Origin of the sequence: Massilia violaceinigra, from assembly GCF_002752675.1 — a bacterium.
GTDB lineage: Bacteria > Pseudomonadota > Gammaproteobacteria > Burkholderiales > Burkholderiaceae_D > Telluria_A > Telluria_A violaceinigra.
Map to the genome: position 1 here is coordinate 6,206,463 of NZ_CP024608.1, position 57,671 is coordinate 6,264,133.

The 57,671-nt window shown below is 63.0% G+C and carries 42 protein-coding genes and 1 pseudogene (2 of these 43 cut by a window edge); 18 read left to right on the plus strand and 25 right to left on the minus strand.

All coding sequences use genetic code 11. From position 1 onward, the window contains the following. The 4 genes from kefC to CR152_RS26660 form a co-directional block, all read left to right on the plus strand. Nucleotides 1–504 carry the 3' portion of a glutathione-regulated potassium-efflux system protein KefC gene (gene kefC / locus CR152_RS26645; RefSeq protein ID WP_099880058.1) on the plus strand. It extends 1,305 nt beyond the left edge of the window, so the window shows 504 of its 1,809 coding nt (coding positions 1,306–1,809); the start codon falls outside the window, past its left edge; its stop codon occupies nt 502–504. 237 nt (nt 505–741) lie between these two features. Beyond that, nucleotides 742–1,041: a hypothetical protein gene (locus CR152_RS26650; protein ID WP_157778750.1), complete on the plus strand. Its 300-nt coding sequence runs from the start codon at nt 742–744 to the stop codon at nt 1,039–1,041. After that, nucleotides 1,038–1,589, plus strand: a complete 552-nt coding sequence (locus CR152_RS26655) for a hypothetical protein (protein WP_099880062.1) — start codon at nt 1,038–1,040, stop codon at nt 1,587–1,589. Before CR152_RS26650 ends, CR152_RS26655 begins: the two co-directional genes overlap by 4 nt. A gap of 183 nt (nt 1,590–1,772) precedes the next feature. Next, nucleotides 1,773–3,035, plus strand: a complete 1,263-nt coding sequence (locus CR152_RS26660) for a GNAT family N-acetyltransferase (RefSeq protein WP_099880064.1) — start codon at nt 1,773–1,775, stop codon at nt 3,033–3,035. A 176-nt stretch (nt 3,036–3,211) separates the two neighbouring features. On the opposite strand, the gene CR152_RS26665 is transcribed toward CR152_RS26660, so the two are convergent. From CR152_RS26665 to CR152_RS26680, 4 genes are all read right to left on the minus strand, one after another. Continuing rightward, nucleotides 3,212–3,946, minus strand: coding sequence for a PEP-CTERM sorting domain-containing protein (locus CR152_RS26665; protein WP_229413619.1), 735 nt, complete (start codon nt 3,944–3,946; stop codon nt 3,212–3,214). A 143-nt stretch (nt 3,947–4,089) separates the two neighbouring features. Beyond that, nucleotides 4,090–5,292, minus strand: a complete 1,203-nt coding sequence (locus CR152_RS26670) for a ferritin-like domain-containing protein (RefSeq protein WP_229413621.1) — start codon at nt 5,290–5,292, stop codon at nt 4,090–4,092. Next, nucleotides 5,270–6,124: a phosphate/phosphite/phosphonate ABC transporter substrate-binding protein gene (locus CR152_RS26675; protein WP_099880068.1), complete on the minus strand. Its 855-nt coding sequence runs from the start codon at nt 6,122–6,124 to the stop codon at nt 5,270–5,272. Before CR152_RS26675 ends, CR152_RS26670 begins: the two co-directional genes overlap by 23 nt. A 10-nt stretch (nt 6,125–6,134) precedes the next feature. Continuing rightward, nucleotides 6,135–7,253 (minus strand): acyl-CoA dehydrogenase family protein, encoded by a 1,119-nt coding sequence (locus CR152_RS26680; protein WP_099880070.1) that lies wholly within the window; start codon nt 7,251–7,253, stop codon nt 6,135–6,137. 407 nt (nt 7,254–7,660) lie between these two features. Between CR152_RS26680 and CR152_RS26685 the strand changes: the two genes are divergently transcribed. From CR152_RS26685 to CR152_RS26700, 4 genes are all read left to right on the plus strand, one after another. After that, entirely contained in the window at nt 7,661–7,957 is a 297-nt protein-coding gene (locus CR152_RS26685; RefSeq protein WP_229413622.1) for an ArsR/SmtB family transcription factor, read from the plus strand. 9 nt (nt 7,958–7,966) lie between these two features. After that, the gene (locus CR152_RS26690; protein ID WP_099880074.1) at nt 7,967–8,224 is read left to right on the plus strand and encodes a hypothetical protein; all 258 of its coding nucleotides are present in this window, start codon (nt 7,967–7,969) and stop codon (nt 8,222–8,224) included. A gap of 70 nt (nt 8,225–8,294) precedes the next feature. Then, nucleotides 8,295–9,047, plus strand: coding sequence for a DUF4386 domain-containing protein (locus tag CR152_RS26695; RefSeq protein WP_099880076.1), 753 nt, complete (start codon nt 8,295–8,297; stop codon nt 9,045–9,047). 36 nt (nt 9,048–9,083) lie between these two features. Continuing rightward, complete coding sequence (locus CR152_RS26700) at nt 9,084–9,512, plus strand: hypothetical protein (protein WP_157778751.1); 429 nt, start codon at nt 9,084–9,086, stop codon at nt 9,510–9,512. Between the two features lie 56 nt (nt 9,513–9,568). Here CR152_RS26700 and CR152_RS26705 read toward each other — a convergent pair whose 3' ends face one another. From CR152_RS26705 to CR152_RS33300, 10 genes are all read right to left on the minus strand, one after another. Next, nucleotides 9,569–10,537, minus strand: coding sequence for a calcium-binding protein (locus tag CR152_RS26705; protein WP_099880080.1), 969 nt, complete (start codon nt 10,535–10,537; stop codon nt 9,569–9,571). Between the two features lie 223 nt (nt 10,538–10,760). After that, on the minus strand, nt 10,761–11,390 hold the full coding sequence (locus CR152_RS26710; protein WP_099880082.1) for a hypothetical protein: 630 nt from the start codon (nt 11,388–11,390) through the stop codon (nt 10,761–10,763). An 8-nt stretch (nt 11,391–11,398) separates the two neighbouring features. Then, nucleotides 11,399–12,100 carry a HupE/UreJ family protein gene (locus CR152_RS26715; RefSeq protein ID WP_099880084.1) on the minus strand — a complete coding sequence of 234 codons (702 nt, stop codon included), beginning with the start codon at nt 12,098–12,100 and terminating at the stop codon, nt 11,399–11,401. 172 nt (nt 12,101–12,272) lie between these two features. Continuing rightward, nucleotides 12,273–12,647, minus strand: a complete 375-nt coding sequence (locus CR152_RS26720) for a YajD family HNH nuclease (protein WP_099880086.1) — start codon at nt 12,645–12,647, stop codon at nt 12,273–12,275. Nucleotides 12,648–12,813: 166 nt separating this feature from the next. Continuing rightward, the gene (locus CR152_RS26725) at nt 12,814–13,575 is read right to left on the minus strand and encodes a LytR/AlgR family response regulator transcription factor (RefSeq protein WP_099880088.1); all 762 of its coding nucleotides are present in this window, start codon (nt 13,573–13,575) and stop codon (nt 12,814–12,816) included. Then, entirely contained in the window at nt 13,562–13,999 is a 438-nt protein-coding gene (locus CR152_RS26730; RefSeq protein ID WP_099880090.1) for a hypothetical protein, read from the minus strand. The genes CR152_RS26725 and CR152_RS26730 overlap by 14 nt, the downstream gene beginning before the upstream one ends. After that, a complete protein-coding gene (locus CR152_RS26735) occupies nt 13,984–14,634 on the minus strand; it encodes a hypothetical protein (protein ID WP_157778752.1) in 651 nt (216 codons plus the stop codon). The genes CR152_RS26730 and CR152_RS26735 overlap by 16 nt, the downstream gene beginning before the upstream one ends. Beyond that, on the minus strand, nt 14,627–15,712 hold the full coding sequence (locus CR152_RS26740) for a sensor histidine kinase (protein WP_099880094.1): 1,086 nt from the start codon (nt 15,710–15,712) through the stop codon (nt 14,627–14,629). The genes CR152_RS26735 and CR152_RS26740 overlap by 8 nt, the downstream gene beginning before the upstream one ends. A 174-nt stretch (nt 15,713–15,886) precedes the next feature. Beyond that, the gene (locus CR152_RS26745) at nt 15,887–16,579 is read right to left on the minus strand and encodes a cytochrome c biogenesis CcdA family protein (RefSeq protein ID WP_157778753.1); all 693 of its coding nucleotides are present in this window, start codon (nt 16,577–16,579) and stop codon (nt 15,887–15,889) included. A 489-nt stretch (nt 16,580–17,068) separates the two neighbouring features. Continuing rightward, entirely contained in the window at nt 17,069–18,694 is a 1,626-nt protein-coding gene (locus CR152_RS33300; protein ID WP_157778754.1) for a lipase family protein, read from the minus strand. Nucleotides 18,695–19,882: 1,188 nt separating this feature from the next. Here CR152_RS33300 and CR152_RS34420 point away from each other — a divergent pair. Beyond that, nucleotides 19,883–21,796 (plus strand): glycoside hydrolase family 64 protein, encoded by a 1,914-nt coding sequence (locus tag CR152_RS34420; protein ID WP_229413624.1) that lies wholly within the window; start codon nt 19,883–19,885, stop codon nt 21,794–21,796. Nucleotides 21,797–21,850: 54 nt separating this feature from the next. Then, nucleotides 21,851–23,065: a glycoside hydrolase family 18 protein gene (locus tag CR152_RS26760; protein ID WP_229413626.1), complete on the plus strand. Its 1,215-nt coding sequence runs from the start codon at nt 21,851–21,853 to the stop codon at nt 23,063–23,065. Nucleotides 23,066–23,108: 43 nt separating this feature from the next. Here CR152_RS26760 and CR152_RS26765 read toward each other — a convergent pair whose 3' ends face one another. The 11 genes and pseudogenes from CR152_RS26765 to CR152_RS26815 all read right to left on the minus strand — a co-directional run. Next, on the minus strand, nt 23,109–24,035 hold the full coding sequence (locus CR152_RS26765) for a YqhG/Tai3 family protein (RefSeq protein WP_099880098.1): 927 nt from the start codon (nt 24,033–24,035) through the stop codon (nt 23,109–23,111). Between the two features lies 1 nt (nt 24,036). After that, on the minus strand, nt 24,037–26,091 hold the full coding sequence (locus CR152_RS26770) for a S9 family peptidase (protein ID WP_099880100.1): 2,055 nt from the start codon (nt 26,089–26,091) through the stop codon (nt 24,037–24,039). A gap of 397 nt (nt 26,092–26,488) precedes the next feature. Further along, nucleotides 26,489–27,520, minus strand: a complete 1,032-nt coding sequence (locus CR152_RS26775; protein ID WP_157778755.1) for an OmpA family protein — start codon at nt 27,518–27,520, stop codon at nt 26,489–26,491. A 21-nt stretch (nt 27,521–27,541) separates the two neighbouring features. Next, a complete protein-coding gene (locus tag CR152_RS26780) occupies nt 27,542–30,907 on the minus strand; it encodes a hypothetical protein (protein ID WP_167399952.1) in 3,366 nt (1,121 codons plus the stop codon). After that, the gene (locus tag CR152_RS26785) at nt 30,897–40,127 is read right to left on the minus strand and encodes an SdrD B-like domain-containing protein (RefSeq protein ID WP_167399953.1); all 9,231 of its coding nucleotides are present in this window, start codon (nt 40,125–40,127) and stop codon (nt 30,897–30,899) included. The genes CR152_RS26780 and CR152_RS26785 overlap by 11 nt, the downstream gene beginning before the upstream one ends. Nucleotides 40,128–40,729: 602 nt before the next feature. Next, a complete protein-coding gene (locus tag CR152_RS26790) occupies nt 40,730–41,392 on the minus strand; it encodes an SCO family protein (RefSeq protein ID WP_099880108.1) in 663 nt (220 codons plus the stop codon). 1 nt (nt 41,393) lies between these two features. Then, nucleotides 41,394–42,734 (minus strand): methanethiol oxidase, encoded by a 1,341-nt coding sequence (gene mtoX / locus CR152_RS26795; RefSeq protein ID WP_307718599.1) that lies wholly within the window; start codon nt 42,732–42,734, stop codon nt 41,394–41,396. 103 nt (nt 42,735–42,837) lie between these two features. Next, the gene (locus CR152_RS26800) at nt 42,838–43,296 is read right to left on the minus strand and encodes a GNAT family N-acetyltransferase (protein ID WP_099880110.1); all 459 of its coding nucleotides are present in this window, start codon (nt 43,294–43,296) and stop codon (nt 42,838–42,840) included. Between the two features lie 194 nt (nt 43,297–43,490). Beyond that, a complete protein-coding gene (locus CR152_RS26805; protein ID WP_099880112.1) occupies nt 43,491–44,048 on the minus strand; it encodes a PEP-CTERM sorting domain-containing protein in 558 nt (185 codons plus the stop codon). A 558-nt stretch (nt 44,049–44,606) separates the two neighbouring features. Further along, entirely contained in the window at nt 44,607–45,260 is a 654-nt protein-coding gene (locus tag CR152_RS26810; protein WP_099880114.1) for a PEP-CTERM sorting domain-containing protein, read from the minus strand. 617 nt (nt 45,261–45,877) lie between these two features. After that, nucleotides 45,878–47,983: pseudogene (locus CR152_RS26815) on the minus strand (phosphocholine-specific phospholipase C); the annotation flags it as partial. 151 nt (nt 47,984–48,134) lie between these two features. Here CR152_RS26815 and CR152_RS26820 point away from each other — a divergent pair. The 8 genes from CR152_RS26820 to CR152_RS26855 form a co-directional block, all read left to right on the plus strand. Beyond that, nucleotides 48,135–50,084, plus strand: coding sequence for a phosphatase PAP2 family protein (locus CR152_RS26820; protein WP_099880118.1), 1,950 nt, complete (start codon nt 48,135–48,137; stop codon nt 50,082–50,084). A gap of 640 nt (nt 50,085–50,724) precedes the next feature. Continuing rightward, a complete protein-coding gene (locus tag CR152_RS26825; RefSeq protein WP_229413850.1) occupies nt 50,725–51,984 on the plus strand; it encodes an HlyD family secretion protein in 1,260 nt (419 codons plus the stop codon). Between the two features lie 33 nt (nt 51,985–52,017). After that, nucleotides 52,018–52,731 carry a hypothetical protein gene (locus CR152_RS26830; RefSeq protein ID WP_099880122.1) on the plus strand — a complete coding sequence of 238 codons (714 nt, stop codon included), beginning with the start codon at nt 52,018–52,020 and terminating at the stop codon, nt 52,729–52,731. Between the two features lie 55 nt (nt 52,732–52,786). Next, on the plus strand, nt 52,787–53,335 hold the full coding sequence (locus CR152_RS33305) for a hypothetical protein (RefSeq protein WP_157778757.1): 549 nt from the start codon (nt 52,787–52,789) through the stop codon (nt 53,333–53,335). 1 nt (nt 53,336) lies between these two features. Continuing rightward, on the plus strand, nt 53,337–53,882 hold the full coding sequence (locus CR152_RS26840; protein ID WP_099880126.1) for a cysteine peptidase family C39 domain-containing protein: 546 nt from the start codon (nt 53,337–53,339) through the stop codon (nt 53,880–53,882). A 69-nt stretch (nt 53,883–53,951) separates the two neighbouring features. After that, a complete protein-coding gene (locus CR152_RS26845; RefSeq protein ID WP_099875410.1) occupies nt 53,952–55,262 on the plus strand; it encodes an IS1380 family transposase in 1,311 nt (436 codons plus the stop codon). A 188-nt stretch (nt 55,263–55,450) separates the two neighbouring features. Continuing rightward, nucleotides 55,451–57,052, plus strand: a complete 1,602-nt coding sequence (locus tag CR152_RS26850; RefSeq protein ID WP_267876262.1) for a peptidase domain-containing ABC transporter — start codon at nt 55,451–55,453, stop codon at nt 57,050–57,052. A gap of 435 nt (nt 57,053–57,487) precedes the next feature. Next, nucleotides 57,488–57,671, plus strand: the 5' portion of a protein-coding gene (locus tag CR152_RS26855; protein WP_099880130.1) for a hypothetical protein. 26 nt of this gene lie beyond the right edge of the window; the window shows 184 of its 210 coding nt (coding positions 1–184); the start codon lies at nt 57,488–57,490; its stop codon lies off the right edge, out of view.

A 57,671-nucleotide genomic window follows, 5' to 3' on the forward strand; every position in this document is an offset into this window, starting at 1 on the left:
ATCGACCTGGTGCGCCGCTTCGGCAGCGAAGTCTTTTACGGCGACGTGACCCGCATCGACCTGCTGCACGCGGCCGGCGCGGCAAGGGCCCGCGCGCTGGTGGTGGCGGTCGACGATATCGACGACAGCCTGAAGCTGGTCGATGCGGTGCGGCGCGAGTTTCCCACCTTGAAAATCATGGCGCGGGCGCGCAACGTGACCCATTATTTCGACCTGCGCGACCGCGGCGTGACCATCATCCAGCGCGAGACGTTCGAAGCGGCGCTGATGCTGGGGCGCGATGTGCTGCACGAGCTCGGATTCGGCGCTTACCAGGCGCGCCAGGCGGCCAGCAAGTTCCGCATGTTCAACCTGCGCAGCCTGGACAAGATATATCCGTATTACAAGGACAAGGAACAGTTCCTGTCGGTGGCCAAGCAGGCGCGCGAGGAACTCGAAGCCATGTTCGCGCTCGATGCCGAACTGACCGCCGAGGAAAACAAGAATGGGTGGGATGGGACGTAGCCAGTGCCGGTCGCGCAGGAAAGGTCCTGGCACTGGTCGCCAATCTTCCACGGCCGCTCGCAGTGGCCAGCCATCTTGCAGGGAAATCGCGTCGATATTGAACCAGACCGGATGGACGTGGTCAAACGATGTAACAAGCCGCTCGCTGCCTGGGAAGGATCGCCCATGACTTGAGGTGCGCCTCTCTCGCACAGGACCGGCGGAATGGCTCGACTATCCCCGATAAAAAGGTGCACCATGGCATTCGTTATGGATAGAAAAACGCTGTTGGCAATCAACCGCCGTGCGGCCGAAATGCTACGCGAGATGGACAGGCGCGGCGACGTTTTCACATCCCCCGGGAAAGCGCCGCCCGGGCCATGCGATTCCGAGGCCGTCGCGGCGGACGCCGATCTGTGGCCGTCGCCAACGACCCAGTTCAGCCTTGAAGAAATACGGGAAGCGTTCAGGATTGCGAACAAAAGGCTCAACAGCATCTACGCAAGCGAGACCATCAAGGCCCGGGCGCTGCCGGACGACAGCGACGGATCGACATGACTACCCGCCAAAGCGTGTACAGCCTGCTGGTACCGGATCCGGGCGATACGCTTGCTTACACGCAATACAAGCAGCATAAGGTGGAAACCTGTTCAGAGATCGCGTCGTCCACGGGACGCGCACCCACGTCGGACGAGATGAGCGCCTTTGAACGCGCGGCGAAGACGCCGATGGGAATTGCCATGTATCAGCGACGGGCGGTGACCTTGGCAAATGCATTTCTTGACGCAACGCTTGAATCGAGAAAGGCGAGGCTGGAAGCCGAATTCATGACAACGGCGATTGGTCAACAGTTGGCCACGATCCTTGCCCATCAACGTGCACGCAAAGGCCTCATCGGCTGGCTCAAGGACGTGAGCGCCAATCTGAGCGTGAATGTCCTGACGATCCTGTTCATTGCAGCGCTGGTTTTCGGCTACCGTCTCCTTGATGGCTGGCTGAACCATCTGAGCACGCTCACAGGTGTCAGTTCCACTGAAAAATCCGGTCGGCCCGCGCTTGCCGACTGGGCCGGCGACCCTGTCATCGCCGCGTTGACCGGTACATAACGGCCCGACACTGCCCGCCGCGACGGCGGGCAGTAGCCCGCTGGCCCGCTTGCGGCCGATCACGTGTTGACGGCCCTGCCCCCTGCTTCATCCGTGCCAGCCTCGCTGTACTTACCGCTGTCGCCGCCAGCGCTGTAGAATCGCGCTCACCGGCATTTCAATAACGATAACAACACCACGTCCATGAACATCCCTGAAAAACTCCGCTCCATCAAAGCCTCGCTCTCCGAACGCAGCCGCGAACGCAAGCGTCTGCGCGGCCCCGCCGACCTGAACTACGCCATCGCCGATTCGATCGAACTGCTCGACGCCGGCGCCTGGCAGGCTTTGGCGGACCACGCCGGCTTCTTCATGTCCTTCGCCTACCTCAAGTCGCTCGAACAGGTGCTGCCGCACAATCTGTCGCCGCGCTACGCCCTGATTTACAGCGGCGCCGGCGCCGAGCGCATGCCGGTCGCGGCCGTGTACATGCAGATTGCCGACCTCAACCTGGCGCAGGCGCGCCCGGCCAAGAGCCAGGCTGCCTCCACGCGCCCCGCCCCGCTCGACGAGCTGGCGAAAAAGACCACCCAGCGCATCCTCAGCTGCGGCAACCTGCTGACCTTCGGCCAGCACGGCATCGCCATGGCGCCCGGCGCCGATCCCAAGCTGGCCTGGCATGGCGTAGCCGAAGTGCTGTACCGCGTGCGCCAAGCCGACAAGCTGGTCGGCAAGACCCACTTCATCATGATCAAGGACTTGCACGCGCCCCACACCGATCACGCGGCGCACCTCGAACACCTGAGCTACCGTTACGTGGAAACGGAACCGAACATGGTGCTGGCCCTGCAGGACGACTGGAAGCACTACGACGACTACCTGGCCAGCCTGGCCTCCAAATACCGCAGCGGCGTGCGCAACGCCGTCTTCAAGACCTTGGACGAGGCGGCCTGCACGCTCGAACAGTTAAGCGACCTGGACGCCGTGCGCGAGCAGATTCACGGGCTCTACAAGGAAGTGCAGGTCAACGCCGGATTCCGCCCGTTCGAGCTGCGAGCCGAGTATTTCCCGGCGCTGCAAAAGGCGGCCGGCGAGCGCTTCCGCTGCAGCGTACTCAAGCGCGATGGAGAGATGCTCGGTTTCCTGATCTCGGTGGCCGATGGCGACACCTCGATCGCCTACCACATCGGTTTCAACCGCGCGGCGGCGGCCGACCTGCCGATCTATCTGCGGCTGCTGCACGCCGGCATCGCCGACGCCTTGTCGATGGGCTGCAAACAGGTGTCGTTCGGCCGCACCGCACTCGAACCGAAAGCGGCCCTGGGCGCCAAGCCGCAGACCTTCGGCATCCTGGTGCGCCACCGCCAGCCGGTGCTCAACAAGATGATCAAGCATCTGCTGCTGGGCATCGAGCATGATGACGCGCCCGAACGCAGTCCGTTCAAGAAGCCTGCCAAGGTTGCCTGATGTGGAGGCATGACGCCCCCCATCGTGCCTGATGAAACGCCCCTCTTCACGCAGGGAATGTCGTAGGGGATAACGCTGCCCGTCAGGCGAGGTTCGCGGGAGGATTCGGTTTTGCCCCGATTTCAGTCGACGACCATCCTTGCCCCGGGCCACAAGCTGCGGCGTGCGCCAGGCAGTCAGCCCCGGCGGCGCAAGCGACACGCGCCGATGGCGGCAAGGCCGGCCAGCAGCATGGCGTAGCTTGCCGGCTCCGGCACGGGCGCGGCGCGTCCCTGGGCGTAGCTGTAGGCGGCCCAGCCGATGGTGCCAGATCCAGCCGATTGCCCGGTGCTGAGCGTCGAGCGGTAATCGACCGTGCGCGCGCCGGAAACGTTCTGGAGTCTGTCTTCGAAATGTTCGGGCGTGCCCGACTGGTCGAAGGCGCTGACGTCGCCGTAGATCGACGCCACTGCGCGGCTGCTCTCGCCCTGGCCGTGGTCAGCTTGCAGCGATACCGACAAGGTCAGCCTGAGCTGCGTGTTGGGCGAGAGCGCGAACGTGCGCCAGTCCGAACCGATCGCCGAGAAATGGTCGCCGCCCGCCTGGCCCGAATAGCTGATTTGCACGCTCGAGCGCATCATGCCGTCCGACACCATGGCCGCCGCCTCGCCATAGGGTTTGCTCAGCAGCACGCTGCCCGGCCAGTAAATTTCCTGGAATTCCTGGCCATCGTTCAGCATGGCGTTCATGGCATAGTCACGGTAGCCGTATTGAATCCACGGCGTGATCTGGTCGTTGAGATCGAGGTCGATCAGTTCGATACGGACATTGCTGATCTGGGCGGACGCGCTGGCGGCGCAGCTCTGGCCGGCAACGCCGCTGAGCGCGGCAGCCAGCGCGCAGGCGGTGAAGTGAGACTTGGATACGAGCATCGGAATTCTCCCCAAGAGTAATCGACTTCTCAGCAGGGCGGATGCACCTGCCCAGGCAAGCTTACCAGCTAACACTACCAAAAATGCACGATTGCCAGCATTTTCGTGGGCAGCGCCACAGCTGCATCCACTTTCGGGTGACGCTACATGAAGTTACGCGTATGCAGGGCCGACAACTGCTGCGCCTCGGTTTTTGAGAAACCCAGCCGCTCCAGGCGCGACTGGCGCCCCTCGGCCATGTCCACCATCAGCTGCTGCACGCGCAGGTAGCCGGCCGCGACCGCCGCCGGCGTCAGTTCGCCCGCCGCCAGCAGGATCAGCGCGTCGAACACCTCTTCGTTCAAGCCCGAACTGGCCGCCAGCGCATCGTTGCGCGACTGGACCGCGTTGGCCAGGCGTGTGCGAAAGGCAGGCTCGCGTTCGAGCCGCGCCGCCAGGTGCGTCATGCCGAAGGCGACATGGCGCGCTTCATCGCGCGCGGCCAGGCGCGCGATCTGGCGCGTGACCGGATCGGGCGCGTACGCGTGCAGGAAATGCAGCAGGCTGACAAAGGTCCCCTCCCCCAGCACCGACAGCAAAAACTCGGCCACCGAAAAATCCTGCTCATCGAGCAGCGTCTTGAGCGAGCTTTGTCCGCCCGCCGTCGACAGGCCCGGCTCGCGGCCCTTGAGGCGCACGCGGCGCGTGAACACCTCGATGTGGCGCGCTTCGTCGGCCACCTGGATCGCCAGCACCGCCTGCACTTCGCGGTAGTGCGGGTGCACCTGTCCCAAAAAGCGCGCCGGCACCACCAGCGCCGCCACTTCATTTTCGATCATGTAGGTCAGCACCTGCACCACCGCGTCTTCGACGATGTCGGGCAAGGTGAACTCGGCCCTCCAGTCGATCGCCGTCTCCGGGTCCCACTGCGCCGCCGCGGCCTGCGCATACAAATCGGCAGCCCGTTCGGCCCACACTTCCTCTTTCTGATCGAGGCGGAATTGCATGGCCGGCGAACCCGCCTCCACCGTCGCGCCGCGTGCCGCCAGGCCCCACTGGGCCTTGGCCTGATCGGCGATGGCGCCGTCGGCGCGCGGATCGGCGTGGCCGCTGTGCAGCGCCGCGCGCCAGCGGCCCGCCGACGCGCCGCCGCGCGTCACGCGCACCAATCTGCGCCCGTCCACGTCAAGCGCCGTGCACGGGTGCCCCTGGCTGCGGCACCATGCGCTCAGCTGCCCGTCCCAGCCAGCACCAGCGCCGGTAACATCCAGGGTCTCGCCGGGCGCCAGCTGCTGCAAGCCGTGCTTGACCAGCAGATGGGCGCCGGCGTCGAAACCGAGACCCTCAATATCGATAGTCGGCAGCAAGGATCTTCCCTTCCGCATCGTAGAAGCGCTCGTCGTCCACCGCGCGCACCAGCGCGTCGTAGCCGCTTACGCGCCCCGGCAGCCAGGTTTTCAGGCCTTCCAGTTCGAGCAGCGGGCGCACTTCCGGGTCGTCCCAGCTCATGGCCAGCAGCAGTTCGCCGAAGCGTGCAATCTGCGCCGCGGGCGCGCCAGGGCTGACCGTGAAATTGCAATGGTCGAACGGCGCCGTGCGCGCCATGATCGCGGTGGCGCCGGCCGGCAGCAGGCCTTCGCGCGAGAAGGCCATGTGATTACTGTCGATCATCCAGGCGGCATCGATCTCGCCGGCCATCAGCGCCAGCGCGGCATCGCGTTCGCCGCCGATATGGTCGCCGTGCTTGCCCCCCAAAACGTCGAAGCGGCGCGCCGTGTAATCGCGCCCGGCCAGCATGCCGTGCTGGCGCAGCAGGTCGAGCGGAATCAGGTGCGCCTGGGGCGAGTCGATGGCGCCAAAGCCGATCGTCTTGCCCTTGAGCTGTTCCAGCGTGACCAGCGGGCCGGTACGCGTGACCAGCACCGACGTCAGGTCGCAATCGCTGTCGCGCATGGCCAGCGCCGCCACCTCCTGGCCGCGGGCGCGCGCCATGCGCTCGGCCCGTACCCAGGCCAGCGGCGAATTCCACGCCAGCGCAATGCTGCCGTTGAACTGCGCTTCGACCTGGCGCTCGTAGTTGGAGTACAGGATGTAGTCGAATTCAAAGTCGTGGCGCCGGAAGTACTCCTTGAAGCCTTCCCAGATCGTCACGACTTTCGGTGCGTAGGCCACCGCGCCCATCATCAATGGTGTATTCATCGCGCGCCCCTTAACCGAACACCGGCATGCCGCAAACGGCCTTGCCAATGAAGTCGAACAGCACGTCGGAGGTCGGTGCCATGACCGATGCGGCGCGCGCATCGCGGAAGTAGCGTTCGATGCCGACATCCTTGCGGAAGGCCGCGCCGCCGCACACGCGCATGGCGGTGTCGGTCACTTCCAGCGCCGCTTCGGCCGCTGCCGCCTTGACCTGCATCACGCGCAGCATGGCGTCCGGACGGTTGGCCGCCAGCGCGGCGAGCGTGTCGTCGCGCAGCGTGCGCACCATGTCGGCCTGGATGCGGGCCCGTGCCAGGTAGGCGCGGATGGTCGGCAGTTCGGCCAGCGAGCTGCCCAGGTGTTCGAGCTTGCTGCCGGCGGCGTGCGCGCATGCCGCTTCCAGCACGGCGTCCATCTGGCCCAGCGAGGACGAGGCGACCAGGGTCGAGAACACCGGCAGCACGGCGCCGATCATGATGTCGAAGCCGCCGCCGTCAACGCCCAGCATCGCGGCCGGCGCGACGCGCACGCCCGCCGCGCTCAGTGGCGATGAACGGTTGCCGCGCAAGCCCATGCCGTCGAACGCTTTCGGTTCGCTCAGGCCGGCGCTCTTGCTGTCGACCAGCCACAGGGTGCTGGCGCCCGCCAAGGCCACCGGCGCGGTCGACCACACGTACGAATCGGCTTCGCCGGCGGCGGTGACCATCGATTTGCTGCCGTCGATGACGATGCTGTCGCCATCCTGGCGCGCCGTGCCGACCGGGGCCCAGAAGTGGCTGCGCGAGCCGTTGTCGGACCAGGCCAGGGTGCTCAGGTGGCGGCCGCAAGCGACGTCGCGGCGCACGTTCTCGCTGGCGAATTTTTCCAGCACGGTGGCCGCGCACAGGTGCATGCAGACGACCATCGCCGTCGACGGGCAGGCCTTGGCCAGGCGCTCGACCAGCTGCGCTGCCTCGGGCAGGCCCAGGCCCATGCCGCCCACGTCCTTGCTGCTGACAAGGCCGAGCAGGCCGGCCTGGCCCAGCGCATCGATGGCGGCGCGCGGAAACCGGGCATCGCGGTCGGTGGCGGGAGCTGCCGGCTGGACAATGGTGGTGACTATGGTATCGAGTGTTTGGAGGTAAGACATGGCATCCCTGTGAAAATGGCGGATCAATGCCACCAGCAGGTCGCGTACAGGGCAAGGCAAGGGAGACTCCGGACCGGAGCCGGGCATTGAGCACCTCGACAAGTTCTGCTCGACCTGCCTGGCGGCAGCGCTTGGAAACGGTACTTTTGCCGCGTTTGCACCTCGACCCCGCCACACGCGGGCCGTCGGACCCGGTTCAGCGTTCCAGGGGAACTGACATCGGCGTTACGGCGGGCGGGTTCAAGACAAACACAACAGTCGCCGCAGTTTATCAGAGTCGCGCCGCCGGCAGGCCCCTTGCGCCCCGTGCGGCGCGCCCGGCCGCTGAAAAATTTCTTGACTGCCTGTCACGTGTCAGATAATCTTTACAGGTGAAAGAAAATAAACCACCAATCGAAGGAGACCAGTTGCTGACGATCCTGTCCGCGCTTGCCAATCCGCACCGGCTGCGCATCATCGCGGCCCTCGCATCGGGCGGACGCAATTACGTCAGCCAGCTTGCACGCGACATTGGCATCAGCCGGCCGCTGCTGCACCTGCATCTCCAGAAGCTCGAACAAGCCGGCCTCGTTACCAGCTGTCTCGAACTCTCGCACGACGGCAAAGCGCTCAATTATTTTGAAGCGGGCAGCTTTGCGGTAGCGCTGACCCCGGAAGCGATTGCCGAGGCAGTCAAGTCCCTCACCATCAACCTTGAGAAGTAGACCAACACCATGTCCGAACACGTTTATTTGATCACCATCGGCCTGCCGCTCGCCACCGTCCTGCTCATTTTCGGCATGAAGTATTTTGCCGCCATCCAGCAGGCCAAGGCGCGCCTGGCCAGCGACGAGGCGTACCGCCAGCTCGCGGCGCAGGCAGCGGCGGCCCAGATCGAAACGGCCGCCGCGCTGGCAGCCATCCACGGCCACCTGGCGGAAGTGAAAACGCGCGTGGCCGCCGTCGAGAAAGTGCTGCGCGACGTCGAGTAAAGCGCCGCCGCCAGCCCGGATACACACTAGCCGCACCGATCGATTGCCTGCCTCACCAAGGGAGAACACCATGCCGGACCATCATCAGAATGCCATCGGCGGCAAGGATGCGCAGCGTACCGCGCGCATCGCCGGCGCGCTGTACCTCGTCATCATCGTCATCGGCCTGCTGGGCGAGACGGTCATCCGTAACAGCCTGGTCGTGGCCGGCAACGCGGCCGAGACGGCCCAGCGCATCGTAGCCTCGGAATGGCTGTGGCGGGTGGGCATCGCCGGCCAGTTGCTGCTGCTGCTGTGCGCGGTCGCGATGTCGCTGACCTGGTACGTACTGCTGCGCCCGGTGAACAAACACCTGACCCTGCTGGCCATGTTCTTCGCGCTGGTGTCGCTGGCGGTCGAAAGCGTCAGCACCCTGCAGCTGCAAGGCGCCCTGACGCCGCTGCTGTCCGGCGCCACGCTCGGGATGGACTTGCAACAGGCGCAGGCGACGGCTTACCTGGCCATTGTCGGGCACTCGCATGCGTTCGCGGTGGCGTTGATGTTCTTCGGGGTCGAATGCATCATCATCGGCCACCTGATCCGCAAGTCCGGCTATTTCCCGCCGCTGATCGGCGCGATGATGCAGCTTGCCGGCCTGTGCTACCTGGTCAACACCTTCATCATGGTGCTCTCGCCTTCCCTGCACGCCGCCGTGTTCCCGGCGATCCTGGTGCCATCGTTTTTCGGCGAAAGCGCATTCTGCCTGTGCCTGCTGTTCAAGGGCATCGACATCCCGGCATGGGAGCGCATGGCCGCGCCCTCGCCCTCACTCAATTCGCACTGACGTTTCACCACCCACCAACCCATAAGGAGCCGCACCATGAACGACATCAGCACCCTGAGACTGTCCCTGTTAAGAGCAATGTACCTGCTGCTGGTGTTGGGGCTGGGCGTGACCATGTGGCCGACCATCATTGCCCCGTCAAGCGTGGCGGCCAATGCCAGCACCGTGGTGCGCTCGCTGCTCGGCGCCCTGTGCCTGCTGTCGCTACTGGGGTTGCGCTATCCGCTGCGCATGCTGCCGCTGCTCCTGTTCGAGCTGGCCTGGAAAATCATCTGGGTCGTCGCCTTCGCCCTGCCGATGTGGATGGGGCCGGGCCTGGACGAGTATGCCGCCGAGACGCTGTTCGCCTGCGCGGCCGGCATCGTGCTGGTGGTGCTGGTGCTGCCATGGGGGTATGTGGCGCGCGAATACCTGCGGGCGCCGGGCACGCCGTGGTCGAAGGGTGCACAGGCCGGCGTGCACTGAGGACCGGCGCACGCGGCATCTTGCGCCAGTCCGGCCGCAAGATGCCGCGCCACCCCTTACAGCAGCATGCCCAGGCTTTCGGTATGGCCGTAGGCGTCGTACCACAGGGCCGCATTGCTGCCGGTGATGTCGATGCCGCCAGGATTGACTGCATACAGCTGTGCCAGGTCTCCGCCGAGCGGGCTGTCGCCGGTCTCCAGGCGAGCCTGATCGAGCTGCGCGGCAAAATACCATGCGCCGGTTGCGGGATCGGCGCCGTACATCGCATCGAAGGCGGCGATCAACGGCAGCATGTCGTAGAGCCCGCTCAAGGCGCCCTCCCCGCCGGCGTCATCGAGCACCTGTAGCCGGAAGCCGTCCGGCGCGGGATTGTCGTACCAGCCGGCAAACGCCATGCCTTCCGTCGCGCTGGTCATAAGCATCAGATCGCTGCCCGAGCGGGCAAGGAACATCTCCGGCTCGCGGATGCCGCCGCCCACCGAAACGGCGGCAGCGCCGCGGGCGCACAAGGTGACGGTATCGAGCCCGTCACCCGCGTTGAAGGCGATCGTGAAATCGGCACCCCACGCGGTGATGTTGTCATTGCCCGTCCCGCCGACGTACAAGCTCTGCCCCGCCCCTTCGATCAGGTCGTCGCCAGCGCCACCGTGCAACAGATTATTGCCATGCACATCCTGGAGGATATCGTTGCCATCCTGGCCGAACAGCAGGTCGGCGCCGTCGCGGCCGTGCATGATGTCGTTGTCCTCGCCGCCGATGAGTACCTCGTAGGCGCTGCCCTCCTCCGGGGCCTCGCCCGTCCACATGGTGTGCAGAAATTCATTTTCCGGAAACCAGTACGCGGTACTGCCATCGTCGCCGCTCAGGATCATGGCTTCCATGTCGAAGTCGGCCGACACGTGCGACAGGGTGGCAAAGGTGGCGGACACGTCGTCGCCCAGGTCCATGTCCCAAAGTACGAACATGCAGTAATCGGGGTCGCCTGCATGCAGGGCGTCGAGAGGGCTGCGTACGGTGGTGGTCATGAGTTCTCCAGAAAAGGGCGACGCTGGGTCGCGGGCAGCCGGGCCGGCCGGCACCCGGCATCAGCTTGACACCCGATAAATATAACTTTTCTTAGGGAAACTTTATGAACGCAGGTCACGGATGTGCTGCGAGAATGTTGACCACGGACAACTACTTCATTAGACCCGGCGGCGCCCAGTATTGCCGGTGCTGGCGAGCCGGCATGCCGTCTGGGCGTTGGCCCTATTTTTTGAAGATATCCGTGTAAAAGCCGCTGGCCTGCAGCACCACCGTCACCGGTTCGTCGGTCTTGTTCTTCCAGTACCAGCCGTGCACCCCCGTGAACGGTGCGATCAGGGCGCCGCTGGACTGGCTGACGTCGTTCTCGAGGATGAAGCTTTCGAACTCGTCGCCCTTGGCATTGACCGGCTCGCCATGAAAGTCATGGTTGAGCGCTTCGCCTTTCGTCGTTTTCCAGGAAAAGATCAAGGTCGCGCCTTTCGCAAGATGGGTCTTCACCTCCACGCCTTTGCCGGGAGGCAAGGTAATCTCCTGCGTGTCGGCCCGGTAAGCAACCGTCTGCTTCGACGCGATGGTGAGAGCGCGTACTTCACCCGGGGCCGAGACAGTCGATCCTTTTGGCGCTGGCGCCGGCGTGGCCGCACTCTTAGCCGCTTCGACAGGGGGCGCTGCGGCACTGTGCAGCTTGGTCAGGCCGAGCGCCCTCCCCGCACCAGTCGGATCAATCCCGTACTCGGCAGGCAGGACAGCGACGGTGAGCAGCACGGCGGCCACCGCAGCGGCGACGAGACAGCCGCGCAAGAGTTCTTTTTTAGGCGCGACAACGCCGGCGTTCGATGAAGGCAAGGACATGGACTTTCCTATTGACTGATATAGCCGGTGAACTGGAGGCCGGCAAGAACAAAGCCGGCGCTCATGAGCGCAAAATTGCTGGTCAAGGCGTGCCGGGCGAAACTGGCGGTTGTGCGCCAGTAGCGCACCACGATCAAAATCATGCCGAGCGCGAGCAGCTGGCCGAGCTCCACCCCGAGGTTGAAAGCGATCATGTTCGGTACCAGGCCGTCGGGCGACAGGGAAAAATCCTGCAGCTTGGTCGCCAGCCCCAGGCCGTGGAAGAAACCGAAGATCAGCACCGCCGCCTTTTTGTTCGGCTGAAACCCGAACACGGTCTTGAAGCCGCCCAGGTTATCGAAGGCGCGGTAGACGATCGACAGGCCGATGATGGCGTCCACCAGGTAGGCGTTGATATGCCAGCCGTTGAGCACCCCAAGCAGCAAGGTGGTGCTGTGGCCGAGCGCGAACAGGGTCACATACACGCCGATATCCTTCATCCGGTACAGGAAGAAGATCACGCCGCACAGGAACAGCAGATGGTCGTAGCCGGTCACCATGTGCTTGGCGCCCAGGTACAGATAGGGCAGGAAGTGCACGCCGGTGGCACCTTGCAGGAAACTCTGGTCCGACTCGGAGACGCCGTGCGCAAACGCTCCGGCCGTCACAAGGCACAGCAGCATGCCCAACAGCCATCCACGGGCGGCGCCGCCCGTACCATTTATCAACATACGCTATGCTCCTGATTGTCTGAAAACACTTGCCGCCCCTTCAGGAGCCGGCTTGCCATGCAAAATCGCACGGCCACGCTGCTGGATCGGCTGCGCCAGGAACATGCCGCCGGCGAGCGCACGACCGCCGACGCGGCCCACCCGCGATGGCAGCCGTAGCGATGCGGGCTGATCAGTCTTTTTTCTTCATCAGCCCCGCCAAGGCGGCGAACGGGTTGTGCGTGGCCGGCGCCACCTCGGCCGACAGCAGCCCGGCACCGCGGTCCGCTTCCAGGTAGCGCGAGTGCTCGTTGTCGTGGCAGTACAGGCACAGCAGCTCCCAGTTGCTGCCATCGGGCGGATTGTTGTCGTGGTTGTGGTCGCGATGGTGCACCGTCAGCTGCGACACGTTCGCGTTGGTGAATTCGCGCATGCAGCGGCCGCAAATCCAGGGATACATTTTCAGGGAACGCGCCCGGTAGCCGGATTCGCGCGTTTCCGCAGCCTTGCGGGCATCGGCCACGATCTTGTCGAGACGGGCGGCGTCGGGTTTTTTAGGCAGTGTCATACACGGTGGCTTTCTATCACGTTGCCGCATGGCGCGGCAGAAAGCGGATTGTCGCAGAGTTTGTGGTGGTGGTCGAGTGATGCGCGCCCGGCAAGCCCCTTCAGCGCTGAATCCGAGGCTCATCGCAAGGCCGACTTCTCCGGTCGTACCTGACGGCAAGCGAGCTTCACATCTGGCGAAAGCGCCGCACGAACGACTCTGCCACCGGCAGCAATTCGCGCCGGCTCTTCAGTTTCAAGGTCAGCTGTCCGGCCATGTTCGGCTCGATGCTGGCGATCTCCATCGCATTGACGACGGTCGAGCGGTGGGTCTGCCAGAATTGATCCGGGTCGAGCTCGCTCATCAGTTCCTTGAGGGTTTTCTTGATCAGCACTTCGGAATCGGCCAGCACGACCCGCGTATATTTTTGATCCGACTGAAAAAAGACGACTTCATCAATCGTAATCAGGCGGATCGCGTTGCCCACGGATGCGGTGATCCAGCGCAAATACGATGCCGTCACCTGTCGCGGCGCGAGGTTCTCGAGCACATCCGTCAGGTCGAGCGGCTTGCTTGCGATACGCTGCTTGAGCCGCCGCACGGTCAGCGCGATCCGTGCGGGATCGATTGGCTTGAGGATGTAATCCACGGCACCGTTGTCGAACGCATCGATGGCATGGGCGTCGAAGGCCGTCACAAACACGACATGGCAGCGGTCGCGCAAGGTGCGGGCAATGTCGAGGCGGTTGGGATCTGGAATCTGAATGTCGAGAAAGACGATATCCGGCGCGTGCTGCGCGATCTGGCGCAGCGCATCGCAGCCATCGGCGGCATGCCCGACGATTGTCAGCGCCGGCCACAAGGCAACCAGCAATTCGCGCAATTCGTCGTGCATTGCCGGCTCGTCTTCGACAATCAGCGCCCTCGGTGCCGCTTCACTGGCAGACATGCTTGACCACATACTCATTCGCTCCCGCGTTGAAAATTCCTTGCAATCGAGACCTTCCGGCCGGCAGCAGTTTGGCCACGGCATCGGCCAGCGCGACCGTCCGCACTGGCGTGATGCTGATCGTGCCGATGGCAAGCGCCACACCGACATGATCATCCCACGCTGCCAGCGTCAGCGTCACCGCGCGCGCGCCTGCGCTGATCGCCTCGTCCAGCAAGGCGGACACCGTCAGAAACAGCGGGCCTGAACGCGCGTGCGACCTGGCGTCCGGGATCAGTACGTCCATGTCGATCGACATCCCGTGCTCGGCTTCGCGCAAGGCTACCAGAGCCCGGATCAGCGCTAGCTCGCCGGCAAGGCCGGGCAGGTCGCTCTGTCCGCGGTTCATCGCCAGCCGCAAATAGCTGATCAGGTGGTCGAGCAAGGCCGATGCCTTGGCGGCCTGTCGCGGTATCGGCCATGAACTTCGCTTAACACGCGCGCCACCATGGCCGGGTCGACCTGGGCGCGGGCGGCACGCAGGCGCGACCGGGCAAGCTGGCGCGCAAGAAGCGCTTGTTTACCCAGCAGCGCGGTGAACCCGGCATGGTCTTCGGCACGCTGGAGGGAAAGCAGGTACACCCATCCGATGAGGCCGCCCCACAGGAGCGACTGCATCCAGAAATTGACGAGCTCGCCGGGGCGATCGGCGATATCGGCGAGGCGGCCATGACTGAGCATCAGGTCAAGCCACGCGGCGAGCACCGTGGCGACCGCCGTGCCCACCGTCAGCATGATCAGGAACTTCGAGGGCCGGCGGATCAGGTCCGATCCTTTTTCCGTGCATAGCCGGAGAGAAAAACCGACGATGAGGGCGGCGAGCGCGCAAGCCACCGTTTCACGCAAAAACGCGTCCAGAAAGATGGCCCAACCGTCGCGTTCGATGCGCTCGAACCACGACGGCACCTGCGTCAATCTCTCGGTGACCGTACCGATGGCGGCAAACACAAGGGTCTGGCGGTAGTTGGCGCGCAAGCGCCTGCATGCGGCCATGCGCAGGTACCGCAACCGCTCAAGCATGTCCACTCCCGATGGCAATGCGGATGGTTGCGCACACGCCGCCGCTGGTGCCTGGAGCCACCAGAAGACTGGCGCCGGCGCCGAACGTCCCGCGCAGCCGTGCGCGCACGGTCGCAAGGCCAAGGCCGTTTCCGGACGACAGGCGCAAGCCGACCCCATCGTCACTGACGACGATCGATAATTCGCGCCCGGTCAGCGTCACGGCAATCAGAATCATCCCGCTGCCCGCTTTCGGCCCCACCCCATGGCGCACGGCATTTTCGACAAGGGTGGCGATAGTCAGTGCCGGCAGTTGGCGCGTCGTCGACGGCGGCGATACGCTCACCTTGTAGCGCAGGCGGCCGCCGGAACGCTGTTCGATCAGATTGAGGTACAGGACGACCAGCTCGATCTCGTCGCCGACGCTCCAGTCTGCCTTGCGCAACGCAGGCAGCGCACGCTCGAAGTACGCGATCAGGTTTTTCAGCACCTCATCGGCCGCGGCGTCGTCCATGCGGTACAGACGCTTCACATGTGCCAGCGTATTGAACAGAAAGTGCGGCTCGATCTGCGCCTCCAGCATCGCCAGCTCGCTGCGGTCGACGTCGGTCGCCAGCGCGTCGGTCTTCAGTTGCAGGCTCAACGCACGCGCGGCCTGGGCATTCGCATAGTCACGCATCAGCAACCAGCCATAGATGAATATCGAGACCATCAATGCGCGGTAAGCGTCCATATACTGGCCGGCGAGCTGGACAGGACGGCCCGTCACAGCCGGGAACAGATACAGATAGACCGCAATGATGATCAATACCACTCCGGACAGAACCACCAGCAAGCCAACCACCATGCGCGGTGCCAGATCAAGCGGGTAGCGCCGTTCCAGGAATGGGCTCAGCCAAATCGCGCACGCCCACACGAACAAGGCGTCAAGGGTATGCAAGACGACCAGTACGGTGTGGACCGGCGCGAGCAACGCTGGTTTATCCGCGAGTATCCAGGCGGGCAAAATCGCGTGAACCGATAGCACGCACACCGCGAGAAACACCCACGCGAAACCGGGAAGCTGCCATTGCCGCAAGCGTCGGTATTGCTCATGCATGCTGAATGGCCAATTGTCGTCGATGGCGGAGTATAAACGCTGCCTCCGATTGCCCCGCCCTCTTTCCGACGCAGCTCCAGATTCGGTCGCGGCAAACCCGGTCCGACGCTACGCCCATCGTCCGGCGGTACAGGCTGCGCCGCATGATGAATAAACCGTCGGCCTCGTCCCGGGTCACAACCATCCCTGATATCTGTTTGCGATCCAGCCGGCAGCTTCGTCGTATTGCTGCCACTGCATATAGGCCACCAGTATCAATGTCGCGATACCAAAGCCACGCCGCAGCGCTGCGCCTTTGCGGGCCAGGATGGGAAGGCGCGTATTAATCGTTTTACCGCCATAGGCAATCAGCAGCATCGGCAGGCCGCTCCCGAGGCCAAATGCCACCAGTAGGACCAGGCCCCAGCCACGGCTCGCGGAGCCCGCCACCAGGGCGATGATGGAGGCCAGGACCGGTCCGGAGCAAGGCGTCCAGACCGCCCCAAGGCTCAAACCCAAAATAAATCCCCCCGCTTTCCCCGCACCCGGGTTAGGAGTCAATCTTACCCCCAGATCTGAAACACTTTGCAGCCTGGCACTCACCCGTGCATATAGACTCGGCGAAAGCAGCACTATGGAAAAACCTGCGAGCAAAATAATGGCGACCTGACGTATCAGGACTGGCGACGCGCCTGACAAGCTGGCCCCTGTTGCAAAAGCGAGAGCTACCAAGGTAAACGCGGTGACAAAACCGAGCACGATGAAAATCGGCCGGCTGCTTCGCTCCAGCGTTGCGCCTAGCAAAATTGGCAACACCATCAGTATGCAGGGGCTGGCAATCATCGCCAAACCCGCCAGGAAAGCAAATCCCAATTCCATTATGTTCATTCTTAGTCCATGTTTGATTGTTGGAGCGTCCATGCGGAGCAGGTACACGACGACCACGGCGCGGCGCGAGGTCGCATCAATCGGTCGTCCGTACGTGACCAGGAGCATAGGGTGGCGATGGCGAGACGTGTCGACCATGAGGACGAAGGCGGCGATTCCGGGGATGGACGCGCTTATTTCACCGATGCAGGCCAATTCAGCCGGTCAAAGGACGGGCGTTTGTTCTCGATGAAAGCGCTGGTTTGTTTTCCCCTGGTGCCGGCGACAGGCGATGGGGCGAAACACAGCCGATGGCGTGGGCCATGCGACTGGGGAGATAATTCACTTTACAGGTTGCCGTCCGAGGTGGCAGGGAAAGGCATCTGCTGGTGACCTCCAAAAACGTAGCGAGCGGCGCAAATTTCATTCGCGAAGCGTAGTCGTACGAAGGTACGGTGAGCATCGCGCGACGACAACTGCGCCGCGCAGCCGCTTTTTCGAGGTCCTCTGCTATAGCTTTGGCCGAACGGCCATTAGCCGCACAAACCGCTTTTCGCCGTCCGTTCGCTCCGCCTGCAGCCTGACGGTGACAAACCCGTTTGAATTGACATCCCAGTTGTTTGAAAAAGTGCCAATGGGCGAATATTCCTCGATACGTTTGAGATCGAGATTCATAGGAACTTCCATCTCTACAATACAGTTAATAACAGGGCACAAGGGTTTTTCAAGCGTCCATAACTGAGCCGGCAATGCCGAATATTCCTGCAAAACAAAATCCGACTCATACATTAACGCGCCGCGCTGGCCTTTATTTTTATCGAACACGTCCAGCGACACCTCGGAATAGCCCGTGCCCGATGGACTGATCTTGTACACCTCCTTGATCGTATATTTGTCGGCAGGTCCCGCCAGGTTTTTTTGACGCGCCGGTCCGGCCGGCACCCATCGCCGGTCCCCCACCTGCGCTATCGGGTGCGCAATCAGCTTATCAAGACTGCGGGTGCAGTTAACCCTGTCCGCATCCGAAGTGGAACTGGTGCAATCCGCTGGCGAAGCAATAATGCTGAGTGTGAATGAATCCCCGGGCACATTCGTCCACGCAAAGGCCGGAATCGATCCACTCAGCCGAATACGGCTGGGAGAATCTGCGGGAACGGGTGGATGGGTACCTCCAGCAATAATCTCCTGATAAAAACGGCGAAGACGCGTATGTACTCGGGCGTCACTATTCTCCGGCTTCACGACGGTAAAATGATTTGTGTCTGCAATTACCTCAGGAGCGCCGAAGTAGCCGCCAGCATCTTGAGCTGTGACGACGCTTGGGATGAGGGTCTCAATGGCGTCGCAAGCCCGACCAAACAAGTTACATTTTTCCGTAACAAATTTATTCTCAAAAACTTCAAGGCCTTTTAACTTAGTAGCAGTTGAATCACGAGCAAGATTCAGGAAATCGTCGTGGATATCTTGCAAAATAGGATTGGTGGGCTCCAGTTCCCGCGCCATGTCGTTCTTGAATAACATTGACACCGTTTTCATGCGCGCCGCCCATTGCGAGCCTCTCGCAGGGGATGCAATTAAAACGAGCCCGACACTTTTCTTTTCAAAAAATTTCCACTTTTTGGCCATCATCCTCTTCACAACAAGGCCGCCTGTCGAGTGAGCGATAATAAGTATTTTCGGAAAATGCAGAGGCGAAAGCAAGCCTGCGTTGACTGGAACGCTGAGATTGGTGAACAGTTCATCCGCTGCGTTACGAATGTCATATGTTCCCGCCGAAAAGGACGTGTAGTAACTGGAAAGAAATATTCCGGTGCCATTGAATACGGGATCGTTTTGAATAATTCGAGGCCAATAAGGGCATTGCCAGTTCTGGTCGTTACGCAACCAGGCACTCACATTGTTGGAAAAAATCCCGTGCACCATGACGATCACTGTATCGGACCCCGGTTTTCTGTACCAGGCGGCGCTTTTTACTCCATCGCCGTTGAGCAATTCTGTGTTTTCCGGAGCGTTTCTGAATTGGTCATGGCAACTGGTGACGGGAACTTGGGCGACGGAAGTTTGCGGAAGCAAATTAAGAAAAGTCGCTACGGCGATACCCACAACGAAGTGGAGTACAGAACGGTGATGTCTCATTTGCGATCCCTGTTGGGTTGGCAACTCTCCACATGAGCGTACTTATGTGCAAGAGACTCGTGCATTTACACTATCCGCAATTCAGCACCTTGGTCGCGTTATGGCTGGGCCCTCAACAGCAATCCGATTACCGTAGGCGATAACCTTCCCTGCATCCCCAGACCGGTGCATCTCGAACTAAATAACTTCGTATTTACAAGATTAGTAGCGATGGCATCGCGAAGTCAATAACGTTATGCAAAATCTACATTCGCTGTCGTTTTATAACGATTCTGGCGACGAAACGGGCGGCTGACATTATTGCCCGGACGCATATTATTACCCGAGCGCTGACTGCCGAAGCTAGCCGAATACAACGCAGAAACAGTCAAACGGCGTCTGCCTTGCCCATGCACCGGCTCCACTGGGCTACCCCGGCGCTGCCACGCCAGGCAGCCTGTTTTCAACGCATGCACAGTGCGGCGCCGAACAGGAAGGCACATGAAAACCACAGCAACTTCGTTGTAGGCCAAAAAATATTTTTGCTCTTTTTAAGCGATTGAAGGTCATCCGGCGACCGCCTGCACCATGTTTAACTTATTTCACACACGCAATAGATCACTATTTATATTTCAATAAAGAAATAAGTGGTATCTGAGGATGGATGGTCCAGACCGACGAATGGCGCCTCTGATCGCGCAGCCTCGGCCATTTGAACCCGAAAATTGGTACTGTCGTTATGTTTTCCGCCGCACAATCGTATCGATTTCGCGCAACTTTTAACATGCCAATAACCGATTCCCCTAACCCACTTACCCTTTCCAATTCTCAATGCATATTGCGTTTCACCTCTGTTGACCTCGCTTTAATACGCGGTAATACTGCGACAACCCTGAGGATCCGTTCAAGATCCCGTCCATCAACCCAACACACGTCCTGAGTGAAATGTTCGCTTCCAGCGATATTTCAAAGGCCAAAAAATCATCGAATGTGGAAGCGCTCCCACGACAGGCACCGACTGCAACACCGAACAGCTTACCCAACGTCCTCCCTTTGTGACCGCCCTATCCGGGTGGGAACACCGGGTTTTCGCAGGAGCCGGCCCGGCCGGCTCCGACCAATGCGCACCGCGCATCCAACCACAAAGGCCGCCGTCATGCATCATCGTCCAGCGCAGGCAACGGCCACTTTCCACGAGGTGACCGCACCATGAAAAAACTGCTTCAATTCCTCTCTTTGAGCATGCTCGGCATCGGTTTGCTGAGCGGCTGCGGTGGCTCGTCGTCGAACAGCGACGCGACACCACAGCCGACGATCTCCGCCACCACCACGGTGCGCTCGAACGCCATCGGCACGCCCGAGTCCGCCACATTGGCGGCAACCCTGGCCTCCTCCTCTGCGCCCTCGACCACCGAATGGACGTTCTGCGCCAACGAGAACGGCGAATGCATCTTCACCGGCAACCAGACCGTGCGCTACGGCGCCGGTTCCAGCTTCACCAGCAAGAGATTCGACTGGGCCGCTAGCTGCAACAACGCCACCTTCGGCACCGATCCGGCACCGGGCGTGGCCAAGCACTGCGAAATCACCAGCAGCTTCGCCTTCTGCGCCAACGAAAACGGCCAGTGCGGCTTCGGCGACACGCAGACCGTGCGCTTCGGCGCCGGCAGTACCTACGTCACGCAAACCGTGACCGGCGGCGCGGCCTGCACCACCGGCGTGTTCGGCGACCCGCTGCCGGGCAGCGCCAAGCACTGCGACCGCGCGCCCGCCACCTGGACCCGCTGCGCCTATGAGAACGGCCGCTGCACTTTCAGCGGCACGCAAGTGCTGCTGTACGGCGCCAACGGCAGCTTCTTCACCAAAACCCTCAGCAACGGCGCCGACTGCAACAGCGGCGTGTTCGGCGACCCGATTCCCGGCGTCCCCAAGCGCTGCTACCTGCCGGGCGTGCCGATGCCGTCCGGCACCACTCCGCCGCCAACCGATCCGGGCACCTGGAACCAGCTGACCACCTTCAAGCTGGTCAACGGCACGCGCGGACAATATGCCGACAGCCAGGTCTACTGGGCCATCATCGGCAAGGACTGGGGCACCGGCAAATACGTCCACGTCGATGCGGGCGGGCGCTTCATTCCCATGGCCCTGAGCGATAACGGCGCGCTGAGCAAGGACGGCAAGCCCTACACCAACTACTTCCACACCCTGGCCCAGCTCAAGTCGATCACCATTCCGCCGCTCAATTCGGCGCGCCTGTTCCTGAGCGTCGGCAGCCCGATGTACCTGCAGGTCAATGCCGACGCCAACGGCAACCTCGGCTACGCAGGCGCCAATATCGAAAATCCATCCGATCCGAACATCGATGTCTACTTCGACTTCATCGAAATGTCGATCGGGGCCAAGGACGGCTTCTTCGGCAACACGACCCGGGTCGACCACTTCGGCTTTCCCTTGACCTTGCGCCTGCAGGGCCTGGGCGGCTACGACCAGACCGTGGGCGAAACCGAAACACGCGCATCGCTGATCTCGCAATTCGTCGCCAGCGTGCCGGCCCAGTTCAAGGGCCTGGCCCAAGCGCCGTACGCGCCCTACCGCATCATCGCCCCGGCCCACGCCAGCTTCCAGAACAACGGCGCCAACGCCACCTACCTGGACGGCTACATCAACCATATCTGGAACAAATACACCAGCCAGAAACTGGTCTTCACCAACCAGCAGGGCACCTTCAGCGGCCAGGTGGTGAACGGCGTGTTCCAGTTCACCGACGGCGCCGGCACCTACAAGGTGCGCAGGCCCACCACTGCCATGGCACTGCTCGGCAATGGCGCCCTCGACGACCCCAGCGGCACGGTCGGCGGCACGCCCGCCTACCACAAGCAATTGCAGATCCAGGCGCAGCTGTGCGCGGCCCTCAACCGCCATGTGGTGGAAGACCCGGCGCGCTGGTCCGACTCGGCATATTTCTACCCGGCGGGCCAGCCGGCCAACTGGTACGCCAAGTTCTGGCATGACCACAGCATCAACAAGCTGGCCTACGGCTTCGCCTACGACGACGTATGGAATTACAGCTCGTCGGTGCACTCCACCGCGCCAACCACGGCCACGGTGACCATCGGCTGGTAATGCACCCGGGGCCGCCGCTGGCGGTCCCTACTCATTTTTTTGACAGGAGTCGACATGAAGAAACTACTGAAATACCTGGGCATGGCCGCTATCGGCGGCGCCATCCTGAGCGGATGCGGCGGCGGATCGTCCGACAGCGCACCCACCGCCGCCAGCCCCGCACGGATGAACGCCGCCGTCACGGCGGAGCCGCTGCTGCCGCTGGCGGCATCCGTCGCGCCCGGCTCCACCGGCAGTGCCGCAATCGATGGGGTCGGCACAGACTCGGGATCGTCGGCCGCGCTCGCGCCTTGCGCCGCCGTTACCTGGCGCGCCGGCGTCAATTACCCGCTTGGGACCGTCGTGCTGTACACGCCGAACGGGCTGTACTACAAGGTGGTGCAGGTCGCCGGCAACGGCAGCGACGGCACCACCCCGACCATCAGCACCTGGTACTGGGCGCAAACCACCTGCGCGCTGCCAGCGGCGAAGAAAATCGTCGGCGGCTACTATCCGAACTGGACGCCCTCCCCGGTGCGCATCCGTGACGTCAATGCGCGCTACAACCTGATCTACCTGTTCCACGCCGTGCCGGTGGGCGGCTCGCCGGGCACCACCGGAGCGGTCACCTTCAGCGCGCCGGGCAACGGACGCGGTGCGGCCACCAATCTGAAAGCCGACATCCAGTACGCGCGCAGCACCCAGGGCCGCAAGATCATCCTGTCGGTGGGCGGCGCGGGGAATGGCATGAGTTTTCCGAACCGGACCAAATCGCAGACGTTTGTGAACAGCATCGCCTCGATCTATACGCAATTGGGCGGCATCGACGGCATGGACTGGAATACCTTCGAAGCGGACCAGCGGCCAGATACCGCCGAAATGATCTGGATCAGCCTGGAACTGAAGAAGCGCTACCCGGGCTTCATCATTTCCGCGCCGCCGGCACCGTGGAACCAGATCGACAAGGAATTCTGCCGTGCGATGGTCGCTGCCGGAGCGATGGATTACGCCGCGCCGCAGTATTACGACGGGCCTGGCCTGAACGATCCGGCCTATGTGGCCGATAATGTCAAACAGTGGGTCAGCTTGCTCGGCGCGAACCGGGTGGTGGTCGGCTTCGGCATCAGCAACGCGGCCAATTACATGAGCCGGGATCAGGCGGTCAGCGCGTGGAACCAGGTCAAGGCCAACCATCCGGACATTCGCGGCGGCTTCAACTGGCAGATTCACACGGATGAAGAACAGGGCTGGGTGTTCGCCAACAGCGTTGCACCGCTGATTAACCCGTAACAGGCAAAGCTGCCGGTCCCCCCATCGGCGGGACCGGCAGCGCTTATTGTTGACCGACAGGTGGGCGAGCCATATCGACCCGCGACAGCCACCATGCGCCACGCTGGAACGTGTAGTCGAATGGACCGCTGCGCACCACACTATCTTCCTTGGGCGCACCCGCGCCTTGCTTGCCGGCGGCGATCGCCGGCAAGCCTTTTTTGGCCGCCCCGGCCTTGAAGTAGGTATCGTGCAAGGTCTTTACCAGCGCCGGCAAGCGCGCATCGTCTTGCGCGTACGGCACGCATGCACCCTGCTTGACGCACACCGTTACAGGAAACGCGACAAAGCGCGCGAACCGGTCCGCCTGCTGCTCTTCCACGTAGATGTTGACCCAGCCCGATGCATCGGCAACGTCGCGCGCAGCCTTGGAAATCGCTACGATCTCGTGCAGAATGCCCTGGCGCATGCTGTTCCTGGCCGCCTGCGCGCCCTTGACCGGATACAGCACATCATCGACGCGCCACTGGCCGCCTTCACGCACCAGCACGTAGCGCATCGTTGTGCGCTGCGAACTGGCGTCCTTGGGAAACACCTTGAACGCCACATCGACCGCGTTCGCCCCCACCGGCCTGGCCGTGAAGCCGGACGACGCCAGCGTCAATTCCGGATCGCTGTCCTGGGCATCCAAAAACATGTCCGCCTCGGCGCCATAGCCGCACATATCGTCCCCGCGCGCCACTTTTCGGCACGCAAAGTCGTTTTCCGCCAGCAGCTTGCGCGCGCCAGCCGAATAGAAGGCGCCGCTGTCCAGATAACGTTTCCTTGCCGCCGCTTCATCGGCGAAGTAATCGCGGTAAAACGCCGTGATCAGCGCGGCCGGCGAGCTTGCCGCCGGCACGGTGGCGGCCGGCGCGGCCAGCACGCCGGCGCTGTGGACGAGTCCTGCACACAGCACCGCCGCAAGCACAAGGTTCTTGTGCTCTCGCATGTCAGCGGGCCAGGTGACGGTCGAGCCACTGCTTGACCGTGTTATGCCACAGCACGGAATTAGCCGGTTTCAAGACCCAGTGATTCTCGTCCGGGAACACCAGCAGCTTGCTCTCGACACCCTGGCGCTGCAGCGCGGTAAAGGTACCGAGCGCCTGCGAGGTTGGAATGCGGAAGTCCAGGTCGCCCTGCACCACCAGCATCGGCGTCTTCCAGTTCTTCACGAAATGGACCGGGTTGAATTTTTCGTACAGCGCGGCGTTGTCCAGGTAAGTTCCCTTGTTTTCCCACTCGGTGAACCACAATTCTTCAGTCGCGTACGCCATGCCGCGGGTATCGAACACGCCGTCATGATTGACCAGGCAACGGAAGCCGTCCGACCAGTTGCCGGCGATCCAGTTCATCATGTAGCCGCCGTACGACGCGCCCAGCGCGCAGCTGCGTTCGCGGTCCAGCCATGGGAATTTCTTCACGGCCGCGTCCAAGCCCTTTTTCAGGTCTTCCAGCGGCGCGCCGCCCCAGTCGCCGCTGATCGAATCGGTGAACGCCTGGCCGTAGCCGGTGGAGCCGTGGAAATCGATGAATACGGTTGCGTAGCCGGCGCCGGCGTAGGTCTGCGGATTCCAGCGGTAGCTCCACGAATTGCCGAAACTGCCCTGCGGGCCGCCGTGGACCAGGAAGGCCAGCGGATACTTGGCGCCGGGCGTCGCATTCCATGGTTTCATCACGTGGCCGTAGACGGTCTCGCCCTTGGCGCCGGTGAATGAAAACTGCTCGTACTCGCCGAAGCGCACGTCGGCCAGCAGTTCGCTGTTCAACTGCGTCAGCTGGACCGGGGCGCCGCCATTGGTGCTCTTGAACAATTGCGCGCCCGATTGCAGATTGGCCTGGGCCATCACCACTGTCTTGCCGCGCGCGTCGAAGGCGCTGACGTAACCCTTCTCGCTCAGTGGCGCGACCTTGCCGCTGGCGGCGTCGATCGAGAACAGGCGGTGCTGGCCCAGGTCGTCGGCGGTGGCCAGCAGGGATTTGCCATCGTCGCGCCATTTGTAGTCGCCAATCGAGCGGTCCCAGCTCTCCGCCACGACGCGCTTCTTGCCGCTGGCGACATCCATCAGCACCAGGCGGAAGCAGTCGGCTTCGAAGCCGGGCCGGCTCATGGCCAGGTAAGCGAGGGTCTTGCCGTCCGGCGAAAACGCCGGCTTGCTGTCCCAGGCCGGATTGTCGGCGGTCAGGTTGCGCGGCGCGGCGCCGCCGGTGGCGCTGGTTTGGTAGATATCGAAATTGGTGGACCACGATTCGGTCTTGCCGGCCACGCGTACGTTGAACACGACGCTCTTGCCGTCCGGGCTGAAGCGGTATTCCTCGCGGTCGCCGAACGGTTTCGACGGCACGTCGCCATCGATGCTGCCCGACAGGCTGACCGGCGCGGCGCTGACCTTGCCGGCGGCGTCGATCGGCGCGGTGTACAGCACGCTGTTGCGCCCATCCTTCCAGGTATCCCAGTGGCGCACGAACAGGCGGTCGTAGACCTTGCCGCTGGCCTTGTCCTTGGCCTTGTCGTCCATGCGCGTTCTGGTGCAGGCCAGGTCGGTGCAATCGCGGAACACGGCCAGGCCCATCGCCAGACGGTCGCCGGCCGGCGAGAGACGGAAATTATCGACGTCGAGCGGCAGGTCGGTGACCTTGACGGCCTCCCCACCGGCCACCGGCTGGCGCCACACCTGCGACGAGCCCGAGCGGGCCGACAAAAAATAGATGGCGTCGCCCTTGGGCGACCATTCCGGATCGGTGCTGTTGGCGTCGCCGCTGGTCAGCTTGACCGGGGTCGGTTTGGCGCTGCGCAGGTCGATCATCCACAGCTGGGTGTTGCCGCGGTTCTTTTCCATATTGGTGCTGCGCACCGTGTAGACCACGCGCGACGCGTCCGGCGAGAGGGCCGGCGCGCCGACGCGTTCCATCCTCACCAGATCCTCGACCGTGAACCCGCGCGGCGCGGCCAGCGCGCTACCGGCAGCCAGTGTAGCTGCCCCCAAAATGAACAGACGTCCCATCATTGCATCATCCCCAAGAGTCATGAAAGTGCCAGCAGAACCAAATGGCCCCGGCATCATACCAAGTTCGACTACGCTGGGCAGCTAAAAACGTGTATTCCATCCAACCGCCGACCTGAAGCCGGGGCCGCGAAGCCCTCCTACAGCCGCAGCGAACCCTCCTACAACCGGGGTCAGAGCTTTAATCAGCAACAATGACGTCGCGAATGACGGCTGCGACCCCGAATCGCGGCCCCCCGTCGTTTCGCCGCATCAGCGCGTGCCGCATTCGCGGCCAAGCCATCGCGTTAACGCAAAAACCGAACCGGGGTCAGAGCTTTAATTAGAAATCTTTCTAATTAAAGCTCTGACCCCGGTTCGGCTGTTGAGATGCTCCGACCTTGGCCGGAAGCACTTCCTCTTATCGCTTGATGCCGGTCACTTCGACTTCGACGCGGCGGTTCGGCTGCAGGCAGCCAATCAATGCAGCGCGTGGCGCAACGCCGGTGCACGCCTCGACCTGGTCCGCTTCGCCCTTGCCGGAACTGACGATTTCGCCCACAAAACCCTTGCTCACCAGGTACTCGCGCACCGTGGCCGCGCGGCGCTCCGACAGCGGCTGGTTGTACGCTTCCGTCCCCATGCGGTCGGTGTAGCCGGTCAGCTTGATGCCGGAAATCTGCGCATACACACCATCGAGCTTGATCATCATGCTGTCGATGCGCGCGCGTCCCGCCGGCAGCAAATCAGGCAGGCCCGATTTGTCGAAGCGGAACAGCGCGTCGGCCGCCAGGGTCAGCTTTTCGACCACCACCGTCGGCCCCTTACCCTGCTCCGTCTTGACCACTGCCGCCACCGGCGCACCGCCGCAAGCGGCAGCCGACGCCTGCGCCGCCTGCAGATTGTCTTCGGCGATCTGGATGTACGGGTTGGCATGGCGCCAGCCCTGCTGATTGAATTCATTCCCGGCATGCACCAGCTCGACTTCGCCGCAAGCGACCTTCTGCGCCGCGCAGCTGAAGCCCGCACCGCTCTTGACGCCACCGAAGCGCGCCCACAGGTCGTCGCGCAGCTTGGCCGCGTCGTTCACCAGCGGCGTCTGGTCGCCCGGATTGGGCGTGGCGCCCGTTTCCAGCGCGCCCACGATCGCGGCGCCCTGCTCCAACGCCTTTTGCGGGAAGGCGGAACGGTCGTTGCGGGTGTATTCATGCAACGACACGTCAAGCCAGCACTGCGCCTTCGACAGATAGTAATTGCTGACTGGCACGCCCTTGTCGTTGAGCGCTTTCACGCGCTGCTGCAAGGCCTTGTACCCGGCCTGGTCGGCCACGATCGCCTGGTCGGAGATGCGCTCCGCCGGCGCATTGAGCGTTTGCGCAAAGGCGCCTTGAACGGCAAGGGCCATGGCGGCGAACAGCACAACGCGCGGGCGGGAAATAATGGTTGGTTTCATCGTCATTCTCATTTCAGGAAATTAGCGGGCCAGCGCGCGATTCGCTTCTGGGTCCTTGCCTTTGAATACATTCTCGTCAAACTTGAAGCGCAGGCGCACGAACCACCCCTTGGAGGTGTAGTCCGCGGCACTCAGATCGCGTTCGCGGAAGCCGCTCACGTTGTAGCCGGCCGACAGCCACAGGTTTTCCTTGACCAGGTAGCCGACCTCGACCCCGCGCGCATACTGGCTGCTGCCCTTGTTCTGCGGGCTGTGCAGGTAGGCGGCGAGCACGCCGATGTCCCAGTTCTCGGTGATGTCGTACACCACGCGGCCCGATGCCATCCAGGCGCTGTAGCTCTGCTGGCCCTGCGGCAGGTTGCGTTCCTTGCTGGTCTTGGCGGCCAGGCGGCCGGTGCTCCACCACGGACGGCTCGGATGGTAGTCGAGGTGGGTCGAGACGATGTGCGCGGCATAGTTGTCGCCGTCGACACGGGCACCGTCGCGCACGTTCTTGTACTCGTAGCGCGCCAGACCGTTGAACTGGTTGCGGTCGACCGGACGCCAGGCGAATCCGAGCTGCGCGCGTTCCTGCAGGCTGTTGGCCAGCGGCTTGCCGCTCAGGTCGTCGTTGTTGCGCGACAGCAGGGCGTAGTTGCGGGCCAGGACGGTCCAGTCGCGGTCGAGCTTGCGCACGAACGAGAGCGTATTAAGCCACTGGTCCTGCGACTGGTTGCCGATGTCGCCCGGGCTGTCGAACAGGCGGCGCCATTCGAGCTTGACCGAGGCTTTCCACAGCGGGTTGGCGGTGTAGTCGAGCGCCGTCGCCAGGGCCACGCCCTTTTGCTGGCGGCCGTCGAACACGTGCAGGTATTCCGCATTGGTGCTCACCGCGACGCCTTCGGACAGGTTCCAGGTGTTGCGTGCGCCGCTGGCCAGCTGCAGGTCGCGCCCGTCGGCCAGTTCGGTGTCGATCGAGTCGCGCAGGCGGTACTCGGAGAAGATGCTGGCGCCCGGCAGGTAGGTCGATTCGACACCGGCCACAAAGGCATTGCTCTTCTCCGCAGGATTGAGCGAGTAGCGCGATGCGAGACCGGTCTGGTTCTCGTAGCGCGCATACGCACGGCTGCGCTCGGACAATTGATACTGCGCACCCAGTTCGTAACGCTTCTGGTTGCTGTCGGAAATGCCATGCTCGATCACGCCGGTCAGGCTCAGCAAATCGGTCGCCTTGTACTGCGCGCCGATGGCCACCGTGTTGGCGTCCAGGGTGCCGCGCGTACCCGGGGTGGTGGTCGCGCCGACCGGTGCGAAGGCGGTGATGGTGCTGCCGTTGACCGGGCTGATGGCGCTGTTGGTGTGGCCGAAGCCGAAGAAGCCGCCGCTCGGGTTCAGTCCGTTCGGGTTCGAGACCACGCCGGTGTTGCTGGCCATGCCGACCTGATTGCGCAGCTCGCCCTCTTCCTTCATGTGCTGCAGGGAGAAGTCCAGGGTCAGGCGCGGATCGGCTTTCCACAGCATGCCGACACGTACGGCATCGCGCTGGGCCACAACCTGCTGGTCCTTGCTTTGCAGCGCGCTGCCGTACACCGTGGTGGTGGACGTGAACCTGGCGCTGACGTTCACGCCGGCGTCGCTGTGGCCGGGGCTGATGCCGGCCGCGGTATTGTTGAATTCATCGTCGGCACGCTGCCAGTAGGCACGCATGTCGAAGGCGTCGCTCTTGTGCGACAGCGCCACGCGCGCAGCCTGGCCCGATGCCGAACTCGACAGCTCGCCCGCCTGCCCGCTCGGGGTGGTGAATACCTGGCCGTTGGACGTGTAGCTGGTCGATTCGCTCTGCGCGAATTCGGCCACTAAACTGGTCTTCGGCGCCAGTTGCACGCTCGCGTTGACGCTGTGCAGGCGGTACGGCGATTGCGGATTCTTGTCGTCCACCGCGGCCATGCCGACGCTGATGCTGTCGGTCAGGCGGTATTCGCCGTTCACGCCCATCACCCAGAACTCGTCGCCGCCCTGCTCCACTTCGTACGTCACGCGGATCGATTGCGGATCGCCTTCAGGCGTGAGCGATGGAACCGCCTGCTTGAACAGGATGCGGCCCGAAAACGGCTCGAAGCTGTAGTCTTCCAGGCGGCGCAATGGCGTCACCTGCTTGACCAGGTCGGTCTGGTTCTTGTCGCGCACGATCAGTTCGACGCGCTCGGAATTGGTCAGCGCGCCATTGTTGCGCACGGCGAAGGGTCCGGAGCTGCCGTTGGCGCGGTACTCTTCGATGACCTGCTTGGCGTTGTCGTGGAAGGCAAAGCCGCCCAGGTTGCCGCGTTTCAAGTCCCAGTTGCCGCGCAGGCCGGTGGCGGTGCGCTGGTACTGGCCGAGCTTGCGTGCTTCCATGCCCGTGTTCGGGCCGGGTACCGACGACATCGTGCCTTCGCTGGTCGAAAAGTCGCCGTACAGCACATAGCTTTTCTTGTCGTCGACGCGCACGTACAGGCGGCCGGCCGAGCGGGCGTCGAACGCGGTGCTGGCGCTGTCGCCGTACACCGGATAGAACTCGTTCGGGTTGATGTCGCGCTGCAGCTTTTCCTTGGTCTGCTGGTCCGAATCGTAGGCGGCCGTCAACAGCTTGCTGCCGAGGATGGTGCCCTTGACGAAGAACGCGGTACGGGCGCTGGCGTTGGCCTTGCCGCTGTTGAACTGGCGGCTCCAGCGCGTGATGTCTTGTTCGAAGCCATCGTTAAAGCGTGCTGGCGCCAGGTCGCCTGCGTTCAGGCGGCGCTTGCTGATGACGCCTTCGATCAGGCCCACGGCCAGCATCTGGCGCAGTTCCGGAACGAAGGTGATCACGCCCTGGGTGCTGATCTTGCCGCCGTCAACGCGCAGCAAGACTTCCTGCGCGGCAGCCGGGGCCAGCAGGCGGAATTGCGCCTTGCCGTTTTTCACGCGCAGCTGCACGCCAGGGGTGACCTTGTCGGCATCGCCGCTTTGTGGGCCCAGCGCATCGGTGGCGCTGCCATCGAGCAGGATGCGTCCGGCCGACGCTTCCAGCGTCAGCAGCACGTCATCCGCCAGCGGCTGGCCATCTTCGCCCAGCACCTGCACGCTCACGCGCACCGGCGACTGGCCGTCGGCCGGCACGCCATCGCGGTCGGTTTCGACCAGGATGCGTGCCACCTTGGCGCTGGCGTCAAGACGCCCGCTCCAGAGCTGCGGCGCCGCCATCTGGGCACGCAGGCCGGCGTCGGCCGGGGCCGATGGCAGCGCTTGCGCGCCGGCATTCGGGAAAGCGCAGGCAACCGCCAGCGCGCCCGCCAGCAGGCGGACAGTGCCGCGGCGTTGAATAAGAAGAAGTTGTTTGTTCGTCATGGTGTTCATCTGGGCCAGGCGGGATGGTTGCTTATTGCGCACGGGCTTCTCCCGCGCCGGCAGGGATTGCTCCCTGGCGTGGCTTGACCAGTTCCTGGTTGGCGCTGTCGGTCGCCTGCCGCGGCGCGGCAGGTGCTTTGCTGTCGAACTTCAGGCCTGGCAGGCGCTGCGCTTCCGTTTCCGGCGCGCGTCCCCCACCCTGGCTGCGGCGGGCTTTCACCTGCTCGATGACCGGCGCCGAGCACGAACCCTCGGCAAAGTCGCCGCGCAGCAGTTCGCCATTCTTCGCGTCCAGCCAGATGCTGTTGGCATCGCCCAGGTTGCGGTTGCTGGTCGTCGTCAAACGGCTGCCGCGTGGCAGGGTCAGGCTGTCGGCCTTGATCACGTGCGATTTAGGCGTCAGGCCGCAGTAGCTGTACTTGCCTTCCACATCGGTGGTGAACGAGGTGCCGTCTTCCAGGTACAGACGCACACCCGGCACGCCCAGCTCTTCGCTGTCCTGCACCGAGTTACCGTTGCAATCGACGAAGACCTTGCCGGCCACGCAGGCTTGCTCGGTGAACACGCCACCGGTCAGGCGCACCTTGTACTCGGCGTTGTTCGACGGGTACGCGGCAGGAACAGGCTGGTACGAACCCGGCGTGACGCAACCGCTGGCCACGTTACAGGCGTAGGCAATCGCACGGTTGATGCCATCGCCCTGCAGGCTGCCGACACCGGCACGCAGACGGTAGGTCAGCACGGCTTGCTTGTTGCTTGCCAGCGGACCCAGGTTGAAGGCCAGTACCGGGCCAACCGCGGGCACCGGATCGGCGACCGGCTTGCCATCGACTTTCACGGTGCCAGGCACCAGCGAGAAGCCGGCCGGCAGGCTGTCGCGCACCGTTGCCTGTGCTACCGCGCTGCCGCTGGTCTGGCGCACGGTCAGCGTGTACAGCAGGCTTTCGCCAAATTCGAGCTGCTGCTTGTCGCCGGTTTTGGTCAGCGCCAGGCCAGCCGCTTCGATCTTGTCGATCGGCAGGTGGTTGTTCACCACCGGGGCGCCATTCGTGCCCACGGTGAACGTGTAGTAATACTGGGTGGTGTCCGCACCGCCCGGTACCGCGCCGACGCAAGCGTTCGGCTTGTGCAGGTTCACGCTCGACGCCGGAGCGCCGTCGGACTTCTGGATCAGCGCCGCATTGGCACTGGCCATCACGCTGGCGGCACCCTGGCAAGCCGGGATCTTCGCCGATTCCGCCGGAACATAACCGACTGGATAGCTGGTGATCGCCAGTTTGTAGACGCCGGCCGGGAAATCGTTCAGCAAGCCGAACTGGTACACGCCATCGCTGCCGGTGGTCTGGTTGACCGCTTCCACGCCGCCCAGCAGGTGACGCGTTGGATTGAAGCCTGCCGGACCAGTCACGGTCACGACCGCGCCACGCACCGGTTGACGGGTGGCGCTGTCGTACACGACGCCAGACGGAGTGAGCGGCAAGTTCTGCTCGGTGATGTCGCTGTCATCAAGCAGGGTGATGCCGGTGATCCTGCCTACAACCGGCGTGCCCGCGTTACCGGCCGAGGTCGGGACGATCGGCATGCCGTTGCCATCCTTGGTGAACACGATCTCGAAGCCCGGACCGGTCGGCAAGCCCGTGCCTTCGTAGCCGGCGCAACGCAGGCTGTCGAACTGGTAGTAGCCCTTGGCGTCGCTCTTGACGGTGCAAACCGGTTTGCCGTTCTGGGTCAGGACCACGGTCCAATCCTTCACGCCTTCATGGTTCTCGGGACGGGTGCGGGTGTGGCCGCGGTCCATCCAGACATAGCCGCTGATGATCGGGGCACGGGTTTCCGGACCCGGACGCACGCGCTCGCCGAACAGGTAACCGCCGACCACGCCGCCATTGGCTGCGATGATCTCGCTGGTCACGTCGAACTGGGCGATCGTGTTTTGCGACGGCGCGGTGCCGAAGCTGCTGTTGTCGACCTTGCCGCCTGCAACGCCGGCGGTTTCCTTGCCATCCATGTATTTCGAGGTCGGCAGGTCGGTCTGGGACTCGACCAGGGTGTAGCGGCCGGGAACCAGGTTCTCGAACACATACTTGCCATCGGCACCGGTGACGGCCACGCAGCCCATGGTGCAGGCGTCTACGCCCGTCATGGTCACGTGCACGCCCGGCAGCGGAATTTCACCCGCATTCATCTGGCCGTTGTGGTTGGCGTCGACGTACACATAGCCTTCCAGACGCGCGCGGCGTTCGCCGAACAGGTAGTCGGTGCCATCCTGGGCCACGCCCAGCTTGATGGCCGAGGTGGTGTTCTTCGGCGCCGTGCTGTTGAAGGCGCTGTTGTCGACCGATCCGGCAACGGTACCGGCGACCTTGCCCGGAGTTTCCTTGCCGTCGGTGTAGCCAGCCGGCTGGGTTTCCACCAGGCTGTAGGTGTCGGCCGGCAGGCCGACGATCAGGAAGCGGCCATCCGCATCGGTGGTGGCACGGCCTGCTTCGCCCTTGCCGCCGATGGCGCTGACCGGCACGCCGGCAATGCCAGGCTCGCCGGCGTCTTGCACGCCGTTGTGGTTATCGTCGCGATACACCACGCCAGCCAGGCTGCTGCCCGCTTCGCGGAAATCGTAGTCGCGCGCTTCGGTACCCGCCGCCAGCACGATGGCGGTGGTTTTGTTCGGGCCCTTGTCGAGCGTGCCGCCGACGTTGCCGAGGGCGCTGCCGGTGTTGGTCGGAAAGTCGCCGTAGGCTACCGGCTGGGTTTCGACCACGGTGTAGGTGCCCGGGACCAGGTCGACGAACAGATAGCTGCCGTCGGCGCCGGTCACGGTGGTGCGTGCAGGAATGGCCACGCCGTTCGCATCGACACCGGTCAGGGTGACGCTTACGCCAGGCAATGCTTCGCCAGGCTCGCGCTTGGCGTTTTTGTTGCCGTCGACGTACACAGTACCGCCGAGCTTGGCCAAGCCATTGCTGACCGGATTGATTTCACGGAAATCGTAGCCGGTCGCCGCGCCGCCCGCTGGCGGAATGACGATGGTGGCAACCGTGTTCAGGCCGGCGGTGCCGCCGCCCAGGGTACCGATCCTGGTGCCGGTAGCGGCCTCGAAATCGGACAGGCCGGCTGGCTGGGTTTCAGTCAGGGTGTAGGTGCCTGGTGCGAGCACCGGGAACAGGTAATTACCATTGGTATCGGTCTGCACGGTACGTACCGTGCCGTCGGTACCCTTGAGGGTCAGGGTGACGCCGTTGAGCAATTGCTCGGTGGTGTCGCGCTTGCCATCCTTGTTGCTGTCGACATACACGGTACCTGCCAGCGAACCGGTGTTCGGTGCGCCGCGCTCGCCGAACAGATAGTTCACGGCGGCCGTGCCCGGCATCACATTGATGCCGGTGATGCTGTTTTTCGGGGCATTGATGGCGCCGCCCACGGAACCGGCGGCGTCGACGCCGTCCGATACGCCACCCGGCTGGGTTTCGACCAGGGTGTAGTTGCCAGCCATCAGGCCGGTGAACAGGAAGGTGCCATCGGCGCCGGTCGCCATGGTGCGCGGCACGGGGCCGTTCAGGCGCACCACCACGCCCGCCAGCGGCGTATCGCCGGTGTCGCGCACGCCGTTGTCGTTGGCATCGAAATACACGGCGCCGGCGATGCTGGCGCCGATTTCGCGGAAATTGTAGTTCACGGCGTTGTCGCCCTGCACCAGCGGCAAGCCGCCGATGCTGTTCGGTACGGCCACGCCGGTCGTGATGCCGCCGATGGTGCCCGGCTGGCTGCCGGTGTTACCCGGGAAATCGTTGTAGCCGGCCGGATGGGTTTCGGTCACGGTGTAACCGGCGCCGCTGCTCGGACGCAGCTTGTCGAAGCGGTAAGTGCCGTTGGCGGCGGTGGTCGTGGTCAGGCTGACGGCCGCGCCGCGGTCGTCGTTGCCGGTCAGGGTGACGGTCACGCCGGCGATCTGCTCGCCCGTGTTGACGCTGGCATCCTGGTTGCTGTCCGCATACACGGTGCCGCTGACGCTGGCCGGCACCACTTCGCCGAAGTTGAAGTCGGTGTGGGTACTGGCGACGGCATACGCGATGGTGCCGATCACGTTGGCCACATTGTCGACGCAGCCCGCGCAGGCGGCGCCGCCGACATTCCCCTTGCGGGTGATGCCGTCGAGGTAAGCGGCCGGCTGGGTTTCGGTGACGGTGTAGCCGGCGCCATTCGCATTGCGCAGGAAGCTGAAGGTATATGCGCCATCAGGGCCGGTGGTGGCGACGCAGGTCGGCGCGCCGCAGGCGTTGCCGCCGCTCGCTGCCGTGCCGGTCAGGGTCAGGCTCACGCCGGCAATACCGGTTTCGCCCGCATCCATCGTGCCGTTGTTGTTCTTGTCGGCATACACAAAGCCGCTCAGTTTGCCGGTGGCTTCGCCGAACAGGTAATCGATGCCCTTCTGGCCCGCGCTCAGCACAACGCCGCTGAACACGCTGTTGCCGCCCGCCAGGCCGAGGTTGCCAGGCGTGGTGGCGCCGGTGCCCAGGGTGTTGGTGGCGTCGATGAAGTCGACCGGCTGGGTTTCGGTCACGCTGTAGCCGCCGCCATTGCTGGCCGGCAGGCCGGTGAAGCTATAGTTGCCGTTCGCGTCGGTGGTGCCCACGCAGGTGCTCACGATGGTGCACACATTGGCGCCGGTCGCGGTGGTGCCCGACAGGGTCACGGTCACGCCAGGCAGCAGGGTGTCGCCGCCATTCAAGGTATTGCTGCGGTCGACGTCGAGGTAGACCTTGCCCGCCAGGCTGGCGGACGATTCGCCGAAGTTGTAATTGCTGCCGAACTGGCCGGTGCCGATCACGATGCCGCTGAAGCGGTCATTGGTCTTGGTGCCGCGCACCACGCCATTGACGGTGCCGACCGTGTCGATGCCGTCGGCATAGCTCGACAGTGGCGCGCTGGCCTGGCTCTGCTCGGTCAGCACGTAGCCGGTGGCGTCGCTCGCCGGCAAGCCGGCGAAGCCGTAGCCGCCGCTGCTGTCGGTGAGGATGGTGCACGGGTTCGGCGAAATCGCCACGCACACGCTGGTGCCGTTCGAGGTATTGCCCGACAGGGTGATCGAGACGCCGGCAATGCCAGGCTCGCCCGCATCCTTCACGCCATTGTTGTTCAGGTCGGCATAGACGATACCGCCCAGGCCCTGCCCGCTTTCGCCGAAGTTGTAGTTCACGGCGGCGTCGCCCGCCACCAGCGGCACATTGCCGATGGTGCGCTTGGTGGCGCCGACGACCGGGGTGTTGGCGGCCAGCGCGGTCGCGCCATCATTGCCGCCCTTGCTGCCGATGGTCATGCCGGTGTGGGTCACGCCCGGCAGGGTGGCCTGCACCACCTGATACGTACCAGGACGCAGATTGGTGAAGCTGTACGAACCGTTGGCGCCGGTCGGCACGGTGGCGTTCACCGGACCGAGGTCGTCGGTGCCGGTCAGGGTCATGGTGACGCTGGTCACGCCCGCGCTTTCGTCGGTGGCCGGCACGTTCGTCACGTCGCGCACGGCGTCGGTGTCGAGGTCGACGAAGACGAAGCCCGACAGGGTCGCCGGCTTCAGTTCGCCGAACAGGTAGCCGGTGGCGTTGGTCGACGCCGGCAGGACGATGTTGCTGATCTCGTCGCCGCTGGCGTCGGTGGCGGTACCGGCAACGCTGCCGGCCGCTTCCTTGCCATCGAGGTAGGTGGCGGGCTGCACTTCGGTCACTTTATAGGTGCCTGGCGAGCGGTTGTCGAACAGATAGGCGCCGCCGGCGGTGGTCGTGGTGGTGACATTGGTCACGGTATTGCCGTAGATATCGACACCGTCCAGGCGCAGGGTCACGCCGGTGATGCCGTTTTCGCCCGCGCCTTTGGCCGCGTCGTTGTTGCCGTCTTCATACACGAAGCCGGCGATCGAGGAACGCTGCACCGCCACGGTGGCGCAACCACGGTTATCGACCGCGCTGCGCTCGACATCGTTGGTGGTGGCGTTGCCGCAGTTTTCCAGCGCCGCGTTGACCGCGGTGGCGATCACGGGAATGCGCACGGTGGCCGCCTTGCCGCTTTCCAGCAGGCCGACGTTACAGCTGATCGTGGCGCCTGCGCTGCAAGTGCCGCTGGTCGGGGCACCGTTGTTGGTGCTCCAGGTCAGGCCGGCGTTGTACGGCGCCGCGTTGTACGGCGCGAGCGTGCCGCCGGTGTAGAGCGTCAGGCCGGCTGGCAGGCTGTCGGTGATGACGGTGCCCTGGCTGTTGCCGGGACCGGCGTTGTTCAGGGTCAGGACCCAGAAGAACGGCTCGCGCAGCTGCACCGCGGCGGCAAGCGCGTTGGTGTTGCCGTTATAGGCGAACGCGGCTTTGGTCAGCTTGAGGTCGACGCGCATCTTGATGGTGGTGCTTTGGTCGGCCGTGTTGTTCGGCGTCAGTTGTTCCGGCTCGCGCGAGGACACGGTGACGGTCGACTGGTAGGTGTCGCCCGAACCGGTCGGCTGGGTAACGACCTGGAAGTCGAGATACAGGTCGGTGCTGGCGTTGTTGCCCATCAGGATGTCGGTGGTCGGGAAGTTGCAGGTGATGCTCATCTGCGCCGGCCCCGTGACCGTGTTGCCGACCTGGGTACAGTAATTGGTATACGCCTCGCCGTCCGGCAGCAGTTTGCCGCCTTTGAAGGTCATGCTCTTGCCGACAGGCGGCTTCATCAGATAGGTCAGGACCAGGTGGGTGGCCACCGATGGACCGCGGTTGGTGATGGTGTTGCGGTAGGTGACCACATTGTCCGGGAAGACCGGACCGGCGCCGGCCGGCACAAAGCCCATCGGATCGACGTTGTCGGTGTTGTTGACCAGCAGGTCGAGCGTGGCGGGAGTGACCGCCAAGGCATTGGTGCCGCTGTTGTTGGCGTAGTCGCTTTCGTTGCTGCTGGTGGCCACCGTGGCCGTGCTGCCGATATTGCGCGGATCCGGCGCGTTAGCCATGTAGTCGGGACGCACGGTGATGGTGACGGTGCGGGTCGCGCCCGACGCCATGTTGCCGATGGTGCAGTTCAGGGTCTTGGCCGCGCTGTCATAGGCGCAGGTGCCGCCATTGCTGGCGACGGCCGAGATGAAGGTCATCGAGCCTTCCGGAATATTGAACACATCGACCACGGTCACGCCATTCGCCGTCGACGGGCCGTTGTTATTGATGGTCAGCACGTAGGTGGCGTTGGTGCCGGCAGGCACCGAGCCTGGGGTCACGGTATTGGTGATGGTCACGTCGGCGACCGGATCGACCTGCACATCGGCGGTGGCGACGTTGTTGGCCGGCACCGGGTCGCCTTGGGCGTTGGAGCGCACGCTGGCCGAGTTCACCCATTTATTGCCGGCCTGGCCGCTGCTGTCGAGCAGCGGACGGGTCACCGTCACGGTGATTTCCGCCGTGGCGCCGAGCGCCATCGTGCCGCTGCTCATGAAACAGGTCACTGTCGCGCCCGGGGTGCAGGTGAACAAGGCCGGGGTCGTGCCGCCGGTCTTCGATGCGTTCACCACGGTCTTGCCGGAGATGAAGCCAGGGATCGGGTCCGACAGGATCACGCTGGTCGATTCGCCCGGACCGGCATTGGTGATCGTCAGGACGTAGGTGATGGTCGGCGCGTTCCAGTCCAGGGTGCCCGGAGCGGCGCTCTTTGTCAGCTGCAGGTCGGCAGCGTTCGGGGTCTGGGTCGATTCCGAGGTGGCGCTGGCGCAGTTATTGCCCGGCACCGGATCGGCCTGCACGCCGCCGCTATCGGTAAAGACGGCGCAGGCGGTATTGGTCAGGGTGCCGGACAAAGCGGCGGTGGTGGTCAGGCCCAGGTTCGGGGTCGAGGCATTGAGCGCCAGCGCCGCGTTATAGGTACAGGTGATGTCCTGGCCGACTTGCGGTGCGCAGGTCCAGTTGGCGCCGCTGGCGCTGACGAAGGTTTCGCCGATCGGCAAGGTTTCGACGATCTTGACTTCGCCGATGGCCGCCGCACGCGGGCCGTGATTGGTCACGCGCATGGTGCTGACCATATTGCTGCCCTGCGCGACCGGGTTCGGGGTCTTGGTTTTGGTGATCGACAGATCGACCCCGTCCGGCACGATGCTGACGTTGGCCGAGCCGCTGTTGTTGGCCAGGTCGCCATCCGGCGTAGCGCTGCCGATGGTGGCGGTGTTGGTGGCAGCGGTTTGCGCAGCAACCACCGGCGCGGTGGCGCTGATGACGATGTCCTGCGCAGTGCCGACCGCGAAACTGGCGCGCGTGCAGCTGACATTCTGGCCGTTGGTGGTGCAAGTCCAGCCGGTGCCGCTCGCGCTCACAATGGCGAAGCCGGCAGGCACGCTGTCGCTGACCACCACGTTGGTGGCCGGCATCGGGCCCAGGTTGCGTGGCGCCAGGGTGAAGCTGACCGGCTGGCCGCTGCCGACCAGGGCCTGGGAGACGGTCTTGGTCACGGCCAGGTCGGTGCCGACGGTGATCGTGGTATTCGCCGACGAGGCATCGTTGGCGTTATTGAAGTCGGTCGCGCTGCCGCTGATGGTGACCACGCCGGTGCTGGTGATGGTGCCGGTGGTGGTGCCGGTGGCCTTGGTGTTGATGACGATGTTCGGCAAAGCGCCCTTGGGCGCGCTCGGACGGTTACACGTCACCACCTGCCCCGCCGCCCCGCACGACCAGCCGGAACCGGCCGCAGACTGGTAGGTCAGGTTCGGGCTCAGGGTGAAGGTGGCCTTGGTGGCGCCGGCCGCATCGGGACCGTTGTTGTTCAGGTTAGCCGTGTACACCAGGGTGCCGCTGGCCATCAGGCTGGCCGGCGAGCCGTTCAGCACCAGCGACAGGTCGGCGCCGTTGTCGATCGTGGTCAGCTGCGACAGCGAGTTGTTGCCGGCGTTGCTGTCGGCATCGGTCGTGGTGACCGCCGCCAGCAGGTTGACGGTCTGGCCGGCCGCGGCCAGGGTGCGCACGGTGAGATCGATGTCGAGCAGGTCGGCGGTGCCGGCGCCGGCGCCGTCGCCCGCGACCGTGGCGTAGCTGCAGGTGACCTTGTTGGTGCCCGCATCGTGCACGCAGGCCGGGTCGGACACCGACACGAAGCTGGTCTGCGGATCGAGCGTGAACACCACCTGGACGTTATTGGCGACGTCGCTGGTGTTGTTGGTGACCGAAGCGGAATACAGAATCGTGCCGCCGCGCACGGCCGGATCCGGCGTGTCGGTCAATTGCGATACCAGCATGTCGACCGCGGCTGCCTGCAGAGGCAGCCCCAGCAAGGCAATCGCTGTTACCCGGAGCAAGCATGCAAACACACGCGAGGATCGGGACTTCACCACTGGTAAGGCGCTTTTGAACATTATTGGCTTCATCAATTAAGAATGCGGACGACAAATCGCCCGCCATGCACACGGCATCGCTTTTGCGATTGGGAATTTAAGCTGGAACTACGCGGAGGAAAGGCACACTGCGGACATGGATGCATCGACAACACTTTTCTTGCGCGACGACATTATATTCATACAAACAACATCTTACAAAGTTCTTAATGGAAATGATGCAAATATGCAACGCTGACAACTCAATGCACAGAGTAATAACAATCTAGAGGTTTCATTATGGAAATTTTGACCCGGAATGGCGTGCTTCATAGGAGCGTCAATACCCCGCTGTGGGGAACGGCGCGGGACCGTGTTGACGCTGGCTTTCCCTATGACGGGCTGCCCGGTCGGCAAGGCCATACAACGGCGACAACACAAGCTGCCAGCTTGAAATTTCTTATGAGCAACATGCGCCTATGACGAAAAACATGTTTTTCGTCATAATTTATGTTTTTATAGAAATTGACAGAAAAATCTTATTGCTATAAGTGCAGGATTGCCTAGCGCTTCGCAGGGCGCTCAAGCAGCAAGCTGCGGATGTCGTTCAGCACCACATCGGGCTGAAGAAAGGAAGTGGAATAGATTTCGCGCACGCTGCCGGAGGCGTCGATCAGATAGACCTTGAGCAGGTGGCTCAAGGTCGGCAGGCGCTGTCCCGGAGCGCGTTCGCTGGCGACCGACACATCCTGGCCGAAGCCGTCGAGCAGCGGCGCCAGTTCGGCGTTGGAGCCGCTGGTGAGGAAACGCCACTCCACGCTGCCGCGGTCGCGCGCATCCTCGCCGCCATAGCTGCGCATGGCCGGCGGCGTATCGTAGGTGGGATCGAAACTCATGCTCACAAAGCGCACACGGTCGCGCGTGCGCGCATCCTTGCCGAGGGTTTTCTTGAGGGTGTGCAGGGTCGCGTACGCGAGCGGGCAGCCGCGCGAGTCGGTGCAGTAGGTGTAGATGAAGGAAAACAGCGTGACTTTACCGGTGGTAAACTCCGACAGCCGGTGGCGGCTGCCGTCGCTGTCGAGCACCACGCCGTCGGGCACCTTGAGGATGCGTTCGAGCTTGTAGGCGCCCGGCGCCGGCAGCGCCAGCGGGCGTGCCGGCGCCGCCTGGGCGCACGGCACCAGCGCCATCAGCGCCGCCAGCGCGCCCGCGTGCAGACGGGACAAGTCAGCGGCCCGCCACGCGCGGCGCGCCCTGCCCCGCGTCGGCGCTGGCCTTGGCGCCCGCCTTGGCGCTCGCGGCGCCGAACTTCATGTGGTGCGCGCGGCCCAGTTTCAGCTTGGCGAAGTCGGCCTTGAAAGTTTCCTTGAGTTCCTTGCCATCCCATGCGAACAGCTTGACGAACTGCTCGTCGTCGGCGCCCTTCTTGTCCCAGTTGGCCAGCAGCGAACTGCTGATGTACAGGCGCTTGCCGTCCCAGCTTTGCGAGACCATGTTCACCTGCGCACCGGTGCGCTTGGAATAGGTTTCCTTGGGCGCTTCCGGATTGCTGATGTCAAAGTAATGCGTGGTGCCATCCATGAAGGTATTCACCCACAAGCCCTTGCCGTCGGCCGTGATCGACAGGTCGACCGGCAGCGGCACCTTGGCCGGGTCGCCGATGGTGGCCACTTCCTTCGCTTGCCAGGCGCCGCCGGCATCCTTCTTGACCAGCCAGATTTTCGAGGTCAGCGCGGTGGCCGTGATGGCCCACTCGTCGCCCTCGTTCAACGACCAGCGGATTTCCAGCGGCGCACCGGGCACATTGAGCACTTTTTCCGGCTGCATCGACTTCAGGTTCCACATGACCATGGTGTTGCCGAACTGTTTCATGGCGGCCGGGTCCTTGATCAGCTTGCCCAGATCGGTCATGTAATTCACCGCGCCGGTAAAGCTCGATGTCAGCATCGCGTTCTTGCTGGGACTGATGGCGATATCGTAGCCGTAGCCGTCGCCGCCGTTGGTGGTCGGCATCGCGTGTTTGGCGATGAAGTCGCCTTTGGTGTTGTAGACCGCCATGCCGGTGACGCCGCCGCGATCCTTGTCGTTCGACAGCGCGCCGATCAGCATGCGTCCCGGCAGCGCATAAAAGGTGTGCGGGCCGACCAAACCTGTGCGCTTGGCGAAGTCGTCGATGGTCTTGACCAGTTTCGGCTTGGCCGGGTTGGTGTGCACATCGAACACATAGATCTTGCTGTCGTCCAGGCCGCCCGCCCACAGGAAGCGGCGGTCGTCGGTAAAGCCCATGTGATGCGCCTCGCCGCGCTTGCCGACCGACACGTGGCCGATCACCTGGCCGAATTTTTTCGAGGCCGGATTGACGTCCATGGTCACCAGTTTGTCGAAGCCGTCGCCGACGCCCTTCACGCCGAGGGTCCACACGTACAGAAAATCTTCCTGCCCCTTGATCAGGCCCGACATATACGGCGAATTGCAGGTTTCGTCAGCGCGCGAGGCGAGCGGAACGGCGGTGACGCCCAGGGCGACAGCTACAAGCAAACTCAAGCGCATCAATTTACTGGAACCCATTGCTGATCTCCTGATCAAGCTTATGAAGACGCTAATGTACGCCTGTTTGACCTTGCTCCGCAATGGGTGAAAAACATATCGCCTGGGCTTGCGCCAGATCAAACTACGCAGCCAGGGTTTTGCTGTATGCGTAGAAAATATCGTCGCGCTGCCAGCCGAGCGCCGTGTACAGGCTTTGCGCCGCCAGGTTGGTTTTGGCGGTGGTCAGGTCGAGCCGCAGGGCGCCGTTGCGCAGCGCGTGCGCCTCGGCCGCCAGCAACAGCGCGCGCCCGGCGCCGAGCTTGCGCGCTTCGGGCCGCACGTACAGGTCGTACAGCGCGTAGATGGGCGCGGCGGCGAGCGAGCAAAAGGTCGGATAGAGCTGGCAGAAACCGGCGGAGGCGCCCTCTTCATCTTCGGCCAGGATCAAGACCGATTCGCTGCCGAGCATGCGGTCGCGGATGAACTGGCGCGACAGGGCAAGGTCCGGCGCGAGTTCGTAGAACTGGCGGTAGGCGTCGAACATGTCGGCGAGCTGGTCGATGTCATCCATCGTCGCCAGCCGGGTGGTAATTTTTTTCATGTGCATTTTCTGGTTGGTGGCTGTTGCTGACACGGAGCGTGCGGCTCCAGCGTCATCATAACCACGAACGCGCGCGCCGTGTTTTTGCTGGCCCCCGCGGTTCAAAGAGCGCATCGCGCCACGGCTGCCGGCAACGCGGCCGGCTTTCAAGAGTAGGCGGCCACGGATGGGCTCACAATCGCGTGGGCCAGTCTTTAGCGGGAGGCGCGGCGCCGTGCCATCCCTGCCAGCGCCAGCATGCCCACGCCGAACATCAAATAGGTTTGCGGTTCAGGAACGGCGCTCACTTCCGAAATGGAAAACCGGGTTTCCTCGGTCGATTGGAATTGGGTTTCGGACCACCAGTCGTCCATGCGCATGTGCTCGAATATGCCAGCCTGGCCATCGATGGAAATGAGCCCCAGGTAATGCGCCGTGGAGCCGCCGAAGTAGCCGACGGAGACGTTGAAATTGGGTTGTTTGCCGGGTGCATATGAAAAACCGGATACTTCGCACTTTTCGCCCGGGCCCGGCGCGCACTTCATGAAATCGGTACCCGAGTAAACGAAGGAGCGCAGCTCGGACGCGGCGAACTGTCCATCGAGATTGACATCGTCGACCACGAAGCGGCCTGAGGCCGATTTATCGGCCTCGAATGTGCCGTACCGGGTGTTATAAAAACCATCGAAAGACCAGTCGAAGGTGTGTGTTGCCGCTTGCGCGGACACGGCAAACGCTCCCAGCGCGAGAGCGCCGGCTAATTTCTTCATCATCAGCTTTTCCTTTAATCAGATTGATTGCGAATCCGGACAATACGCATTCGGCCGTCCGCCGCCATGCCGTGATACCCGACGCCGCGCCATGGTACGGTGCGCGGCTTGTGCGGCAATACTTGCCGGGCCTCATTCCAATTAAACAAGCTAACATAAATTGACAACATTTACATATTCACACAATCGGAGCGTCGGCACTCCGGCTCAGCTGCTGCAGGCCAGTGCGTGCAACTGCCAACGCGCTTCGTTCCAGGCAAGGCTGTGCGTCAGGCCCAGACTGGCGAGGAAGCGAGGTGATTGGTGGGTTCGTCGAGCAGCAGCAGACGCGCTGGTTCGCGCCCTTGCCTGCGCCGTTGCTGCCAGCCACGCCGGTCAGGCCGGCATGAAACTCCTGGCTGGCATCGTTGAGCAAAAGACGGTCCGGTCGCCGGCGTACAAAGGCAGGCCGGGCGGGTATGGCGAACGAAGACGAAGGAACTTAAAGGGTCATTTGGGGGAGGTGCTCCAGGCGGACTGGTTCAGGAAAAATTGGCCGCATGCTGATGCGGCCAACTTAGCTTAACGCAAAAGCGGCGCGCCTGTCCAGCCGCGCACGCGCCATGCCAGCACGCCCAAGCCGAGCAGCAGCAAGGCTATGCCGCCCGGCTCCGGCACCGCCGTGCGCATGCTGCCCAAGGCGACGTTGGTGATGCCGGCCAGGTAGCCCTCGCCCATGCTGCGCAATTCGAAGCCCGTGAAATACTCGCCGCCGGTAGCCTGGAACCCCAGGAAATCCAGGCTGCGCGACCCATCGTGCAGGGCGATGCCGTCGAAGCGGTAGCTGCCCAGGTTGGTCGCCACGATCAGCTCGACCGTGCCCTGCGTGACCGCCGCATCGAAGCCGAACAGCGTGTACGGAACGTCGCTGGCGATGCTGCCGCTGATCGGCGACCAGTACTCGTTCGACATCACGGGCCGCCGCTGGCCGATGGACAGGCCGCTGCCAGCGCCCACCACCAGGTTTTCGGCGGAGGTGTAGCGCACCCCGCCGCGCTCGAAAGCGCTGCCGGGAAAGTGAAAGCCCGCGCCGAAGTCGTCGAAGTCGCTGCGCTGCAAAATCTGCCCCGCCTGTTCCAGGCTGCTGCGCTGGTCGATGCGCAGCACGCCCGCGCTGGCACTGGCCGCACATAGCGCCAGCAAGGCGATGGCGTACTGTTTGTATGGCTTGAACATGTTCGTTGTCCGGTGAAGTGAAGGGATCATGCGACGCTGACGGCCAGCGGCCCGCCCAGCACGCCATAGCCGTCGTTGTGCAGCAGCCAGACGCTGTAGGTGCCTGGGGTCAGGCTGCTGCTGTCAAACGTGACGGTGGCCCCGGCCTGCGCCGTGTACTGCCAGATGGCCGAGCTGCCCGCCCCCGGCGAGGTGCCGGCGCGGTAGACGCCGACCCAGTTTTTGGCGGCCACGCGGCTGGCCGGCATCGCCAAGGTGAACACGAGTGGCGCGCCGCGCTTGACCGCCGGCGTGCTGGTGGCAAACTGCGTCACGCTCACGGTCACCGCCTCGCCCAGGGCCGTGTAGCCGCCCTGGTGGAAATACCAGACGGCGTAGTCGCCCACCGCCAGCGCCGCCGTGCTGAAGGTGTGGGTGCCGTTCGCCGCCGGCACGTAGGCCCATTGCAGCGCGCCCTGCCCGGCGGCGCCCGGCTTGGCGCTGGCGGGAAACAGGCCGACCCAGTTTTTCGGATCGAGCTTGCCCGCCGGCGCGGCGTAGGTCACGCTCAGGCTGGCGCCACGCTGCAGCACCGATGCGCTGGCCGTCAGCACCACGCGGCGCCGGTTGGCGCCGATCGCCGGATCGGTACGGCCCGGCGCTCCGGTCTCCACGTGGCCCGCGACGCGGCGCAGGAAGCGCGGATCGGCATCGCAGCCGATGCTGTAGTCGTACCAGCCGAAGCTGCCCGCCAGCAGGCATTGCACCGCTTGCTGCTGGCCGGCCGCCACGGTGTAAGTGGTAGCGGCAGCGCCGTAGGCGTTGTCCAGCATGGTGAAGGTGCAGGCCGCCGTAGCGCCCGCGTTCGACAGCAGCAATTGCACGTTGCCCCCGGCCAGGTCGTAGTTGACCTGCACTTCCGGGCGCGCACCGGTCGCCGCCAGGTTGCCGGCCAGCTCGCGCAGAAAACCGTTCGGGCCGGTCACGCTCAGGTGATACTGGCCGCCGGTCCAGTTCCACACTTCCCGGTCGATGCGCTTGCCCGCTTCGACCGTGTAGTACCACGGCCCGTCGGTGCGCACGCTGGAATACACGATGAAGGCGGCGCCGGCCTTGCCGCTGTTGTGCAGCGACAGTTCGAGCTGCTTGCCGGGATTGACCGCCGCGTGCGCGCTCAGCACATACGGCAGCGCGCAGGCATGACGCGTGCGCGTGACCGTCTTGCACGGTTCCTGCAAAGGCAAGGTTTGCTGCGCCGGCGGCGTTGGATACGGCTTGCCGGACACCAGCTGGTACTGGGTCGACTTCGGTACGCTGGCCGGCCAGGCGCTGTTGGGCGACTTGAAATCGAAGGCCGACGTCAGGTCGCCGCACACCACGCGCCGCCACGGCGAGATATTTTCCAAGGTAACGCTGGCGCGGTTCTTTTTCAGGCCGAGCGTGAGCCATTCTTCCAGGAAGCGCAGCTTGGAGGTGTGATCGAACACCTGCGAGCACACGCGCCCGCCCTTGCTCCATGGTGAAATGACCAGCATCGGCACGCGCGGCCCCAACCCGACCGGCACGCCGGCCAGGTTTTCATCGGCCCCGATCTCGGCCAGCGTGGTGCGGCCCATGGCCGGGTCGAGCGGCGGGATGTTGGGCGGCACATGGTCGAAGAAGCCGTCGTTCTCGTCGTAGGTGAGCAGGAAAACCGTCTTCGACCACACCGCCGGATTGGCCACCAGCGCGGCCAGCAGGCGCGCCGTCAGGTTTTCGCCGGCGTTCGGCGAATTGGGCGAGTGCTCGGTGTAGTCGTTGGGCGCGACGATCCACGACACCTTGGGCAGGCGGTTGTCGCGCACGTCGTTGGCAAAGTCGGCGACCAGCCAGTCGCCCTTGGTGCCGCGCGAGTTGGCCTCGGTCGAGCCGGGCGCCAGCACCCTCCCCTTGCGCGCCAGCGGGCTGTCGGGCGCGAGCCGGCTGCCGTCCGGATTGACGCGGAACTGGCGGAAGTAGGCCAGGTAATTGTCGCCGTAGTTATCCCATTCCTGGTAGACCTTCCAGCTGACGTCGTTCGCTTCGAGGATCTCGGCATAGGTGCGCCAGGTCGGCGCGCTGGCGGTGACGGCGGGCGACAGATTGTCGTACTTGGGATCGTTGTTGTAGTAGCCCGCGCCGCTGATGTTGTACAGGCCGCCCAGGGCGCCCATGCGCCCGCGGCTGGTGCCCGACAGCGAATAGAAGCGGTTCGGATCGGTGGGGCCGAAAATCGAACAGTGATAAGCGTCGCAGATGCTGAAGGCGTCCGCCAGCGCGTAGTAGAACGGCAGGTCGCCGCGGTCGAAGTAGCCCATGCACTGGGGCGATTTTTTCTTCACCCAGGCGTCCCAGCCCTGCCAGCTCGCCTGCGAGCCCTTCCACGAATGATCGGTGCCGAGCGAGAGCGCGCTGGTGTTTTTGGCGTCGAAGTGAAACGGCAGCACATGGCCGCCGGCGGCATCGGGCTGGTACCAGACCGGCCTGCCGCCGGGGAGCGTGATCGCGCGCGGATCGTCGAAGCCGCGCACGCCGGGAAAGCTGCCGAAATAGTGGTCGAAGGAGCGGTTTTCCTGCATGAAGATGACCACGTGCTCGACGTCGGCGATGGTGCCGGTGACGTTATTGGCCGGCACGGCGAGCGCGTCGCGGATCAGGTCGGGGAACAGGGTACTGGCGGCGCCGGCCGAAGCCAGGCTGAGAAAGGTGCGTCTGCTGGTGGACATCGGTGCTCCTTGAGTGCGCTGGAAAGTTGTCGATCATATATGTTGAATATGACCGTACCATGTCAGTGCGGCGCCGCCGCCCGCCGTGTCATCGGCTTGTCATGCCGTCCGGCTATATTCCCGGCTTCCTTGCCACCGGACCGACCACACCATGCTCAACAACGCCGCGCAGCGCCGCCTTCCCCTCGTCATCGCCATCGGCGCCGCACTAGCGCTGGCCGCCTGCGGCAGCGACGATCCGGCCGATCCGCCGCTGCATATTCCGGCGCCGCCGGCCGACCAGGGCGCACCCGACAGCGTGCCCGTGCCCGCCGCCGTCGCCTTTGTCGACACGGCCGCCACCAACCAGCGCGGCGACGCCCGCTACGCCACCATCGCCACCAACGCCGGCGTGCGCGTGCTGGCCGGCTTCAAGGAAATCTGGCAGCCGCTGAGCGAGACGGTCGACGCGGGCGCGGCCGCGCCGGCCGTGGACGGCTTTGCGGCGGTGGCGGCCTCCGGCTGGAGCGGCGTGCCGAACGACGGCACGCCCGACGGCAGCGTGCGCAACCAGGCCATCCACAACGCCAATATAGAGTACGTGGTGCAGGCAACCAGAAACCGCACGCCGGCCCAGGCGCTGGCCGCCTACATGGACGACCGCCGCGGCAAGGGCTACAGCATGACCGAAGGCCTCGGCCCCCTCACCGGCGCCTGGCGCGAAGCGGCCCGGCAGACGACCACCATCAACGGCGTGCCGGCGGATGCCATCACGGTGCTGTACAACGATGCGGGCAACAACCGCGGCGTGGGCGGCAGCGCCAATGCCGCCTTCGGCGGCGTGGTCGACCTGATCGGCGCGATGGGCAACAACGGCTCCACCGAACCGGCCAAGCGCTTCTACAAATACGCCCGCCCGTACCGCTGGAGCGCCAGCGTGGTGGTGCTGCCGGCGCTGGAGCCGGCCAAGAGCAAGACGCCGACCACCGACGGCGGCTTTACCAGCGGCCACTCGGCCGAAGCCATGCGCGACGCCCTCGGGATGGCTTACGTTTTGCCCGAGCGTTACCAGGAAATCCTCAGCCGCGCGCTGGAAATGGGCGAAACGCGCATCTGGGCCGGCATGCATTCGCCGCTCGACGTGCTCAGCGGAAGGGTGCAGGCGCAAGCCGTGGCCGCCGCCAACCTGCTCGATCCGGCCAACGCCGCCAGCAAGAGCGCCGCCTACACCCAGGCTCACACGACCCTGATGACTCTGACCGGCACGACGGCCGAGACCTTGCGCGCCCTGGCCCAGTCGGGCACGCCGGCCGGCGACCGCTTCGCCGACCATGCCGTCAACAAGGCCAACTACCTGCGCCGCCTGACCTACGGCTTTCCGCAAATCGCCGCCGGCAATGTACCGGCGGCGGTGCCGAAAGGCGCCGAAGTGCTGCTGGAGACGCGATTGCCCTACCTCAGCGCGGCCCAGCGCCGGGCGGTACTGAAAACCACGGCGCTCGCGTCGGGCTACCCGGTGATGGACGATCCCGAGGGCTGGGGCCGCTTAAACCTGTTCAATGCGGCCGACGGTTACGGCGTCCTGAGCGGCAACGTGGTACTGGTGATGGATGCGGCCAGGGGTGGCTTCCACGCGAGCGACAGCTGGCGCAACGATATTACCGGCAGCGGCAAGCTGGTCAAGCAAGGCAGCGGCGCCCTGGCGCTCACCGGCAACAACAGCTGGAGCGGCGGCACCCAACTCGAAGCGGGCGCGCTGGAAGCCCGGTCGGGCACGGCCTTCGGTACTGGGGACGTGTATGTGAGCGGCGGCACGCTGATCGCCAGCGCGGCGGCGCCGGTCGCGCTGCGCGGACAGTACACCCAGCTGGCGGGAGCCAACTTGCAGCTGACGCTGGCCAGCGGCGCCTACAGCGCCTTGACGGTGGGCGGCACGGCCACCATCGGCGGCGGCACCCTGCGCGTGACGTTTCAGAACGGCTACAAGCCGGCCGCCGGCACGGTGCTGACGGTGATGAGCGCGGCCAGCCTGAAAGGGAAGTTCGACACCATCACGGTCGATGGCATGACGGTCACGCCAAGCTATACCGACCGCGCCCTCAACCTGCGCGTGGGTGGGTGAGACGCGATAAGTTCCGTCCACTCAGCAACCAGACAGGAACCGCAGCGTGAATGCCACTGTGCACACGCTGTTAAGCGACAGCGAACGTTTTGGCGAGAAAAACGACGCGCCCTGCCGTTGGCGGGCAGGACGTCGGCGAGTCGCCATGCGCGTCATGCCCGCCCGACGGCGAAACGAACCGCCGTCGCCCCCTTGAAAGTGCCCGTGTTGAAGGCTCTTTTCGAAAGGGGCAGTCTTTCAGACTATCGAATAGACGCGATTTTTACGGCCATTTGCGCAAGGTTTTCCATGGTTATTTCCGCACACTTCTTTGCGCACAACGCCGAGCCCTCAACTGCGGGCAACTGCTTGAGCTTGCACGTGAGATCTCGACCATTCGAAATAGTGCACGCTCCCCCCTACAGCTTGGTTTGGCCCCACACCACAAAGTCGAGTTAGCGGCGGAAGTAAGCTCATACGACAAAAATATTTTGAACTTTACTTTAACGCGTGGCGTCTATAACCACGTTGATATTCTTGTAGTGCGTGCCTCAAGAGCTAGCTCTCAGCTTGTCTGCAGATGTGCGCCATGCGACACCAATCACACCTCTAACGCTGCTCATCCAATGGGCTGGCTATATAGGAGATTCATTTGGATCTTGTGCCGATACGGGTTGAAGTAATCGAGGCCCGCCGTAGCCGCAAAGCTGGCGCGATCGTGTTGGCCCGCCCCGTGCCAATGAAGGTCGCTGCCGCGTGCGGGGCCGCAGTCGTGCTTGCGCTAGGGCTGCTTCTCACATTCGGCGAATACAGCAGCAAAGTCCGGGTGTCTGGCCAGTTGGTCTATGCCGGCGGCGCCATCAAGGCGGTCACCCCACAATTTGGACGCATCGTCGCGCGCCACGTCCAGGAGGGCCAGGTGGTCAGGCCAGGGCAGGTGCTGTTCGATCTGTCAGCCGAGCGAATTGGGGGGACTGGTTCGATCGATGCGCGCATCGGCGCCTCACTCTCCCTGCGCCGGGAGCAGATCGCCAAGCATCGCGACGCCACGCTCCAGCAACTGGCGTTGCGCGGCAGTGCCCTCGCCGATCAGCAGCGACTGCTGCGGGCCGAACTAACAACGCATCTTGGCGCGATCACCATCGGTGACGAACTGGTCAAGAGCGCCCAGACTTCATACGACCGACAACAGACCCTTGCTCAACAGGGCTTTGTGTCGCCGGCCACACTTGCGCAGTACAAGAACGCCCTGAATGTCGAGCTGGCCAAACGCAATGCGCTCAAGGTCAACCTCGGCAACGCACGCGGCACCTTGCTTCAAGTGCGAAATGAAGCAGACTCACTCGCCGGACGTGAAAAAATCGCTATCACCGAAGCCGAACAAAGTCTCGCCGCAATCGAGCAAGAGGCGGCGGAGCACGAAGGACGAAGCACACTACGGGTCACGGCACCCTCCGCAGGTGCTATTACAGCATTGGGCTACGACGTAGGGCAGTCGGTGCAACCGGGGGCGGTACTAGCCACCATTCTCCCGACGGATAGCGTGCTTGAGGCAACGCTGCTCATACCTTCACAAGCAAAATCGTCTATCGCCGTGGGCCAGCTGGTCCAAATGCGCATAGATGCCTTCCCGTATCAGAAGTACGGTTTGGTGACAGGCACAATTAAGCAGGTTGAGCTTAACCCTATTAATGACAGCGCCAGGACGCCAGATACCCCAAACATCCGCGATATTCCGATGTATCGGGCAACTGTCGCCTTGGCGACCAACTCGCTAATGATGTACGGCAAACCCAAGCCCTTTGAGCCGGGCCTGACATTAGAGGCGGACATATTCAATGATCGTCGTACATTGATCGAGTGGATTGTTGACCCTCTCATTAGTGCGGCAAAGGACCGTATGCCACTCGAACGGAAATGAAAGAAAAGAAGTGCTGACACTTGGCGCCGCGCTATGACCAACGCCAAATCTTATCGTGCATGCGCGGAGTACGATAAAAATCATCTGATGGAGAATGTCATGGAAGTGCTGGATAAACATTTGTTAAGCCAACTCGTTGGCGGACTGGAAGTTGACGGCGGTGGTGGTGGCACCGATAGCGGCGGGTGGGGCACCCCGGGCTCGATTGCGGGCCTCCCTGCTGGCGCAGTGGAATACGACCTTTTCGCAGTCGGTATTCAAGGCATTCAAGATGCCGTCGTAAAGATTCAAGGCGTCACCCCGATTCTCGAAAACCCACTTCCTGAAATCGATCCAATCCGGCCCGGCGATAACGTATGGGAAGGTCCAATCACCGGGGTTTGGGTCGAGCCCGTGATTACCACGTTCGAGACTAGGCTAGAAACGGGCATCGCAGGAATGACCGGCGCGGTTGCCGGCGTAGCTGCGACCACATTCCTTACTGCCGCCATTCAAGGGGCGGGATACGGCTCCCTCCTCGGCCCACTAGGCACTTTAGTCGGGGGCGCTATCGGTGTTGGCGTTGGGATCGGCGCCCTCTATTTGATGGAGCGGCATCACCAAGGCCATTTCACGGAGAAGATTGATCAGACCTATATCGACAAAGATGGCGTGAGGCACATGAAACCGGTGACGACGCCTGGCGACGATAGCCCTTTATGTTACGTTGGACCTGCTGGGGGAAAAGTAATGCAAATGATGGCGTAATGCGCTAAACCGACGTGGCCGCGAGAACTTTCCGGCCACATTTTAGGAGTTCGATATGTCGATTTCTCAAGATATCCCCGCCCGTCTTAAATCAAAGACCAACCCGCGTTTTACAATCTCCGCTACAAAACGTGTACACCAAATTTGGCGGTATCTGTGGCCGTTTCAATCCCTGACGCAGTTAAAAGGGTTCGCCGTTTTATGTGCACTCGGCGCATTGTTCGGTTCACTATTGATTTATCTGTGGACTGATGTAGCCCATCTGGAAATTCTCATTCCTACATATTTTTGCATGTTCCTAGTGATAGGCCCCTACCGGGATTTGCCCGCTAAAATGAACATTTTCACCCGAGATGCCGCCCGCGGGTTTTTACCGGAACTTCATCAGGTGATGTTGAAGATAGGCTATGAGATGGGCCCTTCTTCTGCAAAGCTTGACTGTGTTTGTTTTCAAATGGGATGGGGCTCGCGGGTCAAATGGCTATACGGAATGCCGCAAGTTGTCGAGGTATGCAAAATCGGCGAAAAGACGATTGAGGTGCGTGGCCCTGTACGCAGTCTTAATACGGTACATATGTTCCTTCGCTGGAAGTTAGGGGAATGACGTGGCTACGGCACCATTCTTTCGCGGCGGACGCCTTCCGCTAATTCTTCAGACGGAGGTGGCCGAATGCGGCCTCGCATGTCTGGCCATGGTCGCCTCCTACCTCGGCTTGCGGACCGATCTGGCAGCTCTGCGCGCGCGCTTCTCTATATCACTCAACGGGATCAGTATGCTTAGCTTGGTGGAGTACGCTGATCGCCTGCGTCTGTCCAGCCGGCCAGTATTGTTGACCCTGGAAGAGTTGCCTCATTTACGGACCCCGGCCATCCTGCACTGGGGCGAAAACCATTTTGTCGTGTTAAGTCGAGCCACGGCCAAGGAAGTGCTGATTCACGACCCTGCGGTCGGCTTGCGCCGCTTGTCCTACGAGGAAACCAGCCGCAAATTCACCGGCAGCGCCCTGGAATTGGCCCCCACGACAGATTTCGCTCCCTCCGATGAGCGGCGCAAAATATCCGTCAAGGCGTTGATGGGCAAGCTTGATGGCTGGTGGCAGTCGGTCAGTCTGCTGTTTGTCATGGCGCTAGCCCGGATATTTCGTGAGTAGAGGTCGGCGATCCCGTGCCGAAGCGCGTTGTTACTGGTATCTGACGCCAATCACAACCGGGGACCGCCGATGCCAAATTGTACCAATGAACCGATCAAGTTGGGGAGGGTTGGACGGCGCGTCGTTGAGGCGTCATTCGACGGCGGCGACATCGTCAGCGACGGCGGGGTTCTGCTGCTGCGCCAAGTGGATCAGCGCATCGGCTTAAGCAAAGCGATTGCGCGCGTATTCGAGGATCGACGCCGTCGTGCCAGCGTTTCGCACAGCATGCGCGACTTGCTCGCGCAGCGCGTGTACGGCCTGTGCTGTGGCTGGGAGGACGTCTGTGACCACAATGTGCTGCGCCGCGACTTGGCCATGCAAACGGCAGTGGGCCGGGCCGATGACTTGGCCTCGGCGCCGACGCTGAGCCGGCTTGAAACGTCCTCCACGCGCGCGCAGGCGGCCGCCCTGCATGGCGTTCTGCTCGATCAGTTCATCGCCAGCAAAGCTAAGCGGCCCAAGGAACTGGTGCTCGACATCGATGCCACCCACATGCCGCTGCATGGAGAGCAAGAGAAGTCCCACTTCCACCGCTACTACGACAATTACTGTTACTTGCCGCTGTACGTCTTTTGTGGCCAGGATATCCTCGCCTGCGTCTTGCGGCCCAGCAGCCGCGATCCGGCCGGTATCCTCAGCGCATTAATCAAATTGATCTCCCGGCGCTTGCGCCAGGCTTGGCCACGCATCCGCATCATCGTGCGCGGCGATTCCGGGTTCTGCCGTCATCAAGCTCTGCGCCGCTTCGAGAAATGGGGGCTGCACTATATCGTCGGCTTGCAAAAGAACTCAGCGTTGCTGCAACGAGTAGAGTTGGCCGAACTGGCACTGGCCGAGATGTATCAGAAGGCCGGTTCCAAGCAGCGCATGATTGGAGAATTCACTTATGCGGCGGGGACGTGGGATCGGCAACGGCGCGTCATCGCGCGGCTGGAACACGATGCGCGCGGCGCCAACCCGCGTTTCATCGTCACCAACCTGACTGGGGGTCCCAAGGCACTGTACGAACGCGTGTATTGCGCCCGTGGCGAAGCAGAGAACCGTATCAAGGAGGCGCAGCTCGATTTGTTCGGACGCCGTGCGAGCTGCCATAAATTCCAGGCCAACCAACTGCGGCTGCTACTGGCAGCGTTCGCCTATACCCTGATGATCAATTTGCGCCGCCTGGCTTTGGTTGGCACGGAACTGGCACGCGCCTGCACGGCGACGATCCGCATCAAACTGCTCAAGATCGGCGCGGCCGTCGTGCGCAACACGCGGCGCGTGCGCGTCATGCTCGCATCCCAACATCCACTCAAGCACGTCTTCCTCACTGCCGCCCGCGCGCTGGCACCATAAGCCCGCCAAGTGCTGTCCCCGGCACGCTATAAAGCAACGGGGGTAGGGGGAGTTACGTCTGCAATCAGGCCGCGCGGCAGAACCGACACCAGGAAGCGAGCAATCAACATGCCGCAGCCATGTTCGGCGCACCCCGGCCCTCAGATTGGCAGACTCATGAAATATCCGGGCTAGGACTCGAACTCCTGATGTTGGCCGCTCCACGGATCAACCAGTTCATGATCGACAACGTACTAATGTCCAACGACAAGAGCTTGCGTAATGTGCTTATGCTTGGGCTTCTTCTACTGGTGCTCGCACAATGGGCTCTGTCACAGATGCGCGGAATTACGATTCTTTACCTGACCACACACTTAAACCTTCAATGGGTCAGCGATGTATTCGGCCAAATGGTCCGTCTCCCCATGCACTGGTTCGAGAAACGTCAGCTCGGTGATGTCATGTCGCGCTTCGGTTCGGTCGGCCCGATCCAGGACCTGTTGACCACGCGTGCTGTGGCCGCAGTCCTCGATGGCATCATGGCGATCCTGACGATGGTAATGATGATATTTTATAGTGCTCTGCTGGCGGGCGTGGCGGCCGCCACCGTCCTCCTCTACGCTCTTGTTCGTGGGGTGTCGTATCGCCCCCTGCGGGACGCGAGTCTGGAAGGCATGACGCTCGCGGCCAGGGAGCAAACCTGTCTGATGGAAACAATACGGGCAATGGGCCCAATCAAACTGTTCGGGCGTGAACTCGACCGGCGCGCACGTTGGTTGGCGATGAAAACCGATACGATGAATCGCAGCGCCCGTACGCAGTCAATGGGGCTATGGTTCAGTAATATCAACATGACGATTGGCGCACTTTCGGCTGCAATGGTGTTATGGCTCGGCGCCGGACTGGTCATGGATGGGTCATTTACGGTCGGCATGCTGATAGCGGTAACCGTCTATAGCGCGATGTTCACTACGCGCATGATGGCCCTGATCAACGTGTTCATCGATTTCAAAATGCTCTCATTGCATTGCGAACGGCTGGCAGATATTGTGCTTGAGCAGGGGGAATCTGAGGTAGAGAGTTCGCACGACGTGGACCAGATAGTACCTAAGCTGGAATTGACCCAGGTCAGCTTCCGCTACAGCGACACCGACCCATGGGTGCTTCGCAATATCAACCTTACCATCGAGCCAGGTGACTCCGTGGCGATCGTCGGACCTTCCGGCTGCGGCAAGACAACGCTCGTAAAGCTGATGCTGGGAAATCTGAAACCAACGCACGGGGAGATTCGCTACGGAGGAATGCCGATCTCCCAGCTTGGCGTTCGCGCCTACCGCCGCGCCCTTGCGGCCGTGATGCAGGATGATGTGTTGTTGGCCGGCTCGCTCAAGGAAAACATCTGCTTCTACGACGAACGTTACGAAATGGAAGACATCAAACGCTGTGCGCGCCTTGCACAGGTGGATGCGGACATTGATGCTATGCGAATGGGCTACGAAACGCTCGTTGCAGATATGGGAAGCAGCCTGTCCGGCGGCCAGAAGCAGCGCGTGCTTTTGGCAAGAGCTTTGTATAAACGTCCAAAGATCTTGGTGATGGACGAGGCGACAAGTGCTCTCGACGTGGTACGGGAGAGTATGGTTAACAAGGCAATCAGCACGTTGAACATGACAAGGATCATCGTCGCACACCGGGCGGAAACGATTGCGAGCGCGCGCCGCCTTGTCGCCCTGCAAGATGGAACAATTGTGTACGACAACCCGCTTCCAGAGAACAATCCGGCCCCACCAGCTAAAAATGCATCGCTATAAAATAAAGGCTAAGTAGTTCGTTAATTTTTGCTGTCAAAGTTTAAAAGAGGCCGACGCAAGAGTTGATGTAATGTAATTACCAATACTGACGGAAGTTGAGCAACGGAAATTTCTAGAAATGGGCGTGTTTCATCCGCATCCACGTGCCCGGAAAGAGCACAAGCGATAGTGCGGTTGAGCCAAGGGCTGACATTGCAACAAGCCGCGGACAAAATTCCATGCTCATCTCAACAGTGTCGAGGCATGGCGGCACCGCTGGAACAAGCAAGGCCAAATAGGCATGCATGAAGGGCGTCATACAGGTCGCAAGCGCAAGTGGACAGCCGAACAGCAAGAGACGTTACGCGCAATGGCCCAAGCCTAGGGCAGTAGTGCCAACAGCCTGTTGCGCAGCATCGCACCATTGGATTTCCTGCCATCAGCGAAGGAACTGCAATGCGCTACCGGCACGAAATGCCTTTCAGTTACAAACGCTATCGCTACAGTTTAAAAAAGCATCCGGAAGAAGCCTTCGGCAAGGCCGCACGCATAATCGACGAGCTCATGCAATTGTGCAAGCGTGGGCCCATTCGGGAAGCGCAAAAAACGTTGACCGTGCGGGATATCTACAGGGCACCTC

Bases quoted from the DNA above. Each gene is read 5' to 3' on its own strand.
- CR152_RS26765 (WP_099880098.1), bottom strand. From the start codon at position 24,035: ATGCGAGAGCACAAGAACCTTGTGCTTGCGGCGGTGCTGTGTGCAGGA.
- CR152_RS33300 (WP_157778754.1), bottom strand. From the start codon at position 18,694: ATGAGACATCACCGTTCTGTACTCCACTTCGTTGTGGGTATCGCCGTA.
- CR152_RS34420 (WP_229413624.1), top strand. From the start codon at position 19,883: ATGAAAAAACTGCTTCAATTCCTCTCTTTGAGCATGCTCGGCATCGGT.
- CR152_RS26820 (WP_099880118.1), top strand. From the start codon at position 48,135: ATGCTCAACAACGCCGCGCAGCGCCGCCTTCCCCTCGTCATCGCCATC.
- CR152_RS26660 (WP_099880064.1), top strand. From the start codon at position 1,773: ATGAACATCCCTGAAAAACTCCGCTCCATCAAAGCCTCGCTCTCCGAA.
- CR152_RS26740 (WP_099880094.1), bottom strand. From the start codon at position 15,712: ATGCATGAGCAATACCGACGCTTGCGGCAATGGCAGCTTCCCGGTTTC.
- CR152_RS26810 (WP_099880114.1), bottom strand. From the start codon at position 45,260: ATGTTCAAGCCATACAAACAGTACGCCATCGCCTTGCTGGCGCTATGT.
- CR152_RS26665 (WP_229413619.1), bottom strand. From the start codon at position 3,946: ATGCTCGTATCCAAGTCTCACTTCACCGCCTGCGCGCTGGCTGCCGCG.
- CR152_RS26715 (WP_099880084.1), bottom strand. From the start codon at position 12,100: ATGTTGATAAATGGTACGGGCGGCGCCGCCCGTGGATGGCTGTTGGGC.
- CR152_RS26655 (WP_099880062.1), top strand. From the start codon at position 1,038: ATGACTACCCGCCAAAGCGTGTACAGCCTGCTGGTACCGGATCCGGGC.
- CR152_RS26775 (WP_157778755.1), bottom strand. From the start codon at position 27,520: ATGAAACCAACCATTATTTCCCGCCCGCGCGTTGTGCTGTTCGCCGCC.
- CR152_RS26690 (WP_099880074.1), top strand. From the start codon at position 7,967: ATGTCCGAACACGTTTATTTGATCACCATCGGCCTGCCGCTCGCCACC.
- CR152_RS26850 (WP_267876262.1), top strand. From the start codon at position 55,451: ATGTTGGCCGCTCCACGGATCAACCAGTTCATGATCGACAACGTACTA.
- CR152_RS26700 (WP_157778751.1), top strand. From the start codon at position 9,084: ATGAACGACATCAGCACCCTGAGACTGTCCCTGTTAAGAGCAATGTAC.
- CR152_RS26705 (WP_099880080.1), bottom strand. From the start codon at position 10,537: ATGACCACCACCGTACGCAGCCCTCTCGACGCCCTGCATGCAGGCGAC.
- CR152_RS26695 (WP_099880076.1), top strand. From the start codon at position 8,295: ATGCCGGACCATCATCAGAATGCCATCGGCGGCAAGGATGCGCAGCGT.
- CR152_RS26805 (WP_099880112.1), bottom strand. From the start codon at position 44,048: ATGATGAAGAAATTAGCCGGCGCTCTCGCGCTGGGAGCGTTTGCCGTG.
- CR152_RS33305 (WP_157778757.1), top strand. From the start codon at position 52,787: ATGTCGATTTCTCAAGATATCCCCGCCCGTCTTAAATCAAAGACCAAC.
- CR152_RS26830 (WP_099880122.1), top strand. From the start codon at position 52,018: ATGACCAACGCCAAATCTTATCGTGCATGCGCGGAGTACGATAAAAAT.
- CR152_RS26745 (WP_157778753.1), bottom strand. From the start codon at position 16,579: ATGAACATAATGGAATTGGGATTTGCTTTCCTGGCGGGTTTGGCGATG.
- CR152_RS26800 (WP_099880110.1), bottom strand. From the start codon at position 43,296: ATGAAAAAAATTACCACCCGGCTGGCGACGATGGATGACATCGACCAG.
- CR152_RS26845 (WP_099875410.1), top strand. From the start codon at position 53,952: ATGCCAAATTGTACCAATGAACCGATCAAGTTGGGGAGGGTTGGACGG.
- CR152_RS26735 (WP_157778752.1), bottom strand. From the start codon at position 14,634: ATGCTTGAGCGGTTGCGGTACCTGCGCATGGCCGCATGCAGGCGCTTG.
- CR152_RS26710 (WP_099880082.1), bottom strand. From the start codon at position 11,390: ATGTCCTTGCCTTCATCGAACGCCGGCGTTGTCGCGCCTAAAAAAGAA.
- CR152_RS26720 (WP_099880086.1), bottom strand. From the start codon at position 12,647: ATGACACTGCCTAAAAAACCCGACGCCGCCCGTCTCGACAAGATCGTG.
- CR152_RS26760 (WP_229413626.1), top strand. From the start codon at position 21,851: ATGAAGAAACTACTGAAATACCTGGGCATGGCCGCTATCGGCGGCGCC.
- mtoX (WP_307718599.1), bottom strand. From the start codon at position 42,734: ATGGGTTCCAGTAAATTGATGCGCTTGAGTTTGCTTGTAGCTGTCGCC.
- CR152_RS26770 (WP_099880100.1), bottom strand. From the start codon at position 26,091: ATGATGGGACGTCTGTTCATTTTGGGGGCAGCTACACTGGCTGCCGGT.
- CR152_RS26675 (WP_099880068.1), bottom strand. From the start codon at position 6,124: ATGAATACACCATTGATGATGGGCGCGGTGGCCTACGCACCGAAAGTC.
- CR152_RS26680 (WP_099880070.1), bottom strand. From the start codon at position 7,253: ATGTCTTACCTCCAAACACTCGATACCATAGTCACCACCATTGTCCAG.
- CR152_RS26650 (WP_157778750.1), top strand. From the start codon at position 742: ATGGCATTCGTTATGGATAGAAAAACGCTGTTGGCAATCAACCGCCGT.
- CR152_RS26725 (WP_099880088.1), bottom strand. From the start codon at position 13,575: ATGTCTGCCAGTGAAGCGGCACCGAGGGCGCTGATTGTCGAAGACGAG.